At 67.9% G+C, this 56,505-nt stretch carries 53 protein-coding genes (2 of these 53 only partly in view); 34 read left to right on the forward strand and 19 right to left on the reverse strand.

Annotated features, from left to right (window positions below):
* On the forward strand, positions 1–511 hold the 3' end of the coding sequence (locus N8I71_RS03590) for a trans-sulfuration enzyme family protein (RefSeq protein ID WP_262876559.1). Its footprint begins 680 nt before the window's first position; 511 of the gene's 1,191 nt are visible here — the last part of the coding sequence; the start codon falls outside the window, past its left edge; the stop codon is at positions 509–511.
* A gap of 13 nt (positions 512–524) precedes the next feature.
* On the opposite strand, the gene N8I71_RS03595 is transcribed toward N8I71_RS03590, so the two are convergent.
* Complete coding sequence (locus N8I71_RS03595; RefSeq protein ID WP_262876560.1) at positions 525–944, reverse strand: hypothetical protein; 420 nt, start codon at positions 942–944, stop codon at positions 525–527.
* A 227-nt stretch (positions 945–1,171) separates the two neighbouring features.
* Here N8I71_RS03595 and N8I71_RS03600 point away from each other — a divergent pair, with 227 nt between their 5' ends.
* From N8I71_RS03600 to N8I71_RS03610, 3 genes are all read left to right on the forward strand, one after another.
* Entirely contained in the window at positions 1,172–2,251 is a 1,080-nt protein-coding gene (locus tag N8I71_RS03600; protein WP_262876561.1) for an ATP-binding protein, read from the forward strand.
* A gap of 283 nt (positions 2,252–2,534) precedes the next feature.
* Entirely contained in the window at positions 2,535–2,978 is a 444-nt protein-coding gene (gene aroQ, locus N8I71_RS03605) for a type II 3-dehydroquinate dehydratase (RefSeq protein ID WP_262876562.1), read from the forward strand.
* Complete coding sequence (locus N8I71_RS03610) at positions 2,975–3,778, forward strand: helix-turn-helix transcriptional regulator (RefSeq protein WP_262876563.1); 804 nt, start codon at positions 2,975–2,977, stop codon at positions 3,776–3,778. Before aroQ ends, N8I71_RS03610 begins: the two co-directional genes overlap by 4 nt.
* Positions 3,779–4,190: 412 nt before the next feature.
* On the opposite strand, the gene tsf is transcribed toward N8I71_RS03610, so the two are convergent.
* Entirely contained in the window at positions 4,191–5,066 is an 876-nt protein-coding gene (tsf, locus tag N8I71_RS03615) for a translation elongation factor Ts (RefSeq protein WP_262876564.1), read from the reverse strand.
* 119 nt (positions 5,067–5,185) lie between these two features.
* The gene (rpsB, locus tag N8I71_RS03620; RefSeq protein WP_262876565.1) at positions 5,186–5,995 is read right to left on the reverse strand and encodes a 30S ribosomal protein S2; all 810 of its coding nucleotides are present in this window, start codon (positions 5,993–5,995) and stop codon (positions 5,186–5,188) included.
* Positions 5,996–6,287: 292 nt separating this feature from the next.
* On the opposite strand from rpsB, the gene N8I71_RS03625 reads away from it, so the two are divergent.
* The 3 genes from N8I71_RS03625 (at position 6,288) to N8I71_RS03635 (ending at position 8,881) form a co-directional block, all read left to right on the forward strand.
* Complete coding sequence (locus N8I71_RS03625; protein WP_262876566.1) at positions 6,288–7,169, forward strand: PfkB family carbohydrate kinase; 882 nt, start codon at positions 6,288–6,290, stop codon at positions 7,167–7,169.
* Between the two features lie 5 nt (positions 7,170–7,174).
* Positions 7,175–8,086 carry a pseudouridine-5'-phosphate glycosidase gene (locus N8I71_RS03630; RefSeq protein WP_262876567.1) on the forward strand — a complete coding sequence of 304 codons (912 nt, stop codon included), beginning with the start codon at positions 7,175–7,177 and terminating at the stop codon, positions 8,084–8,086.
* A gap of 81 nt (positions 8,087–8,167) precedes the next feature.
* Positions 8,168–8,881 (forward strand): DUF502 domain-containing protein, encoded by a 714-nt coding sequence (locus N8I71_RS03635; protein ID WP_262876568.1) that lies wholly within the window; start codon positions 8,168–8,170, stop codon positions 8,879–8,881.
* A gap of 11 nt (positions 8,882–8,892) precedes the next feature.
* Here N8I71_RS03635 and N8I71_RS03640 read toward each other — a convergent pair whose 3' ends face one another.
* Both N8I71_RS03640 and N8I71_RS03645 read right to left on the reverse strand, forming a co-directional pair.
* The gene (locus N8I71_RS03640; protein WP_262876569.1) at positions 8,893–9,768 is read right to left on the reverse strand and encodes a DMT family transporter; all 876 of its coding nucleotides are present in this window, start codon (positions 9,766–9,768) and stop codon (positions 8,893–8,895) included.
* A gap of 194 nt (positions 9,769–9,962) precedes the next feature.
* Entirely contained in the window at positions 9,963–11,807 is a 1,845-nt protein-coding gene (locus N8I71_RS03645) for an extracellular solute-binding protein (protein ID WP_262876570.1), read from the reverse strand.
* A 369-nt stretch (positions 11,808–12,176) separates the two neighbouring features.
* Between N8I71_RS03645 and N8I71_RS03650 the strand changes: the two genes are divergently transcribed.
* Both N8I71_RS03650 and N8I71_RS03655 read left to right on the forward strand, forming a co-directional pair.
* Positions 12,177–12,962 (forward strand): 3-hydroxybutyrate dehydrogenase, encoded by a 786-nt coding sequence (locus N8I71_RS03650; RefSeq protein WP_262876571.1) that lies wholly within the window; start codon positions 12,177–12,179, stop codon positions 12,960–12,962.
* A 94-nt stretch (positions 12,963–13,056) separates the two neighbouring features.
* On the forward strand, positions 13,057–14,091 hold the full coding sequence (locus N8I71_RS03655) for a patatin-like phospholipase family protein (protein ID WP_262876572.1): 1,035 nt from the start codon (positions 13,057–13,059) through the stop codon (positions 14,089–14,091).
* Between the two features lie 4 nt (positions 14,092–14,095).
* On the opposite strand, the gene N8I71_RS03660 is transcribed toward N8I71_RS03655, so the two are convergent.
* Complete coding sequence (locus N8I71_RS03660; protein ID WP_262876573.1) at positions 14,096–14,716, reverse strand: helix-turn-helix domain-containing protein; 621 nt, start codon at positions 14,714–14,716, stop codon at positions 14,096–14,098.
* An 81-nt stretch (positions 14,717–14,797) separates the two neighbouring features.
* Here N8I71_RS03660 and N8I71_RS03665 point away from each other — a divergent pair, with 81 nt between their 5' ends.
* The 3 genes from N8I71_RS03665 (at position 14,798) to N8I71_RS03675 (ending at position 18,229) form a co-directional block, all read left to right on the forward strand.
* A complete protein-coding gene (locus N8I71_RS03665) occupies positions 14,798–16,285 on the forward strand; it encodes a class I adenylate-forming enzyme family protein (protein ID WP_262876574.1) in 1,488 nt (495 codons plus the stop codon).
* Positions 16,282–16,923 carry a DsbA family oxidoreductase gene (locus N8I71_RS03670; RefSeq protein WP_262876575.1) on the forward strand — a complete coding sequence of 214 codons (642 nt, stop codon included), beginning with the start codon at positions 16,282–16,284 and terminating at the stop codon, positions 16,921–16,923. Before N8I71_RS03665 ends, N8I71_RS03670 begins: the two co-directional genes overlap by 4 nt.
* Before the next feature lie 142 nt (positions 16,924–17,065).
* Positions 17,066–18,229, forward strand: a complete 1,164-nt coding sequence (locus tag N8I71_RS03675; protein ID WP_262876823.1) for an MFS transporter — start codon at positions 17,066–17,068, stop codon at positions 18,227–18,229.
* A 3-nt stretch (positions 18,230–18,232) separates the two neighbouring features.
* Here N8I71_RS03675 and N8I71_RS03680 read toward each other — a convergent pair whose 3' ends face one another.
* From N8I71_RS03680 to N8I71_RS03690, 3 genes are all read right to left on the reverse strand, one after another.
* The gene (locus N8I71_RS03680) at positions 18,233–19,009 is read right to left on the reverse strand and encodes a DUF2306 domain-containing protein (protein WP_262876576.1); all 777 of its coding nucleotides are present in this window, start codon (positions 19,007–19,009) and stop codon (positions 18,233–18,235) included.
* 74 nt (positions 19,010–19,083) lie between these two features.
* Positions 19,084–22,596: a transcription-repair coupling factor gene (mfd, locus tag N8I71_RS03685; protein WP_262876577.1), complete on the reverse strand. Its 3,513-nt coding sequence runs from the start codon at positions 22,594–22,596 to the stop codon at positions 19,084–19,086.
* 50 nt (positions 22,597–22,646) lie between these two features.
* On the reverse strand, positions 22,647–23,165 hold the full coding sequence (locus N8I71_RS03690) for a component of SufBCD complex (RefSeq protein ID WP_262876578.1): 519 nt from the start codon (positions 23,163–23,165) through the stop codon (positions 22,647–22,649).
* Between the two features lie 194 nt (positions 23,166–23,359).
* Between N8I71_RS03690 and hemB the strand changes: the two genes are divergently transcribed.
* The 8 genes from hemB (at position 23,360) to N8I71_RS03730 (ending at position 32,244) form a co-directional block, all read left to right on the forward strand.
* Positions 23,360–24,358 (forward strand): porphobilinogen synthase, encoded by a 999-nt coding sequence (hemB, locus tag N8I71_RS03695; protein WP_262876579.1) that lies wholly within the window; start codon positions 23,360–23,362, stop codon positions 24,356–24,358.
* A 213-nt stretch (positions 24,359–24,571) separates the two neighbouring features.
* The gene (locus N8I71_RS03700; RefSeq protein WP_262876580.1) at positions 24,572–25,129 is read left to right on the forward strand and encodes a lipid-binding SYLF domain-containing protein; all 558 of its coding nucleotides are present in this window, start codon (positions 24,572–24,574) and stop codon (positions 25,127–25,129) included.
* An 80-nt stretch (positions 25,130–25,209) separates the two neighbouring features.
* Positions 25,210–27,681 (forward strand): penicillin acylase family protein, encoded by a 2,472-nt coding sequence (locus N8I71_RS03705; RefSeq protein WP_262876581.1) that lies wholly within the window; start codon positions 25,210–25,212, stop codon positions 27,679–27,681.
* A 137-nt stretch (positions 27,682–27,818) separates the two neighbouring features.
* Positions 27,819–28,697: an ATPase gene (locus N8I71_RS03710; RefSeq protein WP_262876582.1), complete on the forward strand. Its 879-nt coding sequence runs from the start codon at positions 27,819–27,821 to the stop codon at positions 28,695–28,697.
* Between the two features lie 32 nt (positions 28,698–28,729).
* Positions 28,730–29,689 carry a homoserine O-succinyltransferase gene (locus N8I71_RS03715; protein ID WP_262876583.1) on the forward strand — a complete coding sequence of 320 codons (960 nt, stop codon included), beginning with the start codon at positions 28,730–28,732 and terminating at the stop codon, positions 29,687–29,689.
* Positions 29,686–30,636 (forward strand): alpha/beta fold hydrolase, encoded by a 951-nt coding sequence (locus tag N8I71_RS03720; protein ID WP_262876584.1) that lies wholly within the window; start codon positions 29,686–29,688, stop codon positions 30,634–30,636. The genes N8I71_RS03715 and N8I71_RS03720 overlap by 4 nt, the downstream gene beginning before the upstream one ends.
* Positions 30,637–30,709: 73 nt before the next feature.
* Positions 30,710–31,621: a polyphosphate kinase 2 gene (gene ppk2, locus N8I71_RS03725; RefSeq protein ID WP_262876585.1), complete on the forward strand. Its 912-nt coding sequence runs from the start codon at positions 30,710–30,712 to the stop codon at positions 31,619–31,621.
* Between the two features lie 5 nt (positions 31,622–31,626).
* Positions 31,627–32,244, forward strand: coding sequence for a TetR/AcrR family transcriptional regulator (locus N8I71_RS03730; protein WP_262876586.1), 618 nt, complete (start codon positions 31,627–31,629; stop codon positions 32,242–32,244).
* An 82-nt stretch (positions 32,245–32,326) separates the two neighbouring features.
* Here the strand turns inward: N8I71_RS03730 and N8I71_RS03735 are convergent, their stop codons facing one another.
* On the reverse strand, positions 32,327–35,734 hold the full coding sequence (locus tag N8I71_RS03735; RefSeq protein ID WP_262876587.1) for an indolepyruvate ferredoxin oxidoreductase family protein: 3,408 nt from the start codon (positions 35,732–35,734) through the stop codon (positions 32,327–32,329).
* Between the two features lie 182 nt (positions 35,735–35,916).
* Here N8I71_RS03735 and N8I71_RS03740 point away from each other — a divergent pair, with 182 nt between their 5' ends.
* The 6 genes from N8I71_RS03740 (at position 35,917) to N8I71_RS03765 (ending at position 41,549) form a co-directional block, all read left to right on the forward strand.
* Positions 35,917–36,843 (forward strand): LysR family transcriptional regulator, encoded by a 927-nt coding sequence (locus N8I71_RS03740; protein ID WP_262876588.1) that lies wholly within the window; start codon positions 35,917–35,919, stop codon positions 36,841–36,843.
* A 203-nt stretch (positions 36,844–37,046) separates the two neighbouring features.
* Positions 37,047–37,535, forward strand: coding sequence for a GNAT family N-acetyltransferase (locus N8I71_RS03745; RefSeq protein WP_262876589.1), 489 nt, complete (start codon positions 37,047–37,049; stop codon positions 37,533–37,535).
* 78 nt (positions 37,536–37,613) lie between these two features.
* Positions 37,614–39,773 carry a phosphoribosylformylglycinamidine synthase subunit PurL gene (gene purL, locus N8I71_RS03750; RefSeq protein ID WP_262876590.1) on the forward strand — a complete coding sequence of 720 codons (2,160 nt, stop codon included), beginning with the start codon at positions 37,614–37,616 and terminating at the stop codon, positions 39,771–39,773.
* 66 nt (positions 39,774–39,839) lie between these two features.
* Positions 39,840–40,076 carry a BolA/IbaG family iron-sulfur metabolism protein gene (locus N8I71_RS03755; RefSeq protein ID WP_262876591.1) on the forward strand — a complete coding sequence of 79 codons (237 nt, stop codon included), beginning with the start codon at positions 39,840–39,842 and terminating at the stop codon, positions 40,074–40,076.
* Between the two features lie 16 nt (positions 40,077–40,092).
* On the forward strand, positions 40,093–40,452 hold the full coding sequence (gene grxD, locus N8I71_RS03760) for a Grx4 family monothiol glutaredoxin (protein WP_262876592.1): 360 nt from the start codon (positions 40,093–40,095) through the stop codon (positions 40,450–40,452).
* A 191-nt stretch (positions 40,453–40,643) separates the two neighbouring features.
* Positions 40,644–41,549: a CgeB family protein gene (locus N8I71_RS03765; RefSeq protein WP_262876593.1), complete on the forward strand. Its 906-nt coding sequence runs from the start codon at positions 40,644–40,646 to the stop codon at positions 41,547–41,549.
* A 48-nt stretch (positions 41,550–41,597) separates the two neighbouring features.
* Here N8I71_RS03765 and N8I71_RS03770 read toward each other — a convergent pair whose 3' ends face one another.
* The 6 genes from N8I71_RS03770 to N8I71_RS03795 all read right to left on the reverse strand — a co-directional run bounded on the left by N8I71_RS03770 (position 41,598) and on the right by N8I71_RS03795 (position 47,403).
* Complete coding sequence (locus N8I71_RS03770) at positions 41,598–42,377, reverse strand: DsbA family protein (protein WP_262876594.1); 780 nt, start codon at positions 42,375–42,377, stop codon at positions 41,598–41,600.
* 2 nt (positions 42,378–42,379) lie between these two features.
* Positions 42,380–43,846 carry a ribosome biogenesis GTPase Der gene (gene der, locus N8I71_RS03775; protein WP_262876595.1) on the reverse strand — a complete coding sequence of 489 codons (1,467 nt, stop codon included), beginning with the start codon at positions 43,844–43,846 and terminating at the stop codon, positions 42,380–42,382.
* A gap of 64 nt (positions 43,847–43,910) precedes the next feature.
* On the reverse strand, positions 43,911–44,351 hold the full coding sequence (locus N8I71_RS03780; RefSeq protein WP_262876596.1) for a YaiI/YqxD family protein: 441 nt from the start codon (positions 44,349–44,351) through the stop codon (positions 43,911–43,913).
* Entirely contained in the window at positions 44,348–45,385 is a 1,038-nt protein-coding gene (locus N8I71_RS03785; RefSeq protein ID WP_262876597.1) for a hypothetical protein, read from the reverse strand. Before N8I71_RS03785 ends, N8I71_RS03780 begins: the two co-directional genes overlap by 4 nt.
* Positions 45,382–46,152 (reverse strand): HpcH/HpaI aldolase family protein, encoded by a 771-nt coding sequence (locus N8I71_RS03790; protein ID WP_262876598.1) that lies wholly within the window; start codon positions 46,150–46,152, stop codon positions 45,382–45,384. Before N8I71_RS03790 ends, N8I71_RS03785 begins: the two co-directional genes overlap by 4 nt.
* A gap of 18 nt (positions 46,153–46,170) precedes the next feature.
* Entirely contained in the window at positions 46,171–47,403 is a 1,233-nt protein-coding gene (locus tag N8I71_RS03795; RefSeq protein WP_262876599.1) for a urate hydroxylase PuuD, read from the reverse strand.
* 221 nt (positions 47,404–47,624) lie between these two features.
* Here N8I71_RS03795 and alc point away from each other — a divergent pair, with 221 nt between their 5' ends.
* The 8 genes from alc (at position 47,625) to N8I71_RS03835 (ending at position 54,796) form a co-directional block, all read left to right on the forward strand.
* The gene (gene alc, locus N8I71_RS03800) at positions 47,625–48,644 is read left to right on the forward strand and encodes an allantoicase (protein WP_262876600.1); all 1,020 of its coding nucleotides are present in this window, start codon (positions 47,625–47,627) and stop codon (positions 48,642–48,644) included.
* 235 nt (positions 48,645–48,879) lie between these two features.
* Positions 48,880–50,076, forward strand: coding sequence for an ABC transporter substrate-binding protein (locus N8I71_RS03805; protein ID WP_262876601.1), 1,197 nt, complete (start codon positions 48,880–48,882; stop codon positions 50,074–50,076).
* Positions 50,077–50,148: 72 nt separating this feature from the next.
* Positions 50,149–50,940: an ABC transporter ATP-binding protein gene (locus tag N8I71_RS03810; RefSeq protein WP_262876602.1), complete on the forward strand. Its 792-nt coding sequence runs from the start codon at positions 50,149–50,151 to the stop codon at positions 50,938–50,940.
* Positions 50,937–51,761 (forward strand): ABC transporter ATP-binding protein, encoded by an 825-nt coding sequence (locus N8I71_RS03815; RefSeq protein WP_262876603.1) that lies wholly within the window; start codon positions 50,937–50,939, stop codon positions 51,759–51,761. The genes N8I71_RS03810 and N8I71_RS03815 overlap by 4 nt, the downstream gene beginning before the upstream one ends.
* Entirely contained in the window at positions 51,758–52,117 is a 360-nt protein-coding gene (locus tag N8I71_RS03820; RefSeq protein ID WP_262876604.1) for a hypothetical protein, read from the forward strand. Before N8I71_RS03815 ends, N8I71_RS03820 begins: the two co-directional genes overlap by 4 nt.
* A complete protein-coding gene (locus N8I71_RS03825) occupies positions 52,114–52,476 on the forward strand; it encodes a hypothetical protein (RefSeq protein ID WP_262876605.1) in 363 nt (120 codons plus the stop codon). Before N8I71_RS03820 ends, N8I71_RS03825 begins: the two co-directional genes overlap by 4 nt.
* Positions 52,477–52,478: 2 nt before the next feature.
* Positions 52,479–53,489, forward strand: a complete 1,011-nt coding sequence (locus N8I71_RS03830; RefSeq protein WP_262876606.1) for a branched-chain amino acid ABC transporter permease — start codon at positions 52,479–52,481, stop codon at positions 53,487–53,489.
* Positions 53,486–54,796 (forward strand): branched-chain amino acid ABC transporter permease, encoded by a 1,311-nt coding sequence (locus tag N8I71_RS03835; RefSeq protein ID WP_262876607.1) that lies wholly within the window; start codon positions 53,486–53,488, stop codon positions 54,794–54,796. Before N8I71_RS03830 ends, N8I71_RS03835 begins: the two co-directional genes overlap by 4 nt.
* Before the next feature lie 54 nt (positions 54,797–54,850).
* On the opposite strand, the gene N8I71_RS03840 is transcribed toward N8I71_RS03835, so the two are convergent.
* The 3 genes from N8I71_RS03840 to N8I71_RS03850 all read right to left on the reverse strand — a co-directional run.
* On the reverse strand, positions 54,851–55,627 hold the full coding sequence (locus N8I71_RS03840; RefSeq protein ID WP_262876608.1) for an enoyl-CoA hydratase-related protein: 777 nt from the start codon (positions 55,625–55,627) through the stop codon (positions 54,851–54,853).
* A gap of 76 nt (positions 55,628–55,703) precedes the next feature.
* Positions 55,704–56,162 (reverse strand): cytochrome c-type biogenesis protein, encoded by a 459-nt coding sequence (locus N8I71_RS03845; protein WP_262876609.1) that lies wholly within the window; start codon positions 56,160–56,162, stop codon positions 55,704–55,706.
* Positions 56,159–56,505, reverse strand: the final stretch of a protein-coding gene (locus tag N8I71_RS03850; RefSeq protein WP_262876610.1) for a heme lyase CcmF/NrfE family subunit. It continues 1,639 nt past the right edge of the window; only the last 347 of its 1,986 coding nucleotides appear in the window; the start codon falls outside the window, past its right edge; the stop codon is at positions 56,159–56,161. Before N8I71_RS03850 ends, N8I71_RS03845 begins: the two co-directional genes overlap by 4 nt.

Genomic DNA, 56,505 nt, shown 5'->3' on the forward strand with positions numbered 1-56,505 from the left:
CCCGGCGATCGCGAAGGCGATCTACGATTTCTCGGTGACGGTCGGTTTCACCCCCTCGCCCTACGAATGCTGGCTGGCGGAGCGGGGGCTTTACACCTTTCCGCTGCGCTACGACCGTGCCGAGGAAAACGCCGCGGCGCTGGCCGATCACCTCGCCGCGCATCCGAAGGTCGCGCGCGTCCTATATCCCGGGCGGGCCGATCACCCGGACGCGGCCCGCGCCGAGGCACTTCTGGGCGCGCGGACCGGGAACATGGTGAGTTTCGAGATCCGTGGCGACGGGAAGGCGGCGAACCGCATGGTCGAGGCCGCGCCGCAGCTTCCCTTTGCCCCGACGCTCGGGGATGTGGGCACGACGCTCAGCCATCCTGCCTCGTCGTCCCACCGCGCGCTGACGCCCGAGGCGCGGGCGGCGCTCGGCATATCCGACGGGTTCTTCCGGGTGTCGGTCGGGATCGAGGACATCGCCCTGCTGAAATCGGATTTCGACCAGGCGCTGGCGGCCGTCTGACCGGGCGCCGGCGTCAGAGCGAGTGGAGCGGAGAAGATCCGTCGAGAATGATCACGTCGAAATTGAGATCGGGCGACTGGGCCTCGACCTCGCGGCGGATCAGGTTGGCCGAGGGCAGGCGATCGACCAGCGCGAGGTAGCGCCCGCGATAGCCGCGCTGGCTGAGATAGCGGGCAAGGTCGATCGCGTCGAAGACCGGGGTCAGCAGCGGCGACAGCACGAGGGCAGGGGCCTGGGAGCCGGTGAATCGCACCGAATCGAGGTCCTCGTACCGCACACGCGCGATGTAGGATTGCGGTTCCAGCACGTGACGCGGAAGCAGTTCCAGCGCCTGTGGGGCGAGAGCCACGGCAAGAACGGTGCGGGAAGTCGTCTCCCCGCCCTCGGCGCCAACGGATCTTGTGGGCGCGAATTTCTTGTCGCGGCCGTCCATCATGGTTCAGCCCTGTTTTTCGGCAGGGTGGTCGTTCTCACCCCTCAACGCGTGGAAGTGCCTTGTCGGGCCTGCCATTCCACCCGCAATTGAAGCAAGGATATCAAAACGCCAGCTACCCGCAATTGAAAGTTTGTCGCTGCAACGATTACGGCGACGGCTTGCGTTGTATGGATGGGAGAATCGGGTCAATTGAGCGCATGAAGCTTTCCGTCGGGGCCTGAGCGATGACCGGAAACCAGCTGACCACCGTGATCGAGGCCGTGCCGGAGCCCATGCTCCACCTCGATTCCTCCGGGGTGATCGCGGCCTCCAACGCGGCGGCGCGCGCGTTGCTGGGCGGCTGGATCCAGGGGCGCAGCTATGCCGCCGTGCTGCGGCAGCCGGCGGTTCTGGGCCGGATCGAGGCGGTGCAGGCCGATGGCGCGCCCGGCGAGGCGCGGTTCGAGCTGGCCGACAGCGCCGGGGGCACGCAGTTCCGCGTGCGCATCTCGGCGCTTCCGGATGATGGCGGAGGGCAGGGGACGCGGCGCCCGCTCCTGCTGCATTTCACCGATATCACCCACCTGCGCGAGGCCGAGGAGATGCGGCGCGACTTCGTGGCCAACGTGAGCCACGAGTTGCGCACGCCGCTGACCGCCGTGCTGGGCTTCATCGAGACGCTGCGCGGACCGGCCAAGGAGGATGCGGCGGCGCGCGACCGGTTCCTGTCGATCATGGAGGACGAGGCGCGGCGGATGAACCGGCTTGTCTCCGATCTCCTGTCGCTGAGCCGGGTGGAGGCGGCCGAACGGATGCGGCCCTCCGACCTGGTCGATCTCTGCGCCGTGCTCGACGGTGTGCGGGCGGCGATGCGTCCGGCCGCCGAGGAGAACGGCAACACGCTGGAACTGGAGCACGTCGGTCTTGGCACGGGCGCCGACGGAAGGGCGCGGGCGCTGATCCTCGGGGATCGCGACCAGTTGATGCAGGTCTTCATGAACCTCGTGGAGAACGCGCTGAAATACGGGGGGCCGGATCGGCCGGTTCGGATCGTCCTGTCACGCGAGGAAGGAACCGGCAGCCTCAAGGGAACGGTGATCCGTGTCGACGTCATCGACATGGGCGACGGCATCGATCTGCAGCATGTTCCGCGGCTGACCGAACGCTTCTACCGGGTCGACACCCATCGCAGCCGCGCGATGGGTGGCACGGGGCTTGGCCTCGCGATCGTGAAGCACATCGTCAACCGGCATCGCGGCAGGCTGCGGATCGCCAGCGAGAAGGGGGTAGGCAGCACGTTCACCGTGCTTTTCCCCGAAGCCTGATGGTGTCCGGCAGACCCCGCCGTTCGCCCACCCATAAAGCCTATAATCATGATTATGTTAAATATATATATGGGCGGAGGCTGCATCCGGACGGGTTCAAGTCCCGTTCATGCGCCTCAGCCTGTTGCGGTAATCCCATGAAAACATGGAGAACCTTCATCCGGGCACCCACGATGCGGACACTTCTGACACGCAACACCGCACCTCGTCGGCGGAACCGGCAGTTCTCCCTTCCCAAGTCATTAACAGAACATATACTGCGCGCTCAAAGGGACAGTGCCACATGAACATCCTCGTCTTGAACGGGCCCAACCTCAATCTGCTCGGGACCCGCGAGCCCGGCATCTACGGCAGCACGACACTTGCCGGGATCGAGGAGCAATGCCGCGCTCTGGCCGCCGAACTGGGCGTGTCGGTGGATTTCGCGCAATCGAACCACGAAGGCGCGCTGGTGGATGCGCTGCACGCAGCCGCGCGGACCCATGACGGTGTCATCCTGAACGCCGGTGCCTACACGCATACGTCCATCGCGCTGCGCGACGCGATCGCGGCGACGGGTCTGAAGGTCATCGAGCTGCACCTCTCGAACACCCATGCGCGCGAGGCGTTCCGGCACGTCTCGACCATCGCGGCGGTTTCGGTCGGCGTGATCCAGGGGTTCGGCGCGGCCGGCTACGGGCTCGCGCTCAGGGCAATGGTCGGGCTCATGTCGGAGACACGATCGTGAATCGCCTTCAGCCCTATCTCGCGATGGACAACGTCGACGACCTCTGGGCGCATCACACGGCGCTTATGGCGGAGTACGGCTTCGACCGTTTATTCTATGCTTTCAACGCGTTCCGAGGCGCCGGTCTTTACGACAACCCCGAGGATGCGCTGCTTCTGACGAACATGCCCTCGGACTATGTCGAGGCCTATGTGGGCGGCGGGATGTTCCGCGACGGCGTGATGATGCGTTGGGCGATCCAGAACACCGGCGCGGCCAGCTGGCGCCAGGTCTACGAGGCGATGTCGGACGAACCGCTGACGCGTGGCGAACGCGCGATGCGCGAACTCAACGAACGCCATGGCATTCTCGCGGGCTACACGATCAGTTTTCCGATGGCGATCAAGAACGCCAATGCCGGGATCGGCATGGCGGTCCGCAAGGGCATGACGCAGGATGACGCCGACGCGATCTGGGCCGAGCATGGCGAGGATCTCCAGGTCATCAACCACGTGGCGCATTTGTGCATCCTGCAGCTCCCTGCCCGCGGCCAGCAACGGCTGCTGACGCCGCGACAGGCCGAGGTGCTTGAACTCGTCGCCGACGGCAAGACGATGCAGGACATCGCGATGCTGCTGGAGCGCAACGTCGCCACGGTGGAAAAGCATCTGCGCGGTGCGCGCGATGCTCTTGGCGTCGAGACGACTGCGCAGGCGGTCCGAAAGGCCTCGATCCTGAACCAGATATTCCGTCTGGACCGCAGCGGAACGGCTGAAACGCGGCGTCCACATCTGGCGGGATCGGTCTCGGACAGCCGCTAGATCGGGTGTACTGACCCCAGGTAAGGGAATCCCCACTTCCGAAAAATTCGGCGTAGGCGCACCTTCGAGGTGTTCCGCGAGTGATGGCAATTGTTGCCAGGAACACCGGGTCAAGGACGGCATGTTCCCGTTCCGAGATCCGGCGCCCGTCCAGGTTCGGGTGGGTGGGGACGCGCCGGCGGATGTGATTTCATCCGCGGCGCGGCCTTTTCAGGCAGCCACGGCGCGCAGGTTGTCCCCTTTTCCGCGCGTCGGGGTCATGAGCGGTGATGCCCAGTCCCTCGGCGTCACCGCTCGCATTCCCGCCTGCAAGATGTTGTCGTAAGCCATTGCTTATAAAGGAAAAGCGCGAGGCAGTACCCTGCCCCGCGCCATTTCCTCGCGCCACCGGTCCCGGTGCGCTGTCCGGGGTTCAGCCCTTGACGGCCTTGGCCACCTCGGCTGCGAAGTCTTCCTTCTCGACCTCGATCCCTTCGCCCACTTCGAGCCGGACGAAACCGGTGATCTCGACGCCGGCTTCCTGCGCGGCGGCGCCAACGGTCACGTCGGGGTTGATGACGAATTGCTGGTTCAGAAGCGTCACCTCGGCGAGGTACTTCTTCATCCGGCCTTCGATCATCTTCTCGATCACTGCCTCGGGCTTGCCGCTCTCGCGGGCGATGTCCATCTGGACGCTCCGCTCCTTGTCGATGATCGCGGGGTCGAGCTCGGCCTCGTTCAACGCGGCGGGGTTCACGGCTGCCACGTGCATCGCGACCTGGCGGGCGAAACCCTCGTCACCGCCGGTGAAGGTCACCAGCACGCCGATCTTGCCCATGCCGGGCGCGGCGGCGTTGTGAACGTAGGACACGACGTTGTCGCCCGAGATCTTCGCCATGCGGCGCAACGACATGTTCTCGCCGATCTTGGCGATGGCGTCGGTCAGGACGGTTTCGACGGGCTTGCCATCGACCTCGGCCGCCTTCAGGCCCTCGACGCCATCGACCGACAGGGCGGCCTCAGCGATCTTCGCGACCATGCCCTGGAACTCCGAGTTCTTGGCGACGAAGTCGGTCTCGGAGTTCACCTCGACGGCCACGGCGGTGCCGCCCGAGGCGGCGACGGCCACGAGGCCCTCGGCAGCGGTGCGGCCCGATTTCTTGGCCGCCTTGGCGAGGCCCTTGGTGCGCAGCCAGTCGACCGCCGCCTCCATGTCGCCGTCGGTTTCGGTCAGCGCCTTCTTGGCGTCCATCATGCCTGCGCCGGTGGCCTCGCGCAGTTCCTTCACCATTGCAGCGGTAATCGCCATGGTCTCGGTCTCCTGATTGTCTTGCCTCGGGCCGGGATTGGTCCCCTGCCCCCGTGATGTGCGCGCCGGATCATGGCCCGGCGCACATGTCATGTCCGTGACGGAACGGTGCCGCGGCCTCAGGCCTCGGCGCCGGATGCCTCGGCGGATGCCTCGGCTTCGGGCTCGGCCGCCTCGCCTGCGAGCGCTTCCTCGACGGTGCCTTCCTCGAGCGAGCCGAGATCGACACCCGCCGTTTCGAGCTGTGCCGACATGCCGTCCAGCGCCGCGCGGCTGACGAGGTCGCAATAGAGCGCGATGGCGCGTGCGGCATCGTCATTGCCCGGGATCATGTAGTCCACGCCATCGGGCGAGCAGTTGGTGTCGACCACGGCCACGACGGGGATGCCGAGCTTCTTGGCCTCGAGGATGGCGAGGTCTTCCTTGTTCACGTCGATCACGAAGAGAAGGTCGGGAAGGCCGCCCATCTCGCGGATGCCGCCGAGCGAGGCCTGAAGCTTCGCCTGGTCACGCTCCATGCCGAGGCGTTCCTTCTTCGTCAGGCCTTCGAGGCCGACGGCGAACTGCTCGTCGATCTGCTTGAGGCGACTGATCGAGTTCGACACCGTCTTCCAGTTGGTGAGCGTGCCGCCCAGCCAGCGGTGGTTCATGTAGTACTGCGCGCACCGCTCGGCGGCGTCGGCGATCGGCTTCTGCGCCTGGCGCTTGGTGCCGACGAAAAGGATGCGGCCGCCCTTGGCCACGGTCTCGCGCACGACGCTGAGCGCCTGGTCGAGCAGTTCGACCGTCTGGGTCAGATCGATGATGTGGATGCCGTTGCGGTCGCCGTAGATGTACGGGGCCATCCGCGGGTTCCACCGCTGCGTCTGGTGACCGAAGTGAACGCCAGCTTCAAGCAGCTGACGCATGGAGAAATCGGGGAGCGCCATGTCCAAATCCTTTCCGGTTTCGCGCCTGGGACGGAGGATAGGGCATTCGCCCAACCGGTGGACCGAACGGGGATGTCTCCCGCCGCCGGCCCGCCTCCGCCTGTGAAGTGAGCGCGCAGTTAAGGGGTATTGGCGGCAATGGCAAGCCCCCTGCCCCTCGCAGCGCGGTCGAGGGGGCTCTGCCCCCGCGCCTTGCGGCGCTCCCCCGGAGTTTTTTGCCAGGATGAAGGACGGATGAAGGACGGGCGCTTGGCCGTGGACGGGGCGCGCGCGGGCAGCTAGAGGTCGGGCGATGAGTGCGAAACCGGATATCCTCTGCATCGGGTCGGTCCTGTGGGACGTGATCGGCCGCTCTGCCGCGCCGATGGTCGCGGGCAACGACCGTCCGGGCCGGATCACGCGGCTGCCGGGGGGCGTCGCGCTGAACGTGGCGATGACGCTCCGGCGGTTCGACCTGACGCCCGCGCTCCTGACGGTCGTGGGCGACGACCCCGAGGGGCGCGACCTGCTGGCCGAATGCGGGCGGATGGGCCTCGTGACCGAGCATGTGCTCGTCGATCAGGGGCTTCCCACCGACATCTACATGGCGATCGAGGGCGCGGGAGAACTGGTCGCGGCCATCGCGGACGCGCATTCGCTTGAGGCGGCGGGCGCGCGCATCCTCGCGCCCCTGGCCGATGGGCGTCTGGGATCGGCGGAGGCGCCCTATCGCGGGGCCATCGCCATCGACGGAAATCTGACCGAGGACCTTCTGGCCGAGATCGCCCGCAGCCCGGTTTTCGCCGCAGCCGACCTGCGCCTGGTTCCCGCGAGCCCCGGCAAGGCCGAGCGGCTGCGCCCGCTTCTGGGGCATCCGCGCGCCACGCTTTACGTCAACCGCGAGGAAGCGGCGCTGATCGCCGGGCTGCCCTGCGCCGATGCCTGCGCGGGCGCGGACGCGTTGCGGCGGCTCGGCGCGCGCCGCGTCGTGGTGACGAACGGCAGCGGCGAGGCCGTCGAGGCCGATGCCGACGGCCTGCACCGCGCCTTGCCGCCCGCCGTCGTCGCGCGGCGCATCACGGGTGCGGGGGACACATTCATGGCCGCGCATATCGCGGCGGAACTCGGTGGCCTTGGCCGGGCGGCGGCCCTCGACGCCGCGGCGCAGGCCGCTGCCGACTACGTGGCGGGGTAAGAGACATGCACGACTTGGTGGATCCTTCGGCGGAGGTCGCGCGCGCGCTGGCCGATGGTGCGCCGGTCGTGGCGCTGGAAAGCACGATCATCACCCATGGGATGCCCTGGCCGCGAAACCTCGAGACCGCGCGGGCGGTGGAGGCGGCGGTGCGTGCAGAGGGCGCCGTGCCCGCGACGATCGCCGTGATGGGGGGGCGGATCCGCGCCGGACTGGAGGCCCAGGACCTCGAGCGGCTGGCGCAGGCGGAGGGTGTCGCGAAGCTCAGCCGCGCGGATCTGGCCGTGTGCCTCTCCACGGGGCATACCGGCGCGACGACCGTGGCCGCGACGATGATCTGCGCGCATCTCGCGGGGATCGGCGTCTTCGCGACCGGCGGGATCGGCGGCGTCCATCGCGGCGCGGAGGAGAGTTTCGATATTTCCGCCGACCTGCAGGAGCTGGCCGCGACCCCCGTTACCGTGGTCGCGGCGGGCGCCAAGGCGATCCTCGATCTGCCCAAGACGCTCGAGGTTCTCGAGACGCTCGGCGTGCCGGTCATCGCGGTCGGGCAGGACGCCTTCCCGGCCTTCTGGTCGCGCGACAGCGGTCTCGCGGCACCGCTGCGGCTCGACGATGCCGCCGGGATCGCGGCGGCGCACAAGGCCCGGCGCGGGCTCGGCCTGCCGGGCGGGCAGCTCGTGGCCAACCCGATCCCGCGCGAGGCCGAGATACCGGCGGACGTGCTTGCCCCGCTGATCGCGCAGGCGCAGCGGGAGGCCGAGGCGCGCGGGATCGCCGGCAAGAAGGTGACGCCCTTCCTCCTGCAGCGTCTTTTCGAATTGAGCGAGGGCCGAACGCTCGAGGCCAATATCGCCCTCGTTCTGAACAATGCGCGGCTTGCGGCGCATATTGCACGCGCTTTGGCCTCCGGCTGAGGCGGAGGGATGCGCGGCGCGCTTGTGCGGCCGCTGGACACCGCCTAGATAAAGGGCGACAGGCCTCCGACACCAGACATCATGCAACTGCCCGAGACGCCCCCGCCCCCGAAACGCGGCTTTTTCGCCGGGCTCCGGTCGAGTTTCTTCGCCGGACTCGTCGTCATTGCGCCCATCGGCGTGACGATCTGGCTGATCTGGACGCTCACGGGCTGGATCGACAGCTGGGTGCTGCCGCTTATCCCCAACGCCTACAACCCCGCCATCCTGATCCGCGACCTCACCGGGATCGAGGTAAACATCCGCGGCATCGGCGTGGTGACGTTCCTGTTGTTCACGATCCTGGTCGGCTGGGTCGCCAAGGGCCTGATCGGGCGGTCTCTGATCCTTTGGGCGGAAAGCCTCGTGCTGTCCATCCCGGTGGTGCGCAGCCTCTATTCGGGGCTGAAGCAGATCGTCGAGACGGTGCTGAGCCAGGGCGAGCAGAATTTCGACAAGGCCTGCCTGGTGGAATACCCGCGCAAGGGGATCTGGGCCATCGCCTTCATCTCGGCCAGCGCCAAGGGCGAGATCGCGCGCCGGCACGGACCCGAGGACATGGTCTCGGTCTTTCTGCCGACAACGCCCAACCCGACCTCGGGCTTTCTTCTCTTCATCCCCCGCAAGGACGTGATCGTGCTCGACATGACGGTGGAGGATGCGGCCAAGCTGATCATCTCGGCGGGCCTCGTCTATCCCAATGGCGAGGAGGCGAAGAAGGCGCTGGAAGACAAGGTGCCGGAAGCGGCGGAATAGGCGCCCCGTCCTCAGGCCGGGGACACCCTCCTCCTTCCGCCCCAGAGCCCGTTGATCGCCAGCGCGCCGAGGATGAATATCCCGCCCATGAGTGTCGCGCGGCTCGCCGTTTCGCCGAGTGCGAGCCAGACCCACATCGGCGCCAGCATCACCTCGATCATGGTCAGAAGCGCAAGGTCGGCGGCGGGAACCACCCGGCTGCCAAGCGTGAAGAGCACCATGCCGCCCGAAAGCAGGACCGCGCCCATGCCCATCGCCCAGAGCGCGTCGGGCACCGGCACGGCGAGCGACCCGCCCGAAACGGCGGTCATGGCTCCTGCCCCCGCGATGGCGAAGAGGCCGCCGAGCAGCACGGTGGGCAGCGTGTCGGCAATGGCGCGCCATCGCAGCGACACGGTGAAGGCGGCGAAGCCCGCGGCGCTGATGAGGGCCGCGATATTTCCCGCCAGGACCCCGTTGGCCAGCCCGCCCCGCATCATCACGTAGATGCCGGCGACGGCGATGGCGATGGAAAGCCAGGTCTTCGCGCCCACCCGCTCGCCCAGGATGGCCCACCCGGCGAGCGCGGTCAGGAAGGGGGTCGCGGCGAACATGAAAACGGCATTGGCGATCGTCGTGACCTGGATGGCGTAGACGGCACCGCCGAAGGCCGCCACGAGGCCGAGCCCGCCGAGAACCCCCGCGAGGCCTGCGCGCTTTATGCCGGGCAGGACGCGCCCCCGCCCCCGCCACGCGAGAAAGGCCAGAAGGACCGGCATCATGCCGACCGAGCGCCAGAAGAGGATCGCCCAGGGGCTCGCCTCCTCGATCTGGCGGAAGACGAGGCCCTGCAGCGACCACAGGATGGCCGCGACCGAGACGAGGGCGACACCGGTTCCGTAACGCATGTGCCCTTGCCCGCCCTGTCGTCCCTGACCTTCAAACAGGTCCATCTGGGCCGGGACGCGGAAGACCGTCGCGCCGGGAAGCGACCTGCAGTCGTGCCGTTTTCCGGCCACGCGGGGTCAGGAGGGGGGAACGCCCACCCTGCGCGCGGGGGTGGGCGTAACGTGGGGGATGCGGCGTGCCGCGGCCGACGCCGCTACTCTTCGACCCACCAGACGTCCGGCTGCCAGCCGATCCAGTCGCCGTAGATCGGGATGACATCGGGGTAGCGCAGCTCGGCATTGTGGGCGATCCGCGCAATGGGGTTGTACCAGAACGGCACGACGTAGCGCTCGGAGATCAGGATCCGGTCGAGCGCGCGGACGGCGGCGAGGTAGTCGTCCTGGCTTTCGGAGGTCAGCATCCGGTCGACCATGGCCTCGATGGCCGGATGGCAGGCGCCCATGAGATTGCGCGATCCCGGCGTCTCGACCATGTCGCAGCCCCAGTAGAGCCGCTGTTCGTTGCCGGGGCTGAGCGAGAGGCCACGGGTGTAGTAGGTCATGTCGAAGTCGAAGGCGTCGGTCCGTTCCCGGTACTGGGCGGAATCGACGTTCGTGACCCGCACCGAGACCCCGAGCCGGTCCAGCGCCTCGACATAGATGTTCACGATGGCGTCGTTTTCCGAGGACCCGGTCTGAAGCAGGATCTCGAAGGTGAAGGGTTCGCCGTCGGGGCCCGTCATGACGCCCTCCCGAACGGTATAGCCCGCCTCCTCCATCAACCTCAGCGCCTCGGCGATGCCCGCGCGGTTGCGCTCGGACCCGTCCGAAACGGGCAGGACGTAGCCTTCCATCGCGCCGGGCAGGAGATCTTCGGCGAAGGGCGCGAGGAATTCGGCCACCCTGCCCTCGGCGGGTCCGGGCCGCATGCCGAGCGGCGAGTTCGAGAAGTAGGAGGTGATCCGGGGTTCGATCCCGCCATTCAGCGTCTGGTTGACGAACTCGAAGTTGAAGGCCTGGATCATCGCCTCGCGCACGCGCCAGTCCGAGAAGGCGTCGCGGCGGGTGTTCATGACGAGACCGGTGATGCCCGAGGGCCTCTGATGCGGAACCTCGGACAGCACCACCTCGCCCGACCGCACGCGCGGAAAGTCGTAGCGCGTGGCCCAGTCGGCGGCGTTCGTTTCGCGGATCGTGGTCAGGATGCCGCTGGTGAAGGCCTCGAACATGGCGGTTCCGTCGGCGAAGAACTCCATCCGGACTTCGTCGATGTTGTTGGTGCCGCGCCGGAACGGCAGGTCCGCGCCCCAGTAGTCGGGATCGCGCCGGAGCGAGACGAAGCGGCCGGCCTCGTAATCGTCGATCACGTAAGGCGCCGAGGCGATGGGGATCACGTCGAACCCGCTTTCGGCGAACTCGACACCCTCCCATTGCGACGCCTTGAGAATGGGCCGCAGCCCCATGATCAGCGCAAGCTCCCGGTCGGCCTCGGTGAAGGTGATGCGGACCGACCGCTCGCCCGTGGCCTCGATGGAGGCGACGCGCGTCCAGGCGTTCAGGTAGCGCGGATGCCCCTCCGTCCCGAGCGTCTCGTAGGACCAGATCACGTCCTCGACCGTGACCGGGCTGCCGTCGGAAAAGCGGGCCTCGGGGCGAAGGGTGAATTCCACCCACATGTGATTCGGATCGACCTCCACCGATTCGGCGAGGAGACCGTAAAGCGTGAAGGGCTCGTCCCAGGACCGGCCCATGAGGGATTCGTACGCGAGGAAACGGAGTTGCCAGGGCACGGAGCCCTGGCGGATGTGGGGATTGAGGCTGTCGAAGGAGCCAACCTCGCCGGTCACGATGCGCCCGCCGGTGGGCGCGTCGGGATTGACGAAGGGCAGATGCGTGAAGTCCGGCGGGAGCGCCGGCTCGCCATACATTGCGATCCCATGCGCCGGTTGGGCCAGACCTTGTCCCGCCGTCAACACGATCGCCGTCAGAGCGGCCGCGATCGCCCGCCCGGCCCGGCTTGCGCCTGCCCCCGCGGTCTTGATGAAACAATCCGTGGGCATTTGCGAACAATCCTCCCGGGCCAGCGTTTTCCTTGGTGAACCGACGCTATCCGCGCTTTTGCAGGCAATGCAACTTTTCGGTTGGACACGCGGCAAGTCATTGCTTATAAAGGGGGCACTGCTCGATAGGTTTCTTGCCTGTATGAAACCTGCCTCAATAACTGAACGCCGGCCTTGTGCCGGCGTTTTTTTTGGCGGAATCGCAAGGGCCTCCGACAAGCACCCGGTTTTCCCTGCCAGGGAACGCGGCCCCCTGCCCTCGGGCGTCGCCCCGGCCAAAGCCCGCGCCGCGCCCTGTCCGGACTGTTCATTTCGCAGCTGCAGCATTAGGGTCGCGCCGAAGGCGACACCAGTGAGGAAACGACATCCATGGCCATCACCACCGATCTGTCCGGCAAGACCGCGGTCATCACCGGCTCGAACTCCGGCATCGGCCTGGGGATCGCGCGGGAACTGGCGAAGGCGGGCGCGAACGTGGTTCTCAACTCCTTCACCGACCGCAAGGAGGACCACGCCCTCGCCGAGGAGATCGCCGATGTCTGCGGCGTCGGCGCGCGTTACATCAAGGCCGACATGTCGAAGGGGGCCGAGTGCCGGCAGCTGATCGAAGAGGCGGGCGCCTGCGACATTCTCGTGAACAACGCGGGCATCCAGCACGTCGCGGCCATCCCCGATTTCCCGATCGAGAAATGGGACGCGATCATCGCGATCAACCTTTCCTCGGCCTTCCACACCACGGCCGCCGCGCTGCCGATGATGCGCGCGGCCGGATGGGGCCGCGTGGTCAACATCGCGAGCGCACACGGCCTGACCGCATCGCCCTACAAGTCCGCCTATATCGCGGCCAAGCACGGGATCGTCGGACTGACGAAGACCACGGCGCTGGAGACGGCGGAGGAGCCGATCACGGCCAACGCCATCTGTCCGGGCTACGTTCTGACGCCGCTCGTCGAGGCGCAGATCCCCGACCAGATGAAGGCCCATGGAATGGACCGCGACACGGTCGTGCGCGAGGTGATGCTGGCGCGCCAGCCCTCGAAGGACTTCGCCACGGTCGAGCAGTTGGGGGGCACGACCGTGTTCCTGTGCTCGGACGCGGCGGCGCAGATCACCGGCACGACGATCAGCGTGGACGGAGGCTGGACCGCGCTTTGAGCGGCGGGACCGGTCGCGGGGGGCGCTGCCCCCCGGCGCCTGCGGCGCTCCCCCCGGAGTTTTTTGCCAGGATGAAGCAGGAGGCGCGCGCGCGATGACCGGACCGAAGTCGATCAACCTGGCGTTGCAGGGCGGCGGCGCGCATGGCGCCTTCACCTGGGGTGTGCTCGACCGGCTCCTGGAGGTGCCCGATATCGAGATCGCGGCGGTCACCGGGACCTCCGCCGGCGCGTTGAACGGCGCGGCGCTGAAGGCCGGGCTCGCGCGCGGCAGCCGGGAGGCGGCGCGCGAGAACCTCGCCTGGCTCTGGGAGCAGGTGGGCGCGATCACCGATCCGCGCATGGCGCCCTGGCTCGACGCGGTGGCGCCTGTCGCGGTCAGCGCCGCGATCGAGGCCTCGCTGCCCTTCGCCCTCGGCGACGGGGTCGCGCGCCTTGTCAGCCCCTATGCGAGTGGCCCGTTCTACCGCAACCCCCTGCAACGGATCGTGGAGCGGTTCAGCTACGACCATGTCTGCGGCGATCCCGGACCCGCCTTCCACATCTGCGCGACGAACGTACGCACCGGAAAGATCCGCGTCTTCACCGGGGACGAGATCGGGCCGGACGCGATCATGGCCTCGGCCTGCCTGCCGACGCTGTTCCGCGCGGTGGAGATCGACGATCCCGAGACCGGCACGCGCGAGGCCTACTGGGATGGCGGATATACCGGCAACCCGGCGCTTTTCCCGCTGTTCGCGGGGGAGCTTCCGGCCGACATTCTGGTGGTGAACATCAATCCGCTCCACCGCGAGGAGGTTCCGGTCTCGGCCCGCGCGATCCAGAACCGCATCAACGAGATCAGCTTCAATTCCTCGCTCCTGCGCGAGTTGCGGGCGATCGACTTCGTGCAGCGGCTGCTTGACGACGGCAGGCTGGAGGACGGCGCGATGAAGCGCGTGCGGGTGCACATGATCGCCGACGACGCGCTGATGCGGCAATTGTCGGTCGCGACCAAGATCGTCGCCGTGCCGCAGGTGCTGCACCAGTTGCGCGAGGCGGGCCGGACCGCGACCGACGCGTTTCTCGAGGCGCATTTCGATGCGATCGGCGTGTCCTCGAGCGTGGATCTGAGGGCGATGTTCGCCTGAGCCGTCAGCCGAGCGAGGTGACCCAGAGGATCGTCGCGTCGTCCTCGGAGATGGACACGACGTTGTGGCCCATCGCCGCGTCGTAATAGGTGCTGTCGCCGCGCCCGAGATCGACGGGGGCGTAGAACTCGGTGAACAGACGAACGCGGCCGGTCAGGACGTAGAGGAACTCCTCGCCGTCATGCCTCACCCAACCGTCGAATTCCTCGAAGCTGCGGGCGCGGATGCGGGCGCGGTAGGGCAGCATCGACTTGCGCGTCAGCGCACCGGCCAGAAGATCGTGTTCGTAGGTCGCGGTCGGATGCGCCTGCCCCTCGCCGGCGCGGGTCACGGCCATGCGTCCGTTGACCTGTTCCCCGGTGGGCGGCGTGAAGAGCTGCGGCACGGTGATGCCGAGGCCGAGCGCGAGCTTCTTCAGCGCCTCGTAGGTCGGGGACATCTGCGCGTTCTCGATCTTGGAGAGGGTCGAGCGCGCGAGGCCGGCCGCGTTCGCCGCCTGTTCCAGCGTCCAGCCACGGTCCTTGCGGAGCGCGCGAACACGTTCGGCGAGGTCCACCGGGGTCGGCGGCGTCTCGTCCTCGCCCGAGGCACGGGCAAGCCGGATGAGGCTCGGTTCGTCCTTCATGTTCCGCCGTTTAGCGGTGCCGGGGCCCTGGCGCAACGGGCCGGTCTTGCCTCGGGCGCCGGGCAGGCATAGGCCGGGGCCATGGACGCGCCCTGCCCCGATCCCTTCAACCTCGCCGACTACGTGCTGGCCGCCGGCGCGCGGGAGCCCGACAAGGTCGCGCTGGCCGTCCTCGGTCCGGCGCGGGCCGAGCGCTGGAGCTACGGGCGGCTCCGGGAGGCGGTGCTCGGGATGGCGGGCGCGCTCCTTTCGGAAGGCTTCGCGCCGGGGGACCGGCTACTCCTGCGGATCGGCAACACGGTGGATTTCCCGGTGGCCTTTCTGGGCGCCGTGGCCGCGGGGTTGGTGCCGGTGCCGACGGCGGCCGGGCTGACCGAGGGAGAGGTGACGCGGCTGGCCCGCCTGATCGCGCCCGCGGCCGTGCTGGCGGGCAAGGGCATCGCCCTGCCCGGGGGGAACGCGCCGGTCCTGAGCGACCTCGCGGCCATGATGGGCCATGCCCCCGCCGGCTTCGCGACGGGATCTCCGGACCGGCTCGCCTACCTCGTCTTCACCTCGGGGTCCTCGGGCGCGCCGAAGGCGGTGGCGCATGCCCACCGCGCGGTCTGGGCCCGGCGGATGATGCACGAGGGCTGGTACGGGCTGACGCGGAATGACCGCCTGTTGCACGCGGGCGCGTTCAACTGGACCTACACGCTGGGCACCGGCCTTCTCGATCCCTGGTCGGTGGGCGCGACGGCGCTGATCCCGGCCGAGGGCGTGGAGCCCGCCACCCTGCCGCTGCTCCTGCGCCGCCACGATGTGACGATCCTCGCGGCCGCGCCGGGCATCTTCCGCAAGCTTCTGTCCGGGGATGCGCCCCTGTCGCTGCCGCGTCTCCGGCACGGGTTGAGCGGGGGCGAGAAGCTGCCCGAGACGCTGCGCGCACGCTGGCGGGAGGCGACCGGAACGGAAATCCACGAGGCGCTCGGCATGTCGGAATGCTCCACCTTCCTGTCCGGCTCTCCGGCGCGGCCCGCGCCCGAAGGCACGCTCGGCTTCGCGCAGCCCGGCCGGCGCCTCGCGGTGCTGGACGAGGCGCACGCGGAAATGCCCGACGGCGAGACCGGGACGCTGGCCGTCCACCGGTCCGATCCCGGCCTGATGCTGGGCTACTGGAGCGAGGGCGGCACGCTCGACCTTCCGCTTGCCGGCGACTGGTTCGAAACCGGCGACAGGGTGGAACGGCGGGCCGACGGCGCCTTCCTCTACCACGGCCGCCGCGACGATCTGATCACGGCGGGCGGCTTTCGCATCTCTCCCCTTGAGATCGAGGCGGTCTTCCACGGCGCTCCCGGCGTGGAGGATTGCGCCGCCCTCGCCCTCAGCCCATCGCCCGATACGACGATCGTCGCGCTGGCCCATTCCGGCGCCGCCTCGGAGGTGACGCTGCGCGCGCTGGCCGAGGCGGCATTGGCGCGATACAAGCAACCCAGGGCATATGTCAGGCTTCCTGCCCTGCCCCGATCCCCGAACGGCAAGCTCGACCGGCGCGCGCTTTCCGAAATCCTGCGAAAGTCCGGCCCATGATCCCGCTCGACATCATCTCCGATCCGATCTGTCCCTGGTGCTATATCGGCTGGACGAATCTCGCCCGCGCGATGGAGGCCCGGCCCGACCATCCCTTCGCCGTCGAGTGGCACCCTTTCATGCTGAACCCCGAGATGCCGCGGGCCGGCGCCGACCGTCGCGAATATCTCGAGCTGAAGTTCGGCGGGCGCGAAGGGGCGATGCGGGCCTATGCCCCGGTTCTCGAACATGCCGAGCGGGCTGGCCTCACGCTCAACCTCGACCGGATCGAGCGCACGCCCTCCACGCTCGATGCGCATCGCCTGATCCACTGGGCCGGGATCGAGGGACGGCAGACACCGGTGGCGATCGCGCTTTTCCGGGCCTATTTCGTCGATGGGCGCGACATAGGCGACCCCGCGACGCTACGCGAGATCGCGGAAGGCGCGGGCCTTGACGGTGCCATGATCGCGGCGCTGCTGGAGGGCGACGCCGATGCCGCCGACATCGTCGCGCGCGACCGAACCACCCGGGCGCGGGGCGTCACGGGCGTGCCCTGCTTCGTCGTGGCGCGGCAGCATGTCGTCACGGGCGCACAGCCGCCCGAACTCTGGACGCAGGTCATCGACGAACTCGCATCGCGGGAGATCGCGACATGACAGCCTGCGGTCTCGAGGTTTTGGCCTATTCCGGGCGCGCGGTCCCGCGCCGCCGCCCCCCGGTCCTTTCGTGAGCGCGCCGTCGGACATCACGGCCCCGCCGGAGGCGCGCCGCCTCTCGCGCGGCGAGTTCATCGCGCTCATGGGCACGATCTTCGCGACCGTGGCCTTTTCCATCGACGCGATGCTTCCGGCCCTGCCCGAGATCGCGGGCGAACTCACGCCCGAGGATGCCAACCGCGCGCAGTTGATCCTGACGAGCTTCGTGCTCGGGATGGGCCTCGGCACGCTGATCGCGGGACCGTTGTCGGATGCGCTCGGGCGCAAGCGCGTGATCCTTCTGGGCGCCGCGCTCTACGTCCTCGGCGCCTGCCTCGCGCTCGTCGCGCCAAGCCTCGAACTGCTCTTGGCAGCGCGCCTCCTTCAGGGCCTCGGTGCGGCCGGACCGCGGGTCGTGGCGCTCGCGATGGTGCGCGACCTCTATTCGGGGCGCGCGATGGCGCAGATCGTGTCCTACGCGATGCTGATCTTCACGCTCTTTCCGGCCGTGGCACCCCTGATCGGTGCGGCGATCATCGCCGGGTTCGGCTGGCGGTCGATCTTCGTGGCGTTCCTCGTCTTTTCCGTCGTCTCCGTCGGCTGGCTCACGATCCGCCAACCCGAAACGCTCCCCCCTGTCGCGCGCCGTCCGCTGGCCGTGTCGCGGCTTCTGGCCGATGCGCGCGATGCGCTGTCCCATCGGCAGATGCAATTCTCGATCGTCGTCCAGACGCTGATATTCACCGCCCTTTTCGGGTCGCTCAGTTCCATTCAGCAGGTCTTCGACCAGACCTATGGACGGGCCGAAAGCTTTCCCCTGTGGTTCGCGCTGATCGCGCTTCTGGCGTCGCCAGCGGCCCCTCTGAACGGCGTTCTGGTCATGCGGCACGGGATGCGGTCGATGATCCGCGGCGCGCTCTGGCTCTCGGCCGGGTCTGCCTTCGTGACAGCGCTTTGGCTCGGTCTCATAGCGGGGCCCGGCGGCGGCTTTCCGGTCTATTTCCTTTGGGCCGTCACCGTTTTCGCAAGCGCGGCCTTCACGATCGGCAACCTCAACGCGCTGGCGCTGGAGCCCCTGGGGCATATCGCGGGAATGGCCTCGTCGATCATGGGGTCGCTGGCGACGGTCGGCGGAGCGATCGGCGGTGCGATGATCGGGCAGCTTTATGACGGCACGGCCGTGCCCGTCGCGCTTGGCGTCGGCATATCGCTCAGCCTTGCGGGGCTCATCATGATCCGGATGCCACGCGAGGGCGTGGACGCCTGACGCTCACTCCGCCGGGGCGGCCGCCACCTGACTGCCGCGCGCCGTGCGGGAAACGTCCCGGCTCCACCACCAGGCGACCACCAGGACATTCGGCACCCAGCAGGTCCAGCCGATATAGGGGAAGATCACGTCTTCCTCGAAGAACAGCCGCCCGATGGGCAGTTGCAGGCGGAAGCTGACGGCGCCGAAGCAGAGCGCGGCCATCATCACCATCCAGCGGCGGTGGCGTTCGCGGTCGCCCTTCCTGATCCACCAGATGCCCATGACGAGGGCGACGAACCAAGCGACCGAGCCGAGCGCGAAGCCGATCTCGGACCACATCGGGTAGTCCATGTTGAACGAGATCGGCGGCGTCGTCAGCGCCGCGATCGCCACGATCGGGACCAACGCCCAGCCCAGATAGACGTGCTTGCGCCGGTCGCCGCGCCGCCACATCCGGCTGACCTGCAGGGGGATGAGAAGAACGGCGAGGCCGCCGAAGATCATGTGCACGGCAAGCGTTCCGCCCACGTTGGCGATGTGATGCGCGACATGGTCGGCGCCGCGGCGGATGCCCTCGTCCACGAAGGCCCACCAGGCGGTCGGCAAACCGTCCTGCAGCGACGGGAAAAACCCGTACCAGAGGCCCGCGGGCACGAACTTGAAGGCCGAGACGGCCGACAGGAACGAGAAGAAGAGAAAGGCGTACCAGCCCCATTTCGGCATGCGGCGCGGCGCGTCCCCCGGACGTCCGGCCCGGACGGACGTTTCAGTCGCGCCCTCGGCGGTGGTTCTGCTCATGGTTCCAACCCCACGTCTTGCGCGCGTTCCCTGCACCGGCCTTTATCGCAAAATGCGGGCGCGGCCAATCCCGGCTAGGTTTTCTGCGTGGCTGCATGTTGCGCGAGATCGCGGGCGATGGCGAAGGCGCCCTTGATCTTGTCGGCCTCGCCGGTCCAGTCGCGGCGCACGACGATCTTGTTGTCCCTGACCTTGGCCAATCCCTTCTGCTCCTGCACGAACTCCACGAGGCCGGCGGGATTGGGAAACTTGTCCATGTGGAACTGGATCGTCGCGCCCTTGGGGCCTGCGTCCAGCTTGGCGATGTGGGCGCGCTTGCACATCGCCTTGATACGCACCACCAGGAGCAGCGTGTTCACCTCGCGCGGCAGCGTGCCGAAGCGGTCGATCAGCTCGGCCGCGAACCCCTCGAGGTCCACCTTCGTCTCCAGCTGGCTGAGCCGCCGGTAGAGGCCGAGCCGCACGTCGAGGTCCGGCACGTAATCCTCGGGGATGAGGACAGGCACGCCGAGGTTGATCTGCGGCGACCATTGCCCGTCGTCGCCCGGCAGTCCCTCGCCCTCGCCCGAGCGGATCTTGGCGATCGCCTCCTCCAGCATGGACTGGTACAGTTCGAAGCCCACTTCCCGCACATGGCCCGACTGCTCCTCGCCCACGATGTTGCCGGCGCCGCGGATGTCGAGATCCTGGCTGGCGATGGTGAAGCCCGCGCCGAGACTGTCGAGCGAGCCCAGCACGCGCAGACGCTTCTCGGCTGCAGGCGTCAGTTTTCCCCGTGGCTTGGTGGTCAGGTAGGCATAGGCGCGGGTCTTGGCGCGCCCCACCCGCCCCCGGATCTGGTAAAGCTGCGCCAGCCCGAACATGTCGGCGCGGTGGATGACCATGGTGTTGGCCGTGGGAATGTCGATGCCCGATTCCACGATCGTCGTGGCCAGGAGCACGTCGTACTTGCCGTCGTAGAAGGCGTTCATCCGATCGTCGAGTTCGCCCGCCGCCATCTGGCCATGTGCGGTGACGAAGGTCACCTCGGGCACCTGGTCGCGCAGGAAGGCCTCCACATCGGCCACATCCTCGATCCGGGGCACAACGTAGAAGGACTGCCCTCCGCGGTAATGCTCGCGCAGGAGCGCCTCGCGGATCGTGACCGCGTCGAACTCGCTCACGTAGGTGCGGATCGCCAGCCGGTCGACGGGCGGCGTGCCGATCATGCTGAGGTCGCGCACGCCCGAGAGCGACATTTGCAGCGTGCGCGGGATGGGCGTGGCCGAGAGCGTCAGGACATGCACCTCCGAACGCATCTCCTTCAGCCGTTCCTTGTGGCCGACGCCGAAGCGCTGCTCCTCGTCGATGACGAGCAGGCCGAGATTGTGGAAGCGGATGCCCTTGGCCAGCAACGCATGGGTGCCGACCACGATATCGACAGACCCGTCGGCGAGGCCCTTGCGCGTGTCGGCCGCCGCCTTCTGCCCGACGAAACGGGAGAGCTGCCGGACGTTGACGGGGAAGCCCCGGAAACGGTCCGCGAAGGTCTTGGCGTGCTGACGCGCCAGCAGCGTCGTGGGCGCGATGACGGCGACCTGCAACCCCTGCGCGGCGGCGACGAAGGCCGCGCGCATGGCGACCTCGGTCTTGCCGAACCCTACGTCGCCCACGATCAGACGGTCCATGGGCCGGCCGCGCTCGAGGTCCTCCAGCACGTCGGCGATCGCGGTCAGCTGGTCGTCCGTCTCCTCGTAGGGAAAGCGCGCGCAGAAGGCCTCCCACATGTCGCCGGGGGGCTCCAGGATCGGGGCCGAGCGCAGCTCACGCTCGGCGGCAATGCGGATCAGCTTGTCGGCGATCTGCCGGATGCGTTCCTTGAGCTTGGCTTTCTTCGCCTGCCAGGCCCCGCCGCCGAGCCTGTCGAGAAGCCCCTCGTCATGGCCATAGCGGCTGAGCAGTTCGATGTTCTCGACCGGAAGATAGAGGCGGTCGCCGCCGGCATATTCCAGCGCGAGGCATTCATGGGGGGCGCCCATCGCGGTGATGGTTTCCAGCCCCTTGTAGCGTCCTACCCCATGGTCGACATGAACGACGAGATCACCGGGCGACAGGGTCTGCGCCTCGGTCAGGTAGTTCTCGGCCCGCTTCGTCTTGCGCGTGCGCCGGATCAGCCGGTCGCCAAGCACGTCCTGCTCGGAGATGACGGTCAGACCCTTGCCGGTGAAGCCCTGCTCCAGCGGCCACACGCCAAGGTGGAGAGGCAGCGGGAAAGCCGGCTTTTCCGCACCGGATTTGCCGGCGAACCCGCCCCCGGATATGCCGCGCGCGTCGTCGATCAGGGCGAAATCGGAAAGTCCCTGGTCCTCCAAAAGGCCCTTCAGCCGTTCGCGCGCGCCCTCGGACCAGGACGCCACGACCACCGCGCTGTCCCCGCGAGACGCGCGAACATGATCCGCCAGTGCCCCGAAAAGGTTCAACTTCTCGCTTTGACGTTCCGGCGCGAAGTCCCGCCCGACACGGCCGCCCGCGTCGATGACGCCCGGTCCGGGCGCCTGCCTGAGCGGCGAGAACTGCACCACACGCCGTCCCTCGAGGCAGGCATCCCAGGCCGCCTCGTCGAGGTAGAGCTCGCCCGGCGGCACGGGTTTGTAGACTGTGTCGAGCCGCCCCTTCTGGGTCAGCGCGGTCTTTCGGGTGTCGTACTGGTCGGCGATCATGTCCCACCGCGCGATGCGCTGCGGCGTGGTCTGGTCGTCGAGGGTCACCGTCGCCCCCGGAAGGTAGTCGAACAGCGTTTCCAGACGGTCGTGGAAATAGGGCAGCCAGTGCTCCGCGCCCTGATGCTTGCGGCCCGCGCTGATCGCTTCGTAAAGCGGGTCGTCGGTGCCGGCCGCGCCGAACTCGATCCTGTAATTCTGCCGAAAGCGCGTGATCGCGGCATCGTCGAGGATGACCTCGGAGACGGGCGCGAGCTCCACACGCTGCAGCGCTTCGGTGGTTCGCTGGCTGACCGGATCGAACCGGCGCGCGCCGTCCAGCACGTCGCCGAAGAGATCGAGGCGCACCGGCGTCTCCTCGCCCGGCGGCCAGATGTCGATGATCCCTCCCCGTACCGCGTAATCGCCCGGCTCCGTCACCGTGGGCGCCTGGGTGAAGCCCATCCGCACGAGAAAGCCCTTCAGCGCACCCTCGTCGATCCGCCCTCCGACCGTCGCCGTAAAGGCGGACGCCGCCAGAAGCTCGCGGGCGGGCACGTACTGCGTCGCGGCGTTCAGCGTCGTCAGGACGACGAAGCGCCCAGAAAGCCCCCGGGCGAGCGTGGCCAGCGTCGCCATCCGGGCCGCCGATATCTCGGGGTTCGGCGAAACCCGGTCATAGGGCAGGCAATCCCAGCCGGGAAAGCGCAGGACCGCGACGCCGGGATCGAAGAAGGCGAGCGCGCCGGCCATCGCCTCGGCGCGCTTGTCGTCGCGCGCGACATGAACGACGGGCCCCTCGCCGCGCGCCAGTTCGGCCAGCACGAGGGTGGCGTCGAAGCCTTCGGGCGCGCCGCCCGCAAGGATGCGGGTCGGTCCACCGGACTGGGTTTGGGAAGCGTCTGCCATCGCGTCGCCTCACCTACGCGCGCGGGGTTCGGTGTCAAGGGCAAGCGCCCTCAGCCGAGGGGCCCCACGGTCACGTTGGTGTACATGCCCCAGAAGGCCGTCAGGAAGATGAAGAGAACCCCGAGCCCCTGGACATACATCCGGTGGAGGCGCAACCGGCGCGCCACGTCGGAATAGCCGCTTGCCCGAAGCCGCCGCGCCGTGGAGATCGTGATCGCGCCGACGAGGAGCGCGGGAAAGAGCAGCAGGAACACCGCCTGAAGGAACTCAACCCGGTAGACCCAGCCCGTCACGGCGAGCGCGGTCGTCAAGAAGGCCGCCATGCCGACGAGCACCGGCGCGGACTCGTCGGTCACCGCGAGGATTCGCGCGCCGTTGATCTCGGCGAGCGCCTGCATGTCGCGCCGCGCGCGCTCGTCGCCGCGCCGGGCGCGGGCGACGACGTGATAGGGTACGCCGAGCGTCCAGTGGGACATGGTCGACCACAGGATCGCGAGCACGATCCAGTACCAGAGATTCGAGAACGACCTAAGGTCGATCACTTCCGTCACGAGATCGAGGAAATCCACGTCCGCTGCCGTCCCTTTAGCAGGCCAGTATCTTGACGGGCGGCACCATAGGTTGGCGTCCCGCGGGATGCCAGAGGCGAAAGGCACCCCCGGACGCTTTGCCGTATTGCGGCGGCATCCGGGCCATGTCACGGCTGTTCCCGTGGCGGCAGAGATGCCTGCCACAACACTGGAAAACAAGCGAAAGATCGAAGATGTCCGCCACCCAGGCCACCTTTCCCGCCACGCGTTTCCGCCGCACCCGGGCGAGCGCGAGCCTGAGAAACCTCGTCCGCGAGACCGAACTGAGCGTGAACGACCTCATCTGGCCGGTCTTCGTGCGCGACGGCAGCGGGATCGAGGAGCCGGTGATCTCGATGCCCGGCGTGGTGCGCCGCTCCGTCGACCGCATCGTCGAGGCCGCGCGCGAGGCGCAGTCCCTCGGCATCCCGGCGATCTGCCTTTTTCCCTACACCGACCCGTCGCTGAAGACGGAACTCTGCGAGGAAGCCTGGAACCCCGACAACCTGTCGAACCGGGCGATCCGGGCGATCAAGGACGCGGTGCCGGAGATCGCGGTCATGACCGACATCGCGCTCGACCCGTACAACGCCAACGGGCATGACGGGATCGTGCGCGACGGCGTGATCGTGAACGACGAGACGGTCGAGGCGTTGGTGAAGATGGCGCTGGAGCAGGCCCGCGCGGGCGCCGACATCCTCGGGCCCTCGGACATGATGGACGGGCGGATCGGGGCGATCCGGACCGCACTCGAGGCCGAGGGGCACACGAACGTGACGATCATGTCCTATGCCGCGAAGTTCGCCAGCGCCTATTACGGGCCGTTCCGCGACGCGGTCGGCGCATCGGGCGCGCTGAAGGGCGACAAGAAGACCTACCAGATCGACCCGGCCAATGCCCGCGAGGCGCTGCGCTGTGTCGAGCGCGATCTGATGGAGGGCGCGGACATGGTCATGGTCAAGCCCGGCCAGCCTTATCTCGACATGGTGACCCGCGTGAAGGAGGCCTTCGGCGCGCCCACCTATGCCTACCAGGTCTCGGGCGAATACGCGATGATCGAGGCGGCGGCGGCGAATGGCTGGATCGACGGCGAGCGCGTGATGCTGGAAAGCCTCATGTGCTTCCGGCGGGCGGGCTGTGACGGCGTGCTGACCTACTTCGCGCCGCGGGTGGCGCGGCTTCTGAACGGCTGAGGCGGGCGCGGGCGGAAAGGCCGGCGTTGTCGGGGCTGATCTTGCCCGCCGACCCCATCCCTTGCGGTGCGATCGGCGGGAAACCGCAGAAGTTGTAGCGATGCCGGGTGACAGGCGCCTTCGACCTGCGTATGCTGGCACCAGACAGTCCCGGCGCGAAACGACCGCGGGCGGCTGAGGCACAGGCAAGACAACCAGAGAGGCAGACAAGCCATGACACGGCTTTCCCGGCGCAATTTCATCATCGCAGGCGGCAGCCTTCCGCTTCTGGCGGCATGCGGCAACGGTCTCAATTCCGGCGGCGGGCAGCGCATCGACGCGCGCGTCGATGCCGCCCTCGACTTCATGGTGCAGGAGGTGCCCGGCACCGGGCAGCTGGTGCAGGACGCCGCCGGCATGCTCGTCATGCCGCTGGTCACCGAGGCCGGTTTCGGCTTCGGCGGCTCCTACGGGCGCGGCGCGCTCAGGATCAACGGCACCACGGTCGACTACTACTCGGCCGCCTCGGGGTCCTTCGGCCTGCAGATCGGTGCGCAGCAGTATTCCCACACGCTCTTTTTCATGACCGAAGAGGCGCTGAGCAACTTCCGCAATTCGCCCGGCTGGTCGGCGGGCGCCGACGTGCGCTATGCCGTCAACGCCACGGGCGCGACGCTCGGGGTGGACACGACGGCGCTGCTCGATCCGGTGATCGCGGTGATCTACGGGCAGGCCGGCCTCATCGTCGGCGCCACGCTCGAAGGCACGCGATACACCCGCATCCTCCCGTGATTTCCGCGCGGCCGGCGGTGGCTTGCATTTCCGGGCACGCCCGTTAGATCGGGCGCATCGTCCCCGGACCCCGAGGTGTCATGGCCATCCTGCTGCGCTGGCTTCTGCGACTGGTGACCCTTGCCGTCGCGCTTTGCGTGGCGGGCATCGCCGTGGCCGGGTGGATCGCATCGCGGTCCATCCCCGACTACGAGGCCGAATGGCAGGTCGGCGGGATCACCGCACCCGTGGAGATCGTGCGCAACACGGCGGCCGTTCCGCATATCTTCGGGGCGACCGATGCCGATGTGTTCTACGGGCTGGGCTTCGTTCATGCGCAGGACCGCCTGTGGCAGATGCTGATGCTGCGGCGGACGGCACAGGGCCGGCTGTCCGAGATTTTCGGGCCGGCGACACTTCAGACCGACGACCTTCTCAGGCGGCTCGACCTCGATGGCCATGCCCGCGCCTCGCTCGACGCGCTGGAGCCCGAAACGCTTGCCGCGCTCGAGGCCTATTCGGCGGGCGTCAACGCCTGGATCGGGCTGGTGGCCGAAGAGGCGCTGGGACGCGGCGCGCCGGAGCTGTTCCTATTCGAGCCCGAGATCGCACCCTGGCGGCCGGCCGATTCCGTCGCCGTGACGCTTGTCATGGCGCTGCAACTGGCCTCCCACCACGAGGAGGAGGTGCTGCGCGCCCGTGCTTCCCTCGCGCTCGGAGATGCCGACCGGCTGGCCGACCTGATGCCGGACGCACCGGGCGAAGGCGCGGCCGATCTGGCCGACTATGCGAGCCTTTTCGACGCGCCCCTGCCCCGCTTCGCCGCGAGTGACCCCACGCCGCGCCATCCGCTCCATCCCAACTATCTCGGGCTTGGACGGGGGGGCGCATCGAACGCGTTCGCCGCCGCCGCCTCGCGATCGGCCGCGGGCGGCGCGATCCTGGCCAACGACCCCCATCTCGGCCTGACCGCGCCGTCGATTTGGTATCTCGCGCGGCTCGAGCTGTCCTCGGGCGGTGTGATCGGTGGGACGATCCCGGGAATGCCCATGGTCCTCGTCGGCCGGTCCGAGAGGCTGGCCTGGGGGCTGACCTCCTCCTACCTCGACGATATCGACCTCTACGTCGAGGAGCTGAACCCGGAGAACCCCGAGGAGTATCGTACGCCCGATGGCTGGGCCACGTTCGAGACCCGCCGCGAGATCATCGACGTGGCCGGCGAAGCGCCGGTGACGATCACCCTGCGGCGGACGGAAAACGGCCCCGTCATCCCGGGCAGTCATTTCGATTTCGCCGCCGTGACCCCGCCCGGCCATGTCATGAGCATGGCCTGGACCGCCCTGACCGACCGCAACACCTCGATCCAGATGGGCTTCAAGCTGATGCGCGCGACCACGATCGAGGAGGCGCTTGCGGCGGGCGAGGACTTTGTCGCGCCGTCGCAGAACCTCATGCTGGCCGATGCCGACGGGCGCATCGCGATGCAGGTCATCGGCCACATGCCTTGGCGCTCGACCCGCCACCAGACCCTGGCGCGGATGCCCTCGCCCGGCTGGGTGGAGGACAACCGCTGGCTGGGCGTGACGCAGTATTTCGCCAATCCCCGCTTCGTCGATCCCGAGGGCGGGCTTCTGGGCAACACCAACAACAAGACGGTGGACCGCGACTTTCCCCTCCATGTCAGCTTCGACTGGGGCGACACGCAGCGCATCACGCGCCTGACGCGGCTGATGCAGGACCGGCAGGTCCATACCCGCGACAGTTTCGTCGAGGCGCAGCTCGATACCGTGTCGGCTGCCGCCCGCAACATCCTGCCGCTCGTCGCGCGCGACCTGTGGTTCATCGAGGAGGCGGCGCCGGAAGGCACGCCCGACCGCCGCCGCCAGCGCGCGCTCGAACTGCTGGCCGAATGGAACGGCGAGATGAACGAGCACCTGCCCGAGCCGCTGATCTACGTGGCCTGGATGCGGGCCCTTCAGCAGCGGCTGATCCGCGACGAGCTCGGCCCCCTGGCCGAAGAATTCCGGGCGCTGGAACCGGTCTTCATCGAGCGCGTGTTCCGGGACGTGAACGGGGCGGCGGAGTGGTGCGACGTGGCGCCCTCGACGGCGGACGAGAACTGCACCGAGATCGCACGTCTCGCGCTGGACGACGCGCTGCAGGAACTGGTCGAGCGATACGGGACCGATGTCGAAAGCTGGCGCTGGGGTGCGGCGCACGAGGCCCACCACGATCACCCTGTCCTGGGCGACACGCGTCTGTTTTCGTGGATCGTGAACATCCGGCAGCCGACCTCGGGCGGGGATTTCACCCTCCAGCGGGGGCAGATCGCGGCGGAAGGGCCGGACCCCTACGCCAACATCCACGCGGCGGGCTACCGGGGCGTCTACGACTTCGCCGACCCCGACAGTTCGGTCTTCATCATCTCGACGGGGCAGTCCGGCCATCCGCTGAGCCGGCACTACGACGACCTGGGCGAGTTGTGGCGGCGCGGGGAATACGTGCCGATGACGCTCGACCCCGAACTTGCGCGGGCGGGCAACATCGGGGTGACCGTGCTCACTCCCAGGTGAATGCGCAGGCCGGAAAGGCCGGATTTCCCGCCACGTTTTCCACATCGGCAACCGCCCGGCCGAGGGGCGGGCTTTCGCCCTGCCCCGCCCTGCGCTAGAGAAATCGGGATCACGCCCTCTCGCCTGGACCGAAGCCCATGCCCCTTCTCTACGACAGCCCCGACGCCTGGCTCACCGCGTCCGAGAAGCGGCTTGCGGTCTTCGGGATGTCGGGCCTCGGCAAGACGCGGCTCGCGAGCCTGATGCGGGACCAGGGCGACTGGTTCCACTACTCGATCGACTACCGCATCGGCACCGCCTACATGGGCGAGCACATCACCGACAACCTCAAGCGGCAGGCGATGCGGGTGCCCTTCCTCGCGGATCTCCTGCGCTCGGATTCGATCTATATCGGCTCGAACATCACCTTCGGGAACCTCGCCCCCCTGTCCACGTTCCTCGGCAAGCCGGGCGACCCGAACAAGGACGGCCTGCCCTTCGAGGAATACATGCGCCGGCAGAACCTGCATCGCCGGGCGGAGATCAACGCGCTTCTGGACACGCCGTCCTTCATCGCGCGGGCGCGCGATCTCTACGGCTATCCGCACGTGATCTGCGATACCGGCGGCTCGATCTGCGAAGTCGTCGACCCCGACGATCCCGCCGACGAGGTGCTGAGGACGCTGTCTGCCCATACGCTTCTCGTCTGGATCGAAGGGACGGAGGAACACGCCGCCGACCTCATCCGCCGCTTCGACGCGGCCCCGAAGCCGATGTATTACCGGCCCGATTTCCTCCTGCCGCTGTGGCAGTCCTATCTCGACGAGCATGGGGTCACGCCCGACGGCGTGGATCCTGACGATTTCGTCCGTTTCGCCTATGCCAAGGCGCTGGCCCACCGGGCGCCGCTTTACGCCGCGATGGCGCGCAACTGGGGCGTGACGGTCACCGCCGCCGAAGTCGCCTCGGTCCGCGATGCCGCCGATGCGGTCGCGATGGTCGCCGCGGCCCTTGGCAGGCAGGGCGCCAGCGCCTAGGTCACCCCTTCCCAACCGGAGCCCGACGCGACATGCCGATCCGCCTGCCCTCGACCCTGCCCGCCTTCCAGGTCCTCCGTTCCGAGGGCGTGATGGTGATGGGACGGAGCGCGGCCGACCGGCAGGATATCCGTCCGCTGCGCATCGGCCTGCTGAACCTGATGCCGAAGAAGATCCAGACCGAGACGCAGTTCGCCCGCCTGATCGGGGCGACGCCCCTCCAGGTCGAGCTGTCGCTGATCCGGATGAGCGATCACGAGACGAAGAACACCGCCGCCGACCACATGGAGGAGTTCTACCGCCCCTTCCGCGAGGTCGAGGAGACCGGAGAGAAGTTCGACGGACTGATCATCACGGGCGCGCCGATCGAGCATCTCGAATTCGAGGACGTGACCTACTGGGACGAGCTGACCCGCGTCTTCGACTGGACGCAGGGCCATGTGCATTCCACCTTCGGCGTCTGCTGGGGCGGGATGGCGATGATCCACCATTTCCACGGGGTGAAGAAACACCTGCTGCCGCAAAAGCTGTTCGGCTGCTACCGGCACATGAACCTCGCCCCGGAACGCCCTTATCTCAGGGGATTTTCCGACGATCTGGTGATGCCGGTCAGCCGCTGGACCGAGATGCGCCGCGACGAGATCGAGGCGGCGGGCCTGCCGGTCCTGCTGCATTCCGAGGCGGTCGGACCCGCTCTGGTGGAAGATCCCGCGCACCGTGCGCTCTACATCTTCAACCACCTCGAATACGACAGCGGGACCCTGAACGAGGAGTACCGCCGCGACCTCGACAGCGTGCAGGTCGAGGGCGCCCAGATTGCCATGCCGGTCAACTATTTCCCCGATGACGACCCCGCGCGCAAGCCGCCGAACCGCTGGCGCAGCCATGCCCACCTGCTCTACGGCAACTGGATCTCGGAGGTCTACCTGACGACGCCCTTCGACATCGCCGAGATCGGCACCAAGAGCACCGACCTCAGGGCCGAGACGTGAAGATCCTGCTCTGGCTCGCGCTGGCCGTCGTGGCCTTCGCTGCGCTCACGCTCTGGAAAGCCGCGCGGCACGAGCGCCAGGCCGAGGCGCACTGGCCGCCCGAGGGGCAGTTCCTCACCATCGACGGGCACCGGGTGCACTACGTCATGCGCGGACAGGGCCCCGACCTCGTCCTGATCCATGGCGCAAGCGGGAACACCCGCGATTTCACCCATGCGATGGCCGACCGTCTCGCCGCGCGCTACCGGGTCTTCGTCTTCGACCGACCGGGCCTCGGCTATACCGAGCGGATCGATCCCAAGGGCGCCCCTCTGGCGCTGCAGGCCGATCTCCTCGCGCGGGCGGCCGCGGAACTCGGGGCGGAGCGCCCCATCGTCTTCGGCCATTCCTACGGCGGCGCCGTTGCGCTGGCCTGGGCGATCGCGCGCCCCGAGGGGCTGTCGGCGCTGGTCCTGTCGGCGGCGGCCTCCAATCCCTGGGACACGGGGCTCGGGCTTTACTACACGGTGCTCTCCCACCCGCTTGGCCAGCGTTTCGTCATTCCGCTCCTGACGGCCTGGGTGCCCGACCGCGTGGTCGACGATGCCATCGACGGGGTCTTCCTGCCGCAGACCGCGCCCGAGGGCTACCATGCCCATATCGGGGCGGGCCTCACGCTGCGCCGGGTGTCGATGCGGGCCAATGCGCTTCACCGGGCCAATCTGCTCGAGGACATCCGCGGACAGGTGCCGCGCTATGGCGAGATCGCGGTGCCCGTCGAGATCCTGCATGGCGACGCGGACGATACCGTGCCGCTCCGCGTCCACTCCGAGCCGCTGTCCCGGCAGATCCCGGGCGCGGTGCTGACGCCTCTGCCGGGGATCGGCCACATGCCACATCACGCCGTGCCCGAAGCGGTGGACGCCGCCATCGACCGCGCCGCGCGGCGTGCGGGGCTTCTGCTCTGACCGGCCGCGATTGCGAACCGCCCCCGCGCGGCCTAATGTCAACCTCTGTCACATGGAAAGGGAAGCAGGTCCCATGTCCAAGAGCGCGTCTGCCGACAACCCGAAACCCTTCGACGGCGCCATCAGCCGTTTCTTCGAAAACGAGGCGCCCGAAAGCGTCCGGGCCGCGATCCGGGCGGCGAAGAAGGACGTCGTGCTCAACGCCGGCTATCCGTACGGCAAACGGATGGACAAGGACGATTACGAGGATCAGCTTCAAGCGCTGCAGGTGGAGCTGGTGAAGTTCCACGCCTGGGTCCGCGACAGCGGTCAGCGGATCGCGGTCGTGTTCGAGGGCCGCGACGCCGCCGGCAAGGGCGGCTCGATCAAGCGCGTGCGCGAGAACCTCAACCCGCGCGTCGCGGGTGTCGTGGCGCTCCAGAAACCGACCGAACGCGAGGCCGGGCAATGGTATTTCCAGCGCTACGTCCACCACCTGCCCGCCGCCGGCGAGATCCGCCTCTTCGACCGCTCGTGGTACAACCGGGGCGTGGTCGAGCATGTCTTCGGCTTCTGCACCGCCGAGGACCGGCGCACCTTCTTCCGCCAGCTGCCCGACTTCGAGCAGATGCTGGTCGATGACGGGATCCGGCTGACGAAGATCTGGCTCAACGTCGGCCGCGCCGAGCAGCTGCGCCGCTTCCTCGACCGCGAGAACGACCTCCTGAAACAGTGGAAGCTCAGCCGGATCGACGTCGACGGCCTCGCGAAATGGGACGCCTATTCCGATGCCATCGCCGAGACGCTCGCGCTGGGGCATACGGCCCACGCGCCCTGGACGGTGATCCGTGCCGATGACAAGCGCCGCGCCCGCCTCGCCGTGATCCGCGCGATCCTCGCGCCGCTCGAGTACGACGGGAAGGACGATGCCGTCGTGGGACGGCCCGACCCCGCGATCTGCGGCGGCCCCGAGATGTGGGCCGACCATTCGACCCCGGGCGCCTGAGCGGGATGTCCAAACGCGGCTATCATCACGGCAATCTCCGGCAGGCCCTCGTCGATGCCGCCCTGCGCCTGATCGAGGCGAAGGGCCCCACGGGCTTCACGCTGTCGGAGGCGGCCAAGGATGCCGGGGTGACGCCCGCCGCGGTCTACCGTCATTTCGAGGGGCGCGAGGACCTGATCGCCGAATGCGCCCGCCAGGGCCACGAGATCTTCGCCGACCTCATGGCCTATGCCTACAACGACGGCAAACCGACCGCGCTCACCGCCTTCGAGGCGACGGGCCGCGCCTACCTCGCCTTCGCGCGGAAGTACCCCGGCCACTACATGGCGATGTTCGAAAGCGGCACTTCGGCCAATGCCACGCCGGAACTCGCCGCGGCGGCCGCGAAGTCGCGCGCGGTCCTCGAACGCGCGGCCGAGGCGCTGTCGGAGCATATCCCCGAGGGCAAGCGCCCGCCGCCCTCCATGTTCTCGGCGCATATCTGGGCGATGAGCCACGGTGTGGTGGAGCTGTTCGCCCGCGGACGGCCCGGCGCCAACACGCCGTTTTCGCCCGAGGACCTGCTGGAGGCGGGGATCGGCATCTACCTCCGCGGCCTCGGCCTCATCCGCCCCGACGAATAGCGCCCCCGCTCTTCATCTTTCTCCAAATACGCACCGCCGAAAGCGGGCGCCGTGCGGGGCTCGATGCCCCGCGCGGCGCGTCTCACTCGGCGGCCTGCGCCAGGGGCGCCCCGCCCGAGCGCAGCATCGCGATCAGATCCTCGCGCTGGCGCGCCGCCTTCTCCGCGTTGCGCTCCTTCACCGGGCCGAAGCCACGGATCGTCAGGGGCAGTTCCGCCAGCGCCACCAGCGCGTCCAGCGTCGCGGGCGCGGCCTTGGGCAGCATGTCGGCCATGTCGGCCTCGTACTGGCGGATCAGCTTGCGCTCCATCCGCCGCTCGGCGCTGTAGCCGAAGGGGTCGAAGGGCGTGCCGCGCAGCGCCTTCATCTTCGCCAGCACGGGGTAGAGCCGCATCATCCAGGGCCCGAATTCGCGCTTCCTCGGACGGCCCGCGGCGTCACGCCCGGGCAGGAGCGGCGGCGCGAGATGGAACTTCATCCGGAAATCGCCCTCGAACTCGGCGCGCGCCTTCTCCTCGGTGGCAAGGTGCAGCCGCGCGACCTCGTATTCGTCCTTGTAGGCCAGAAGCTTGTGATAGCCCTTCGCCACGGCCTCCTTCAGGCGGGGATCGCCGATGCCATCGACCAGCTTGCGATATCGCCGGGCGAGCCTGCGGCCCTGGTAGGCCGCGAGATGGTCGGCGCGGAAGGCGATCTTCTCCTCCAGCGTCTTGGGTTTCTCGACCACGCCCGATGTCGGCAGGCGCCGGGCGGCTTCGGGGTTCAGCACCGCCCAGCGGCCCATCTCGAAGGCCTGCGCGTTCTTCTCGACCGCGGCGCCGTTCAGGCGGATCGCCTCCAGGATCGCGGCATGGCTGAGGGGGATGAGCCCCATCTGCCAGGCCGCGCCGAAGACCATCATGTTCGAGAAGATCGAATCGCCCAGCAGAACCCGCGCCAGCTCCGTCGCGTCGAACAGCGCGAGCCGGTCGCGCAGCCGCGCCTGCAGCGCGATCTCGAGGTCGTGGCCGGGAATGCGGAACTCGGTGTCGCGGGTGAAGGCGCCGGTGATGATCTCGTGGCTGTTGACCGCGGCCCCGGTCTGGCCGGTGCGCATGAGGCCCAGTGTCTTGGCGCCCCCCGTGACCACGAGGTCGCCACCGATCACCGCATGCGCCTCGCCCAGGCCCACGCGGACCGCGCCGATATCCTCGGGGCGTTCGGCCAGCCGCAGATGGATCCAGACCGCCCCGCCCTTCTGCGCCAGGCCCGCCATCTCGATCATTCCGACGCCCTTGCCGTCGATCTGCGCCGCCTGCGCCATGACCGCGCCGATGGTCACGACGCCGGTGCCGCCCACCCCCGTCACCAGCACGTTATGCGTGCCCTGGATCGCCGGCAGGGATGGCTCGGGCAGGCCCGACAGATCCACCTGCGCCGTCGCCTGCTTGCGGATCGTGGCCCCTTCCAGCGTCACGAAACTGGGGCAGAAGCCCTTGAGACAGCTGAAATCCTTGTTGCAGGACGACTGGTCGATCGCCCGCTTGCGGCCAAGCTCGGTCTCGACCGGCACGATGGAGACGCAGTTCGACTGGACCCCGCAATCGCCGCATCCCTCGCAGACATCGGTGTTGATGAAGACGCGGCGGTCGGGGTCGGGGAAGGTCCCGCGCTTGCGGCGGCGGCGCTTCTCGGCGGCGCAGGTCTGCACGTAGATGATCGCCGAGACGCCGGGGATTTCCTGGTACTTCTCCTGCACCGGCATCAGGTCGTCGCGCTCGTGCCGCTCCAGCCCCGAAGGATAGCGGGACCAGTCGATCTCCTCTTTCGGGTCATAGACCAGCGCGATGTTCTCCACGCCCATGGCCTGAAGCTCGCGCGCGATGCGGGCGGGGTCGAGGTCGCCCTCGTTGTGCTGCCCGCCGGTCATGGCGACGGCGTCGTTGAAGAGGATCTTGTATGTGATGTTCGCCTTCGAGGCGAGTGCGGCCCGGATCGCCATGATGCCGGAGTGGTTGTAGGTGCCTTCGCCAAGGTTCTGGAACACGTGCTTGCGCGTCGAGAACGGCGCCTCGCCGATCCAGTTCGCGCCCTCGCCGCCCATGTGGGTATAGGCCTCGGTGTTGCGGTCCATCCATTTCGCCATGAAATGACAGCCGATGCCCGCGCCCGCGCGCGCGTCCTCGGGCACCTTGGTGGAGGTGTTGTGCGGACAGCCGGAGCAGAACCAGGGCGTGCGGACGGCCAGGTCGGGCGCGTTGTCGGCGCGCCGGGCGTCCTCCACGCGGGCGATGCCGGCGCGGATCGCCTCGGTCTCGCGGCCTTCTTCTATAAGGATGCGGCCGAGCTTCACCGCGATGTCGGCGGGGTCCAGCGCGAAATGCGACGGGAAGAGGATCTCGCCGCCGCCGCCCTTCCGGTAGCCATAGACGCGCCGCCCGCGACGGTCGTCGAAGATCGCCTCCTTCACCTGCACTTCGATGAGCTTGCGCTTCTCCTCGACGACGACGATCAGGTCCAACCCTTCGGCCCAGGCGGCGAAACTCTTCATGTCGAGCGGCCAGGTCTGGCCGACCTTGTAGGTCGTGACGCCGAGGCGCTCGGCCTCCGCTTCGTCGATGCCGAGGGCCGACAGCGCCGACATGAGGTCGAGCCAGTTCTTGCCCGCGGCAACGAAGCCGATCCTTGCGCCGGCTTTGCCGTGAACGCGCCGGTCGATGCCGTTCGCCGCGGCGAACGCCTCCGCGGCGAAGCGTTTGTGGCCGAGCAGGCGCTCTTCCTGCGGGATCCAGTGATCGCCGAGCCGGATGTTCAGACCGCCCTCGGGGATCGGAAAATCGGGGATGACGAAGGACAGGCGATCGGGACGCCCGTCGACGACGGCGGTCGCCTCGACGGTGTCCTTCATGGTCTTGAGACCCACCCAGACACCGGCATAGCGGCTGAGCGCGTAGCCATAGAGGCCGAAGTCGAGAATCTCCTGCACGCCCGCGGGGCTGAGGACCGGCATGTGCGCGTCGACGAGCGCCCAGTCGGATTGATGGCAGGTGGTCGAGCTTTCCCCGGTATGGTCGTCGCCCATCGCGACGAGGACGCCGCCATTTTTCGACGTGCCCGCCATGTTCACGTGCCGGAACACGTCGCCCGAGCGGTCGACGCCCGGCCCCTTGCCGTACCAGAGGCCGAAAACGCCGTCGAACTTCCCCTCGCCCCGAAGCTCCGCAGTCTGGCTGCCCCATAGCGCGGTGGCCGCGAGGTCTTCGTTCAGCCCCGGCTGAAACACGACGTCGGAGGCATCGAGGTGCTTTCGTGCCCGTGCCATCTGCATGTCGACAGCCCCGAGCGGAGAGCCGCGATAGCCGGTGACAAGGCCCGCGGTGTTCAGCCCCGCTGCCCTGTCGCGTTCCTTCTGCATCAGCATGAGGCGGACGAGCGCCTGCGTGCCGTTCAGCAGAACGGGAGATTTCGAAAGATCGAAACGGTCCTCGAGGGAAACGGACTGCACACCCATCTTGGCACCTCCCTGCCGGTCATGGTTCGCGCTTTTCCGGATTATAGGTCAAAAATACTGACCTGAAAACAGGTTTTACATGGGGAGTGTTTCACCTTCGGGTTGAAAACCCGGCCCGGCTCTATATCCATTTGAAAGCGCTTTGAGGCACGGATATGCGGGCGCAGACAGGGAGCAAGGCCTTGGACTGGGACAAACTGCGCATCTTCCACGCCGTCGCCGACGCGGGCAGCCTCACGCATGCCGGCGACACGCTGCATCTAAGCCAGTCGGCCGTCAGCCGGCAGATTCGGTCGCTGGAAGAGAATCTGAACACCACGCTCTTTCACCGCCATGCGCGGGGCCTGATCCTGACCGAACAGGGCGAGCTTCTCTTCGACGCGACGCGGCACATGTCCAAACGGCTCGAAGCCGCCGCGGCCCGCATCCGCGATTCGGAGGAGGAGGTCTTCGGCGAATTGCGGGTGACCACGACGATCGGGTTCGGCTCGCTCTGGCTGGCACCGCGCCTGCCGGCGCTTTACGAGAAATACCCCGACCTCAAGATCGACCTGATGCTGGAGGAACGTCTGCTCGACCTGCCCATGCGCGAGGCCGACGTGGCGATCCGCATGAAGGAACCCAGCCAGGCCGACCTCATCCGGCGGCGGCTCATGTCGATCAACATGCGCCTCTACGCCTCGCCCCGGTATCTCGCCGCGCGCGGCACGCCCGATACGCTGGACGGTCTGCGGGACCACCGCCTGATCAGCCAGAACGCGACCTCGGCGCAGGTGTCGGCGGGCGCGATCCTCGTGCGGGAACTGATGAGCTACGACATCGGGAGCCATCTGACGGTGAACAACTATTTCGGCGTCCTGCAGGGCGTCATCCACGATCTCGGGATAGGTGTCCTGCCCGATTACCTGACCCAGGATTTCCCCGAACTGGTCCGTGTCCTGCCGGATGTGGAATCGAGCGAGGTGCCGGTCTTCCTCGCCTATCCCGAGGAACTGCGGCAGTCCAAGCGCATCGAGGTCTTCCGCGATTTCGTGACCGAGGAGGTCATCGCCTACCGCCGCCGTCAGAAAGAGGCCGCGGCCGAGGGATTGCCCCCGCCGGAAGGCTGAAAACCCATCCCTTTCGATGTGTGCTATGCGCCACAGGAATAGCGGGATTGCGGCAGCGCGGCAGGTTTTGCCTTGATCGTTCAAAAGCTGCTGCCTATTTCAGCATCAATGAGGCAACGCGGGCAACCGCAGCTTCATTACCTCCCTGTTGGACTTTGGCCGAGATTCGTCTCGGCCTTTTTTTTGGTTGAACAGGCGGACGGATGGTTTCCCAGGTCGAAACAAACCCGGCGGATTTCTCGGCGTTCGCGCCGCTCCATGCGCTTTTGTCGGACGCCTTCGCCTACATGGCCGCGTGGATCGATCCCCCTTCCTCCATGACGCGGCTCACTGTCGACGGGGTCGAGGACAAGGCCCGCACCGAAGACCTTTTCGTGGTCCGAGAGGACGGGCGCCCGGTGGCCTGCCTTTTCGGCACGCCCACGGATGACGCCTACTACATCGGCAAGCTGGCCGTGACGCAAAGCCATCGGGGCCAGGGGCTTGCCCGCGCATTGGTCGAGGCCGCCGCCGCGCGGGCGCGCGACCTGAACCTCCATGCGCTGGAACTCCAGTCGCGGGTCGAACTGGTCGAGAACCACGCCACCTTCGCCGCCCTCGGCTTTGTCGAGATCGGCCGGACGGCGCATGCGGGCTACGACCGGCCGACATCGATCACCTTCCGCCGTCCCCTGCCCCGTGGTCCGGCCTGACACTTCGGCGCAGCATGCCCGCACCTCTTCCAACCGCGCGGCGCTTCGCCTAAGAAACGGCCAGCCTGAGGGGACCACATGACCGAACCAGCCATCACGCCCGATCTCATCGCGGCCCACGGCCTGAAGCCCGACGAATACGACCGGATCCTGGAGATCATCGGACGCGAGCCGACCTTCACCGAGCTGGGCATATTCTCGGCGATGTGGAACGAGCACTGTTCCTACAAGTCCTCGAAGAAATGGCTTCGCACCCTGCCGACCGAGGGGCCGCAGGTGATCTGCGGGCCGGGCGAGAATGCGGGGATCGTCGACATCGGCGACGGCCAGGCGGTGGTCTTCAAGATGGAAAGCCACAACCACCCCTCCTACATCGAGCCGCACCAGGGCGCGGCCACGGGCGTCGGCGGCATCCTACGCGACGTCTTCACCATGGGCGCGCGGCCCGTCGCTGCGATGAACGCGCTGAGCTTCGGGGAAAAGGACCACCCCAAGACCCGGGCTCTCGTGCATGGCGTCGTGGAGGGGATCGGCGGCTACGGCAACTGCTTCGGCGTGCCCACGATCGGCGGCGAGACGCGGTTCCACCCGGCCTACAACGGCAATTGCCTGGTCAACGCCTTCGCGGCCGGCCTCGTGGACGCGGACCGGATATTCTATTCCGCCGCCTCGGGTGTCGGGATGCCCGTGGTCTATCTCGGCGCGAAGACGGGCCGCGACGGCGTCGGCGGCGCCACCATGGCCAGCGCCGAGTTCGACGACACGATCGAGGAAAAGCGCCCGACGGTTCAGGTCGGCGACCCCTTCACCGAGAAGCGCCTGCTCGAGGCCTGCCTCGAGCTGATGGAAACGGGCGCGGTCATCTCGATCCAGGACATGGGGGCCGCGGGCCTCACCTGTTCGGCGGTCGAGATGGGCGACAAGGGCCGTCTCGGCATCCGGCTGACCCTCGACCACGTGCCGCAGCGCGAAACCGGCATGACCGCCTACGAGATGATGCTGTCCGAAAGCCAGGAGCGCATGCTGATGGTGCTGCGCCCCGAGAAGGAGGAGGAGGCGCGCGCGGTCTTCGAGAAATGGGATCTCGACTTCGCGATCGTGGGCGAGACCATCCCCGAGGACCGTTTCATCATTGTCCACGGAAACGAAACGAAGGCGGACCTCCCGCTGTCCAAGCTTTCCTCCGAGGCGCCGGAATACGACCGGCCCTGGATCGAGACGCCCGCGCCCCCGGAACTGGAACCCGTCCCCGAGATCGACCCGGTCGATGCGCTGCGGGCGCTCGTCACCTCGCCCAATTATTGCTCCCGCGCGTGGATCTACACCCAGTACGACCACATGGTCATGGCCGACACCGTGGTGCCCCCGGGCCTCGGCGCGGGCGTGGTGCGCGTGCACGGCACACAGAAGGCGCTGGCCTTCACCTCGGACGTGACGCCGCGCTACGTGAAGGCGAACCCGGTCGAGGGCGGCAAGCAGGCGGTGGCCGAGGCCTTCCGCAACCTCTGTTCCGTGGGCGCGCGGCCGCTCGCCACCACCGACAACCTCAATTTCGGCAACCCCGAGAAGCCCGAGATCATGGGGCAGTTCGTGGGCGCGATCAAAGGCATCGGCGCGGCGTGCAAGGCGCTCGACATGCCCATCGTCTCCGGCAATGTCAGCCTCTACAACGAGACCGACGGCCAGGCGATCCTGCCCACGCCCACCATCGGTGCGGTGGGCCTGCTCGACACGCTGGACGACCTGATCGGCGACACGATCCGCGAGGGGCATGTCCTTCTGCTCGTGGGCGAGACGCAAGGGCATCTGGGATGCTCCGCGCTTCTGTGGGAGGTGTTCAACCGCGAGGACGGCGACGCGCCGCCCGTCGACCTCGAGGTCGAGCGGCGAAACGGGGAATTCGTGCGCGCCAACCGCCAGTGGATCAACGCCTGCACCGACCTGTCCGACGGGGGCCTCGCGCTCGCCGCCTTCGAGATGGCGGTGGTGGGGGGCACGGGCCTGACCCTCGACGCGGCCGACACCGCGACGCTGTTCGGCGAGGATCAGGGGCGCTACCTGATCTCCACCAGCTTCGACAAGGCGGAGGCGCTGATGGTGGCGGCGGGCCAGGCGGGTGTCACGCTCACGACGGTGGGCAAGGTCGGCGGCGATGCGATCCGCTTCGGCACCTCCTCCGCCCCGCTCGACGAGCTGCGCGAGGTCTGGTCGGGCGCTTTCGCCGCCCATTTCGGTTGAGCGCGGCTTGCGCGACGACGGCGCCGTCTCTACATTTTCCGAGAGAAGAAGTCAGGAACCCGACGCATGCCCATCACCGCCCACGAGATCGAGAAGCTGATCCGCGAGAGCTTTCCGGACGCGAAGATCACCGTTGAAGGCGATGACGGCGCCCATTTCGCCGCCCAGGTCGTCGACGAGAGCTTTCGCGGCATGAACCGGGTGCAGCAACAGCGCGCCGTCTATGCCGCGCTGAAGGGCAAGATGGATGGCAGCCAGGGCGAGTTGCACGCGCTGGCCCTGACGACGAAGGCACCGGATTGAAAAGGAAACGGCAGAAATGACCGCCGAAGAGACCATCAGGAAAACCGTCACCGACAACGACGTGGTGCTGTTCATGAAGGGCACCAAGATGATGCCGCAATGCGGCTTCTCCAGCCGGGTCGCCGGGGTGCTGAATTACATGGGCGTCGAATTCCAGGACGTGAACGTGCTGGCCGACGAGGGTATCCGCCAGGGGATCAAGGAGTTTTCCGACTGGCCGACGATCCCGCAGCTCTACGTCAAGGGCGAGTTCGTGGGCGGCTGCGATATCGTGACCGAGATGACGCTCTCGGGCGAACTCGACCAGCTGTTCGAGGACAAGGGCGTGTCCTTCGACAAGGAAGCCGCCGACAAGATCCGCGAAGCGAACGCCTGAAGTCATGGACACAGGCCGTTGTCATGCGCGAGGGGCACGCCCCTCGCGTTTGCGTTTGCAGCAGGCGGTTACTCGGCCCGGCGGGGTTTCGCCGAAATCGTGCTTTCGCCCGGCCTCTTGAGCCACGCCCATTTACGCCGCGACGCAGAAACGTCTAGGCTCAGGCCCGGGGGCGCTCGCAAGGGTCGCTCATGTCCTGCCACATCGTGGTTCACGCCCGTTCCCTGCCGTTCATCCGGCGGAACGTCGAATTTCTCGTCGACGAACTCGCCCGGCATCACGGGGGCGCGCATCTGTTGACCGTCGAGGCGACGCTCGACGAGGCCCGCATCCCCGCCCCCTCCATCGTCTACGTGATCGGCGAAGGGCTTCCGCCATTCATGCGGCGTCCGGGGCTGTTCTACGTCTACGTGAATTTCTCCGTCGTGGCCTTCATCGGCAATCCGCTCCTTCTGTCGCCGCGGGGCGCACGCCTGATCCTAAGGAAACGGCGGCTGATGGCGCAGAAATTGCCGCTGGCCGATGTGCTGCTGGATTACTACCCGGCGCAGACCCGCGTGCTGCAGCGGCGGCTCGCCAAGCCTGTCCTCGGGTTCCTGCCCTGCAGCAAGGGTTCGCAGGAGGCCGACCTGCCCATGGCGGCACGGGACTTCGACCTCTGTTTCGTGGGCGCGATCTCGCCCCGCCGGCAACGGGTGCTGGAGGCGGCGCAGGCGGCGGGACTGCGCCTCAGCCCGCATGACGGGGCGGATCTCGAGGATCTGACGGCGCGTTCGCGGCTGACGCTGAACCTCCACATGCAGGCCTCGAACCACCTCGAGATCCCGCGGATCGTCGGCTCGCTTTCCACGGCGACACCGGTCATCACCGAAAGAAGCTTCGGGCTGGCCGAGATGTTCGGCGGCCGGGTCGGGACGGTGCAGGAGGCGCGGATCGGGGCGCTCGTGCCGCTCGCGGAACGCCTGCTGGCGGACATGTCCGGGCTGGAGGCGTTGCGGGCGGAGGCGCGGCAAGCATTCGACGGCTATCGCCGTCGCGCGTCGGCCATGCTGGCGGAGGCCGCGACCGAGATCGGGGCGCGCGCGCGCGCGGACTGACGCCGCGCGGCGCCGGCCCTGCGCTGCAATCCGGGGGGGCGGCACGGGTCAGGAACACCCGTCCGGAGGCCCCTGCTCACGCTCGATCGCGACGAGGCGCGCAAGCGTCGCGCGCGGCTGTGCGCCGACCACGATCGTGCGGCCGACGACAAGGCCGGGCGTGCCGGGAAGCCCGAGCAGTCGCGCCAGCACACGGTCCTCAACCAGTTGTGCCTGCACCGCCAGGCCGTCCCAGTCGCGCAGGAAATCCGCCACGTCGAGGCCCTGGCCTTCGGCCAGCCGGGCAAGGCCGGTCCGATCCTCGGGAACGGGGCGGACCCGAAGATGCGCGCGCATCGCATCGGCGGCACCCTGTCGCCCGGCGGCAAGGATGACCCGGGCCGCCGCCTCGGAGCGGGGTCCGAAAACCGGGAACTCGCGGGTGCGAAGCGCCATCGCGCCGGGGTCCTCGTCGGTCATTGCCGAAAGGGTCGCTTCGAGCGCCCGGCAACTGGGGCAGCGGATGTCGGTGAAATAGGTCACGGGAACCGGGCCGTCTCCGGCCCATGGCAGGCCGAGCGCGGCGCAGGGGTCGGCGGCGAGGCGCGCGGCCGTCGCTTCGTCCCCCGGCGGGAATACCGTGTCGAGGCCCGCGAGAAGCGCGCCACCCGCAAGGCCGCCCGACGCCGCGCCTTCGGCCACCAGACGGCGGAGCGGCGGCATCCGGGGCATGTCCGCAAACGCGATTTCGGGTGTGCGAAAGGCCGACCAGGGTCGCGCCATCACCAGCGCCGCGGCGCCCAGGACCGCCCCGATCCGCAGAAGGTTCCGCCGCGTCGATCCGGCCATCCCTATCCCTTCTTCGTCGCGCCCTTCCGCACGTGTTTCGACAGCCGCGAGGGCGTCGACTTCTTCCGGTCCTTGTAGGGGTTCTGGTCGGCCTGTGACCGCATCCAGAGCCGGATCGGCGTGCCCGGCATGTCGAAATCCGCGCGCAGCCCGTTCACGAGGTAGCGCGTGTAGCTGGCGGGAACCTTGTCGGGATGCGAGCACATGACGACGAAGCCCGGCGGCCGCGTCTTGGCCTGGGTCATGTAGCGCAGCTTGATCCGGCGGCCTCCCGGGGCGGGCGGAGGATGCGCCTCGGTCATCGCGGCGAGCCAGCGGTTGAGCTGCGCCGTGGTGACCCGGCGATTCCAGGTCTCGTGAGCCTTGATGATCGCGGCGTGGAGCCGGTCTATGCCCTTGCCGGTGATCGCCGAGACCGTGACGAGCGGTGCGCCCTTCAGCTGCGGCAGCAGCGTCTCGAACCCGTCGCGCAGCGCCTTCAGCTTTTCCTGCTTCTCGTCTTCGAGATCCCACTTGTTGACCGCCACGACGACCGCCCTGCCCTCGCGCTCGGCCAGGTCGGCGATCCGCAGATCCTGGGTCTCGAACGGGATCGCCGCGTCGAGAAGGACGACGACGACCTCGGCGAACTTGACCGCGCGCAGGCCGTCGGCGACCGACAGTTTCTCAAGCTTTTCCTGCACCTTGGCACGCTTGCGCATGCCGGCGGTGTCGAAGATGCGCATCGGCGTGCCGTCCCATGTGACGGGCACTGCAATGGCGTCGCGGGTGATCCCGGCCTCGGGGCCGGTCAGCAGGCGCTCCTCGCCGAGGATGCGGTTGATGAGGGTGGACTTGCCGGCGTTGGGCCGTCCGATGACGGCGATCCGAAGCGGCCGGTCGACGGTGATCGGGCGCGGGCCTTCGTCCTCGGTGTCGTCGGAGACATCGACATCGGTCTCGGGCTCGTCGGGCTCCGGGGCGCGGGCCTCCGTCTCCTCGATCAGGGGGGCGAGTATGGCGGCAAGCTCCCCCATCCCTTCGCCGTGTTCCGCCGAAAGCGCGAGGGGCTCGCCGAGGCCAAGCTCCCACGCCTCGATCAGGCCGGCATCGGCGGCGCGTCCCTCGGCCTTGTTGGCGGCAAGGATCACGGGGCGGCCCGAACGGCGCAGGATCTCGGCGAAGACGCGGTCGTTCGCGGTCAGGCCCGCGCGCGCATCGATCAGGAAAAGGCTGGCATCGGCCATCGACACGGCGCGTTCCGTCAGCCGCCGCATGCGCCCCTGCAGGCTGTCGTCCGTGGCATCCTCGAGCCCCGCGGTATCGACCACCGTGAAGTTGAGCGGCCCGAGCCGCGCCTGCCCCTCGCGCAGGTCTCGCGTGACGCCTGGCTGGTCGTCGACAAGCGCGAGCTTGCGCCCGACGAGACGGTTGAAAAGCGTGGACTTGCCGACATTGGGCCGTCCGACGATGGCGAGGGTGAAGCTCATGGGGCTTGGATCCGGTGAGGCGAAGGAGAACGCCATATCGCAAGCACCGCGCGTTGGAAACACCCTAGAGGCGACGGAGCGCAGTTTCGATGGCGCCGGCAAAGGCGCTGCGGTCGGCCTTGGAGAAGGGGCGCGGGCCGCCGAGCCCCTGCCCCTCGAGCCCGCCCCGCAGGTCGGCCATCAGGTCGCGCGTGGCAAGCTTCCCGCCGATGTTGCGCGCGTCGAGGCTCTCGCCCCGCGGCGTCAGGACGACCGCACCGGCCTCGATCGCCCGGGCGGCAAGGGGAATGTCGGCGGTAACGACAAGCGTGCCGGGCGCCGCAGCCTCGGCGATGAGATCGTCGGCGGCGTCGAAGGCATCGCCCGCCACCGTCATGGAGATCAGCGGATGCTCCGGGTGGCGAAGGTAGCCCGCCGCGAACAGGCGCACGGGGATCTTGTGGCGATACGCGGCGGCGTAGATCTGGTCCTTCACCGGGCAGGCGTCGGCATCGACGAGGATCACGCGAAATGCTCCGCCGGGAAGGGCACGGAGACCGTCGCGCCGCCCCGCTCGGTCAGGGTCAGGGTGTCATCGGCCAGCGCGACCGAGACGACCTCGGACCAGCCCGGCGGTCGCGGCAGGCTGACCATGGCGTGGCGGATCACGTGGCGCGGACCGAGGTCCAGCGTCGTCGGTACGCCGAAGGCGCTGACACGGTTCTCGGCCATCGCAGCCTTGAGGCCGACGCCCCCGGCCGCGCAGCCGTCCTCGATTCCGATCACCCCCCTGTGCCGCCCGTTCCACGGGGAAAAGTCGCGCCCCCCGTTGGAGATCCACAGCATCGTCACCGGCAGGACGCGCGGATCCTTCAGGACCACGAGCATGTCGTCCTCGGCATTGCGCATCAGGACCGTCCAGCCGAGCCTTGCATCGCGGGCCTCGACCAGAATGGCGAAATCCTCGACCGCGTGGCCGGCGGGGTAGTCGCGCAGGTCCCACTGCCCGCCATCCTCGCGGTCAAGGTGAAGATCGCCCCGCAACTGGTTGAGGGCCCAGAGATTGTGGCCCTCGTATTGCGGGTTCGGATCGGTCAGCGCGGCACGCTTGGGCGAGAAGGACAGGCGTCCTCCCTCGGCCATCCGCGCCATCGGGTGATGGGCGAGCGTCACCTCGCCCGCGCCGCCCTCGATCACGTGTGTCTGGAGAAGGACCGGGCCGACAAGCTGCACCTTCTTCGTCACCGTGGCGCCGCGCGGGGTGGCCAAAAGGCGCAGTGTGGCCTGGGACACGTCCTGCGCCACCGTCTCCCAGGGCGTGTTGGCCGGAAGCCCATGGATCGGGCCGTCCTCCACGTCGTCGGCCCCAAAGGGCATGCACAGGAAATCGCCCGCAAGCCGCCGGTTGACCAGCGGCAGGCTCTCGTCCGCCTGCACCTCCGCCTCGTCGCGCCACGGGGCGGAATGGAGCGGGACGCGCCCGCCGACGCGCCAGAGCGGGATATTCCCGACGGCGGGGTCGATCTCGACCACCGCATCGCCGTGGGCGAGACGGATCATGCCTCGGGATCCCCCTGCGCGGCGGCGGCGAGCGCCTCTTGCAGCATCATGGCGTCTGACCCGACACCGAGGAAGGTGGCCCCGGCGGCAAGGCTCTGCGCCCGCCGCTCGGCGGAGAAGGCGATGACGCCCGCCGCCTTGCCCGCGTCGCGGATGCCCGACAGGCCGGCGCACACGATGTCCCAGAGCGCGTCGGCATCGAGATCGTCGCGATAGCCGAGGTCGGCGCCAAGGTCCGCGGGGCCGATGAACACGCAATCGACGCCGTCGACGGCCGCGATCTCGGCGAGGTTTTCCATCGCCACCCCGCTTTCGGCCTGGACGATGATGCAGGTTTCGGCCGCGGCCGTCGCCGCATAATCGCCGATGGCCCCGTATGCTGCGGCGCGGGCGACGGCGGCCCCCATACCGCGGTGGCCCTCGGGCGGATAGCGGCAGGCGCGGACCACGGCCTCGGCTTCCGCCGCGGTGTCGATCATCGGCACCATGAGCGTCTGCGCGCCGAGGTCCAGCGCCTGCTTGATGATCCAGTCCTCCGCCCAGGGCAGCCGCAGGACGGGGGCGGTTCCGGTCCCTTCAAGCGCGATCAGTTGCCTGCGGGCGCCGACCGGGTCCCATGGCCCGTGCTCGCCGTCCGCCAGCGCCCAGTCGAAGCCCGCGCGCCCCGCCATCTCGGCGGTGATCTCCGAGCCGAGGTTCATCCAGATGCCGCGCGTCACGCGGCCCGCGGCCAGGGCCGCCTTCAAGTCGTTGCGCGGTGCGGTCATGATCCCTCCAGAGCGCCGTCAGAGCGCGCCGCCCGTCACCCCCCGATACCAGGCCCGGATCGCCGCGCGTTCGGCGTCGTCGATCATGGACAGGTTGTTCGGCGGCATGGCGTGGCTGACGCCCGCCTGAAGGTAGATGGACCGCGCCTGCCTCGCAATGCGGCTGTCGGTATCGAGCATCACGCCGCGAGGGGCGACGGGGATGCCGGGCCAGTAGACCTCCTCGGCGTGGCACATGGAGCAGCGGGAATAGATGATGTCGGCCACGTCCGCGAAATCGGGATGCGCCGCGAAGGCCGCCTGCGCGGGGCTGAGGGCTGCCTCCTCGACCGGGTCGTCGGACATGAGCGGCAGGACCGAAAGCCAGACGATCACGGCGAAGATCGCGGCCGTCGCGCCCCAGGTCCACCACAGGTAGCCGCCGCGCGCATGCATCGTGTTGAAGAAATGCCGGATCGTGACGCCCATCAGGAAGACGAGCGACGCGATCAGCCAGTTCCACTCGGACGCAAAGGCCAGCGGATAGTGATTGGACAGCATCAGGAAGATCACGGGCAGCGTGAGGTAGTTGTTGTGGGTCGAGCGCAGCTTGGCGATCTTGCCGTATTTCGGGTCGGGCGTGCGGCCCGCCTTCAGGTCGGCCACGACGATCTTCTGGTTGGGGATAATGATCATGGCGACGTTCGCCGTCATGATTGTGGCCGTCAGCGCGCCGAGGTGCAGAAGCGCGGCGCGCCCCGAGAAGACCTGCGTGTAGCCCCAGGCCAGAACCACGATGATCCCGAAGAGGAGCAGCATCAGAAGCGTGGGGTTCTCGCCCAGCCGCGACTTGCACAGAAGGTCGTAGGCCACCCAACCCAGCGTGAGGGACAGCGCCGAGATGACGATCGCCTGCCACGGCGCAAGCTCCATCACCGTCCAGTCGATGAGGAAGAGTTCCGCGCCGACCCAGTAGAGCAGGATCAGGAGCGCCGCGCCCGAGAGCCATGTCGCGTAGCTCTCCCACTTGAACCAGGTCAGGTGCTCCGGCATCGCCTCGGGGGCGACCATGTACTTCTGGATATGGTAAAAGCCGCCGCCGTGGACCTGCCATTCCTCGCCATCCGCGCCGCTGGCAGGCCGGGGCTCGCGCCTGAGGCCAAGGTCGAGCGCGATGAAGTAGAAGCTCGACCCGATCCAGGAGATCGCGGTGATGACATGCAGCCAGCGAACCGCGAACTCGGCCCAGTGCAACAGGATGGTGGTGTCCATGGAAGGTCCCTCGCCGGGCAAGGCGCCCGTTTTCCGGTCTTTTGCCGCCATTTCGGACATTTCCATGGGTCTCCGCAACCCGTGACGCCCCTGCCCCCTTGCTCTCGCCCCGCGAAGCCGCGTATTCGCTCGCCATCTGCTGCATTCGCAGGCATCGCACGCACCGGCCCGCAGAACCGGCCTCGTGCCGTGCGGCCTGCCTTCTCCGGACCGCGAACGCCATGACAAGCATCGAGAGCCTGAACCCCGATATCCCGCTTTTTGCCCGTACGGGCATCAACCTCGCCTCGGCCGGCCTTGGTGCGCGGGCGATCTGGGCCACGAACCAATTCTTCGCGCCGCTCGACCGGATGCTGCACGATCACGACCCCGTCTTCATCGAGGGCAAGTTCGACGACCACGGGAAATGGATGGACGGCTGGGAGACGCAGCGCCGCCGCGACGGGGGCCATGACAGCGCGATCATCAAGCTGGCAGGCGCGGGCCGGATCATCGGCTTCGATGCCGACACCACGCATTTCACCGGCAACTATGCGCCGGCCGTGCGGATCGAGGCCTGTTCCTTCCGGGGGGACGAACCGCCCGAGGACACGAACTGGGTCACGATCCTGCGCCACAAGCCGCTCGGGCCCTCGTCGCACCATTACTTCCCCTGCGACAGCTACGAAAGCTGGACGCACCTGCGGGTCAACATCTACCCCGACGGCGGTATCGCGCGGCTTCGCGTCTACGGCGTGCCGGAACTCGACGAAGCCAATTCCAAGGGCGAGATCGACCTCGTCGCCGCGCTCAACGGCGGGCGCATCCTTGGGTTCTCCGACGCCCATTACGGCGACTACAATCGCCTTCTCGCGCCCGGACGAGGCGTCAACATGGGTGACGGCTGGGAAACGCGGCGCCGGCGCGAGCCGGGCTATGACTGGATGATCATCGCGCTCGGCGCGCGCGGCGAGGTGGAGAAGGCGGTGATCGATACCGCACACTTCAAGGGCAACTACCCCGACACTGCCTCGATCCAGGCGGCAGACCTGCGCAATTTCGGCGACGGACTGACGGACGCGCTCATCACCGATTCCATGTTCTGGAAAGAGCTTCTGCCGCAGCAGAAACTCGGCCCCGACGCCGAACACGCCTACCGGAGCGAATTGATCCGCCTCGGGCCCGTCACGCATGTTCGCTTCAACATCTTCCCCGATGGTGGCGTCTCGCGGCTGAGGCTGTTTGGCACGACGGCACCCTGAACGCGCCAGACGCCGAAGCCGTTTCTGGAGGCGAAACGCAAGGACGGAACGGGGGCGCTGGCAGGCCTGGCCGTCCCAACGGTCCTGCATGGCGGGATCGGCGCCGGGACGCGGATCTTCCTATGGCTTCCATCGTTGATTTGCATAAAGGCGAGAAGGTCTTTTCACGGGTGACGGGCGCGGATAATGTCCGCGCCACAAACGGGCGTACCAGCCCAATACAGGGAGTTAATTGATGAAGAATATCCTGATGGCTTCCGCGGCCACGGTCGCGCTGACGGGGGCGGCTTTTGCTGACGCCCACGGCAATGCTGTAACGCTCGGCGTGATGCTTGGCTTCACCGGCCCCGCGGAATCTCTCGCGCCGGGCATGGCGAACGGCGCCGAACTGGCGATGGCGGAAGTGACCGAAAGCGGTCAGCTTCTCGGTGGCATGGCCGTGAACCCCTCGCGCGCGGACTCGACCTGCGTCGATGCATCGGCCTCCGTCGCGGCAGCCGAGCGTCTGATCACGGCGGAAGGCGTCAATGGCATCGTCGGTGCCCTTTGCTCGGGCGCCACGATCGCCGCGCTGACCAACGTCGCCGTCCCGAACGGCATGGTCATGATCTCGCCCTCGGCCACCAGCCCCGCGCTGTCGACCATGGAAGACAACGGCCTGTTCTTCCGGACCGCGCCGTCGGATGCCCGGCAGGGTGTCGTGATGGCACAGAACATCATGGATCGCGGGTTCGATACGGTTGCCGTGACCTACACCAACAACGACTACGGTCAGGGCCTCGCAGACAGCTTCGTCGCCGCCTTCGAGGAAATGGGCGGCACCGTGACGCTCGTGGCCGCACATGAAGACGGCCGGGCCGACTACTCGGCCGAAGTCGGCGCGCTTGCGGCAGCCGGCGGCCAGGTGCTGGTCGTGGCCGGTTACATCGACCAGGGCGGCCCCGGCATCATCCGCGCCGCGCTCGATACCGGCGCCTTCGACACCTTCGTTCTGCCGGACGGCATGGTCGGCAATGCCATCACCGATGCCTTCGGGACCGACATCAACGGCTCTTTCGGCCAGTTCCCCGGCACCGATAGCGAGGGTGCGGAGATCTATTTCGGCCTCGCGGAGGCGGCGGGCTTTGACGGCACGTCGGCGTTCTCGGCCGAGGCCTACGATGCCGCGGCGCTCATCCTGATGGCCATGCAGGCCGCAGGCTCGACCAGCCCGGGCGACTATGCCGGGCACATCATGGACGTCGCGAACGCACCGGGCGAACCGATCCTGCCGGGTGAACTCGGTCGTGCACTCGAACTGATCGCGGCAGGCACGGATGTCGACTACATCGGCGCAACGGCCGTCGAGCTGATTGGCGGCGGCGAGTCGGCCGGTGCCTATCGTGAGATCGAGGTCATCGACGGCGCGATCCAAACGGTCAACTTCCGCTGATCGCGGCACTCTCTTGAACCACTGGGGCAGCCCGGCATCGCGCCCGGGCTGCTTCGTTTGCGGGGGATTTGCATGATCGAGGTTCGCGACATCCACAAGCACTTCGGCGGTTTCCATGCCGTCGACGGGGCGTCGCTCCGGATCGAGACGGGCTCGATCACCGGGCTCGTCGGGCCCAACGGTGCGGGAAAAACGACCCTTTTCAACGTGATCGCGGGCGTTCTTCCACCGACTTCCGGCACCGTCATCATGGACGGCGAAGACATCACCGGGCTTACGCCGCACGAACTGTTCTCCAAGGGCCTGTTGCGGACCTTCCAGATCGCGCACGAGTTTTCATCGATGTCCTGCCGCGAGAACCTGATGATGGTGCCCGCCGGCCAGTCCGGCGAAAGCCTGTGGAACACATGGTTCGGTCGCCGCCGCATCGCCGACGAGGAACGCGCGCTGCGCGCCAAGGCCGACGAGGTGCTGGAGTTCCTGACCATCGAGCATCTGGCCGACCACCCCGCCGGCATGGTCTCGGGCGGGCAGAAGAAACTGCTGGAGCTCGGGCGCACGATGATGGTCGACGCCAAGATCGTCTTCCTCGACGAGGTCGGCGCGGGCGTGAACCGGACGCTGCTGAACACCATCGGCGACGCGATCATCCGGCTGAACCAGGACCGCGGCTACACCTTCTGCATGATCGAGCACGACATGGATTTCATCGGGCGGCTCTGCGACCCGGTCATCGTCATGGCCGAGGGGCGCGTTCTGGCGGAGGGCACGATCGCCGAGATCAAGGCCAACGAACAGGTGATCGAGGCCTACCTGGGTACGGGCCTGAAGAACAAGGACAAGCTCCAGGAGACGGGCGCGTGAGCACGGGCAACCCCTACCAGGACGACCGCGGCAACAAGGACCGCTCGATCACGCGCGAAGGCAGCGGGACGCTCATGCCGTCGCCCGGCACCGGCGAGCGGGTCAATACCTCCGATGCCTATCTCATCGGGGACACGATGTCGGGCGGCTACGGCCAGGGGCCGGACATCCTGCACGACTGCACCATCGCCGTGAACCCCGGCGAGATCGCTGTCATTGTGGGGCCCAACGGCGCGGGCAAATCCACCGCCATGAAGGCCGTCTTCGGCATGCTGAACGTGCGCAAGGGCTCGGTCCGGCTCGACGGCGAGGACATAACGGACCTCTCGCCGCAGGACCGCGTGCTGAAGGGCATGGGCTTCGTGCCGCAGACCTCCAACATCTTTCCCTCGCTCACCGTCGAGGAGAACCTCGAGATGGGCGCCTATACCCGGACCGACGATTTCCGCGGGACGATGGAGCAGGTCTATACCCTGTTCCCGATCCTCAAGGACAAGCGGCGGCAGGCGGCGGGTGAATTGTCCGGCGGGCAGCGACAGCAGGTCGCCGTTGGCCGCGCGCTGATGACCAAGCCAAAGGTCCTTATGCTCGACGAACCGACCGCCGGCGTCTCGCCCATCGTGATGGACGAACTGTTCGACCGGATCATCGAGGTCTCCCGCACCGGCATCCCAATCCTGATGGTCGAGCAGAACGCCCGCCAGGCGCTCGAGATCGCCGACCGGGGATACGTGCTGGTGCAGGGACGCAACGCGCATACCGGGACGGGCAAGGACCTGCTTGCCGACCCCGAGGTGCGGCGGAGCTTTCTCGGCGGATGAGGGGCGCGGCCCTCATATCCCTGGCGGTCCTCGCCCTGCCCCTGCCGGCTTCGGCCCAGGCCATCGCCTGCGCCTTCACGCTGGTCTGCGCACCCGAGATCGAATGCGAGCCGCACGAGGGCATCCCCTTCGAGATCGGCTATTCCGAGGGAACCCACTGGATCGAGGTCGACGGGGTCGAGGTCGCGGGCGTTCCCGTGACGGAGGATCCCCTGTCGCTGGTCTTCGCCGCGGGCGAAGAGACGCTTCTCTTCACCCTGTCGGACGACGGCGAAGGGGCGCTGACCCGGCACGTCGCCCAATCCGGGGCGCGCCTTGCCGTGGCGACCTTCGTCGGCCGGTGCGTGACGGCATGATGCGCCTTGTCCCCTTCCTCGCGCTTCTCGCCCTGCCCGCGGCCGCGGAGCCCTGGGCCTGCACCTTCACGGTGGAGTGCGTGGCGGGCGAGGCCTGCGGCGAAAGCGCCTTCGAGGCAGAGGTTATCGCCGCCGACCACGCGGGCGAGCTGTTCCTGTCCACCGTCACCGGCGACAGCCGGATCGCGCGGCTGACCGGGCCGGACGAACTGCCCGCCACCTATGCAAGCGCGGGGGCCTCGGGGCTGGCCGAGCTCCTGACGATCGAGGCGGACCTGACCGCGCTGATGTCGGTCCACATCTTCGACGGCGCCGCGGCGGCCGTCACCTATTTCGGAACCTGCGAGGAGCTGCGCTGAGCATGGATTTTCTCAACGCCATCGTGGCGCTCATGAATTTCGTCATCATCCCGGCGACGGCCTATGGCGCGCAGCTGGCGCTCGGCGCGCTCGGCGTCACGCTGATCTACGGAATCCTGCGTTTCTCGAACTTCGCCCACGGCGACACGATGGCCTTCGGGGCGATGGTGACGATCCTCGTGACCTGGGGCCTGCAGGCGGCGGGCATCACGCTCGGTCCCCTGCCCACGGCGCTGCTCGCCCTGCCCTTCGGGATTCTCGCCACGGGCCTGCTCGTGCTCGGGACGGACAGGCTGGTCTACCGCTTCTACCGGCAGCAGAAGGCCAAGCCGATCATCTTCGTGATCGCCTCAATCGGGGTCATGTTCATCCTCAACGGCATCGTCCGTTTCATCATCGGTGTGGATGACCAGCGCTTTACCGACGGCGAACGGTTCATCATCTCGGCGCGCACCTTCCGCGACATGACCGGACTCGAGGAGGGACTGGCGTTCCGCACCACACAAGGCATCACCATCGTCGTGGTGCTGATCGCGGTGATCCTGCTGTTCTGGTTCCTCAACCGGACGCGCACCGGCAAGGCGATGCGGGCCTTTTCCGACAACGAGGACCTCGCGCTGTTGTCGGGCATCAATCCCGAGCGCGTGGTGATGATAACCTGGCTCATCGTTGCGGCGCTGGCCACCACGGCGGGCGTCCTTTACGGCCTCGACAAGAGCTTCAAGCCCTTCACCTACTTCCAGCTTCTGCTGCCGATCTTCGCGGCGGCCATCGTCGGCGGCCTGGGCAACCCGGTGGGCGCGATCCTCGGCGGCTTTCTCATCGCCTTCTCGGAGGTCGGGGTCACCTATGCGTTCCGCAAGGTGGTTGGCTACCTGGCACCCGGCGACTGGGAGCCCGAGGGCCTCCTTCAGCTGCTGTCGACCGACTACAAGTTCGCGGTCAGCTTCGGCATCCTGCTGATCGTTCTCCTGTTCCGCCCGACCGGGATCATGAAAGGCAAATCGGTATGACGCGGCAAGTCGACATGCGGGCCATCGCCCTTTTCGCGCTCGTCGCCCTTCTCTTCATCGGCACGGGCTTCGCGCAGTCGTGGAACACGGCGCTGACGATCTTCAACATGGGTCTCGTGTCCGCCATCATGGCGCTCGGCGTGAACATGCAGTGGGGCTACGCGGGCCTTTTCAATGTCGGCATCATGGGCTTCGTCGCGCTTGGCGGTCTCGCCGCCGTGCTGGTGTCCATGCCGCCCGTGGAGGAGGCCTGGGCCGCTGGCGGTATCCGCGTGCTGCTCGGCCTCGTCCTCGGGGCCGCGACCATCGTCGCCGCGATCCTCGCGTGGTCGCGTCTGCCGAAGGGACGGCTCAGGGTGCTTGTGATGATCGCGATCCTGGTCGGCGGCTTCTTCATCTACCGCGAGGTGTTCGACGGGGGCGTGTCCGCCATCGAGGCGGTCAACCCCGCCTCCACGGGCTACCTCGGTGGCCTCGGCCTGCCCGTCATCCTGGCGTGGCCCGTCGGCGGCCTGCTTGCGGCCGGCGCGGCCTGGATCATCGGCAAGACCGCGCTGGGGCTGCGCTCGGACTACCTCGCCATCGCGACGCTGGGGATTTCCGAGATCATCATCGCGATCCTCAAGAACGAGGACTGGCTCGCACGGGGCGTGAAAAACGTGACGGGCGTGCCCCGCCCGGTTCCCTACGAAGTCGATCTGCAACGATCCGAGAGTTTCCTGGGCCTTGCCGACAGGATGGGCGTCGACCCCGTCACCTTCTCCTCGATCACGGTGAAACTGTCCTACGCCGCGCTGTTCCTGGTCGTGCTTCTCGGTCTGATCTGGCTGTCGGAGAAGGCACTGAATTCGCCCTGGGGCCGGATGATGCGCGCGATCCGCGACAACGAGACGGCGGCCGAGGCCATGGGCAAGGACGTGAAGGCCCGGCACCTGCAGATCTTCATCCTCGGCTCCGCCGTCTGCGGGCTTGCGGGCGCGATGATGACGACGCTCGACAGCCAGCTCGTCCCCGGCACCTACCAGCCGCTTCGCTTCACCTTCCTCATCTGGGTCATGGTGATCGTCGGCGGGTCGGGCAACAACTGGGGCGCGGTGCTGGGCGGGTTCCTGATCTGGTGGCTCTGGATCATGGTCGAGCCACTGGGCCTCGGACTGATGCAGATGATCACGTCGGGCATGGCCGAAGGCTCGTGGCTGCGGGCGCACCTGATCGACTCGGCCGCCTACATGCGGCTCTTCACGATGGGGCTGGTCCTGCTTCTGGTGCTGCGGTTCAGCCCCCGGGGCCTCATCCCCGAGCGGTGAACGGGCGATGGTGGACGAGCCAGCGCAGCGGCGGTCGGCTCGTCCCGGTTACCCTCAGCGGCCTTCGAAGACGGGCGCGCGCTTCTCGATGAAGGCCATGACGCCTTCCTTGAAGTCGCGGGTGTTGCCGCACTGGCCCTGAAGCTGGCCCTCGAGCAGCAATTGCTCCTGCAGAGAGTTGCCGAAGCTTGCCTGCAACGCCGTCTTGATCCGCTTGTAGGCCTCGGTCGGGCCATGGGCGAGATGCGCGGCGCGTCCGCGCCAGACCGTCTCGAACTCCTCGTCCGCGACCGCCTCCCAGATCATGCCCCAGGACGCGGCCTGCTCGGCGGTGATCTTGTCGGCGAAAAGGGAGGCGCCCATCGCGCGCGCCAGCCCAACCTGCCGAGGCAGCGCCCATGTGCCGCCCGCGTCGGGGATAAGGCCGATCCGGCTGAAGGCCTGGATGAAACTCGCCGATTGCGCCGCGATCACCACGTCACAGACCAACGCGAGGTTCGCGCCCGCGCCCGCCGCGGTTCCGTTCACGGCGGCGATGACCGGAACCGGGCAATCCACGACCGCGGTCAGCATCGGGATGTACTCGTCCCGGAGCGTGCGTTCGAGGTTGATCGAGCCCACGTTCGCCCGGTCGCCGAGGTCCTGCCCCGAGCAGAAGGCACGCCCCTCGCCCGTCAGGACGACGACCCGCGCCGAGGCTCCGGCGGTGCCGACCGCATGGGTGATCTCGGCCCGCATCTGGGTGTTGAGCGCGTTCATCACCTCCGGCCGGCGGAGCGTGATGACCGTGACGCCATCGGCGTCCTCGCGGGTGATCGTCTGGTAGTCCATGGGCATCGTTGCTCCCTTCCGGTTCCGGTCGGGAGACTAGCAGAGCGGCGCGGGAGGAAAACCTCCCGACGCTGCGTCACTCGCGCAGGATTTCCTTCAGCCGCGCGGCCTCGTCCTCGTTGAGGGCAACCTCGGTCGGGGCGGGCGCGCCCGCGCGGCGGCGGATGTAGACGACCGACAGGCCGAGACCCAGCAGAAGCAGCACCGGTGCAGCCAGCCAGAGCGCGATGGTCGAGCCGCGCATCGGCGGGCTGAGCAGGACGTATTCGCCGTAGCGATCCACGATGTAGGCGACGACTTCCTCGTCGCTGTCGCCCTGCACCAGCCTGTCGCGCACGAGAAGGCGCAGCTCGCGGGCAAGTTCGGCATGCGATTCGTCGATCGACTCGTTGCGGCAGACGATGCAGCGCAGCCCGGCGGAGATGTCGCGCGCGCGTTCCTCCATCACGGGATCGGGCAGCACTTCGTCCGGCTGCACCGCCACGGCCGGGAAGGCCAGCATGAGCGACAGGATAAGGGCAGCGAGGACCCTCATTCCGCCGGAACCCCCTCGGTCGGGGTGGTGCGTGCCGCGCCTGCGGCCACGCGATACCGCCGGTCCGACAGCGAGAAGAAGCCGCCGAGCGCCATGATGATCGTCCCGCCCCAGATCCAGTTCGCGAAGGGCTTGATCCAGGTCCGGACGGCCCAGCCGCCGTTGTCCTGCGGATCGCCGAGCGTCACGTAGACATCACGGGTGAAGCCGTTGTTGATCCCGGCTTCCGTCGTGGGCATGCCGGCAACCGGGTAGATCCGTCGCTCGGGATGCATTTCGGAGACAAGGCGCCCCGTCTCGATTTCGCGCACGGCGACGGTGGCCGTGGTCGAGATGTAGTTGG

The organism is Roseicyclus sediminis, assembly GCF_025515305.1.
Lineage (GTDB): Bacteria > Pseudomonadota > Alphaproteobacteria > Rhodobacterales > Rhodobacteraceae > Roseibacterium > Roseibacterium sediminis.

Bases quoted from the DNA above. Each gene is read 5' to 3' on its own strand.
- N8I71_RS03595 (WP_262876560.1), bottom strand. From the start codon at position 944: ATGGACGGCCGCGACAAGAAATTCGCGCCCACAAGATCCGTTGGCGCC.
- N8I71_RS03600 (WP_262876561.1), top strand. From the start codon at position 1,172: ATGACCGGAAACCAGCTGACCACCGTGATCGAGGCCGTGCCGGAGCCC.
- aroQ (WP_262876562.1), top strand. From the start codon at position 2,535: ATGAACATCCTCGTCTTGAACGGGCCCAACCTCAATCTGCTCGGGACC.
- tsf (WP_262876564.1), bottom strand. From the start codon at position 5,066: ATGGCGATTACCGCTGCAATGGTGAAGGAACTGCGCGAGGCCACCGGC.
- rpsB (WP_262876565.1), bottom strand. From the start codon at position 5,995: ATGGCGCTCCCCGATTTCTCCATGCGTCAGCTGCTTGAAGCTGGCGTT.
- N8I71_RS03625 (WP_262876566.1), top strand. From the start codon at position 6,288: ATGAGTGCGAAACCGGATATCCTCTGCATCGGGTCGGTCCTGTGGGAC.
- N8I71_RS03630 (WP_262876567.1), top strand. From the start codon at position 7,175: ATGCACGACTTGGTGGATCCTTCGGCGGAGGTCGCGCGCGCGCTGGCC.
- N8I71_RS03635 (WP_262876568.1), top strand. From the start codon at position 8,168: ATGCAACTGCCCGAGACGCCCCCGCCCCCGAAACGCGGCTTTTTCGCC.
- N8I71_RS03640 (WP_262876569.1), bottom strand. From the start codon at position 9,768: ATGCGTTACGGAACCGGTGTCGCCCTCGTCTCGGTCGCGGCCATCCTG.
- N8I71_RS03645 (WP_262876570.1), bottom strand. From the start codon at position 11,807: ATGCCCACGGATTGTTTCATCAAGACCGCGGGGGCAGGCGCAAGCCGG.
- N8I71_RS03650 (WP_262876571.1), top strand. From the start codon at position 12,177: ATGGCCATCACCACCGATCTGTCCGGCAAGACCGCGGTCATCACCGGC.
- N8I71_RS03655 (WP_262876572.1), top strand. From the start codon at position 13,057: ATGACCGGACCGAAGTCGATCAACCTGGCGTTGCAGGGCGGCGGCGCG.
- N8I71_RS03660 (WP_262876573.1), bottom strand. From the start codon at position 14,716: ATGAAGGACGAACCGAGCCTCATCCGGCTTGCCCGTGCCTCGGGCGAG.
- N8I71_RS03665 (WP_262876574.1), top strand. From the start codon at position 14,798: ATGGACGCGCCCTGCCCCGATCCCTTCAACCTCGCCGACTACGTGCTG.
- N8I71_RS03670 (WP_262876575.1), top strand. From the start codon at position 16,282: ATGATCCCGCTCGACATCATCTCCGATCCGATCTGTCCCTGGTGCTAT.
- N8I71_RS03675 (WP_262876823.1), top strand. From the start codon at position 17,066: ATGGGCACGATCTTCGCGACCGTGGCCTTTTCCATCGACGCGATGCTT.
- N8I71_RS03680 (WP_262876576.1), bottom strand. From the start codon at position 19,009: ATGAGCAGAACCACCGCCGAGGGCGCGACTGAAACGTCCGTCCGGGCC.
- mfd (WP_262876577.1), bottom strand. From the start codon at position 22,596: ATGGCAGACGCTTCCCAAACCCAGTCCGGTGGACCGACCCGCATCCTT.
- hemB (WP_262876579.1), top strand. From the start codon at position 23,360: ATGTCCGCCACCCAGGCCACCTTTCCCGCCACGCGTTTCCGCCGCACC.
- N8I71_RS03700 (WP_262876580.1), top strand. From the start codon at position 24,572: ATGACACGGCTTTCCCGGCGCAATTTCATCATCGCAGGCGGCAGCCTT.
- N8I71_RS03705 (WP_262876581.1), top strand. From the start codon at position 25,210: ATGGCCATCCTGCTGCGCTGGCTTCTGCGACTGGTGACCCTTGCCGTC.
- N8I71_RS03710 (WP_262876582.1), top strand. From the start codon at position 27,819: ATGCCCCTTCTCTACGACAGCCCCGACGCCTGGCTCACCGCGTCCGAG.
- N8I71_RS03715 (WP_262876583.1), top strand. From the start codon at position 28,730: ATGCCGATCCGCCTGCCCTCGACCCTGCCCGCCTTCCAGGTCCTCCGT.
- ppk2 (WP_262876585.1), top strand. From the start codon at position 30,710: ATGTCCAAGAGCGCGTCTGCCGACAACCCGAAACCCTTCGACGGCGCC.
- N8I71_RS03730 (WP_262876586.1), top strand. From the start codon at position 31,627: ATGTCCAAACGCGGCTATCATCACGGCAATCTCCGGCAGGCCCTCGTC.
- N8I71_RS03735 (WP_262876587.1), bottom strand. From the start codon at position 35,734: ATGGGTGTGCAGTCCGTTTCCCTCGAGGACCGTTTCGATCTTTCGAAA.
- N8I71_RS03745 (WP_262876589.1), top strand. From the start codon at position 37,047: ATGGTTTCCCAGGTCGAAACAAACCCGGCGGATTTCTCGGCGTTCGCG.
- purL (WP_262876590.1), top strand. From the start codon at position 37,614: ATGACCGAACCAGCCATCACGCCCGATCTCATCGCGGCCCACGGCCTG.
- N8I71_RS03755 (WP_262876591.1), top strand. From the start codon at position 39,840: ATGCCCATCACCGCCCACGAGATCGAGAAGCTGATCCGCGAGAGCTTT.
- grxD (WP_262876592.1), top strand. From the start codon at position 40,093: ATGACCGCCGAAGAGACCATCAGGAAAACCGTCACCGACAACGACGTG.
- N8I71_RS03765 (WP_262876593.1), top strand. From the start codon at position 40,644: ATGTCCTGCCACATCGTGGTTCACGCCCGTTCCCTGCCGTTCATCCGG.
- N8I71_RS03770 (WP_262876594.1), bottom strand. From the start codon at position 42,377: ATGGCCGGATCGACGCGGCGGAACCTTCTGCGGATCGGGGCGGTCCTG.
- der (WP_262876595.1), bottom strand. From the start codon at position 43,846: ATGAGCTTCACCCTCGCCATCGTCGGACGGCCCAATGTCGGCAAGTCC.
- N8I71_RS03785 (WP_262876597.1), bottom strand. From the start codon at position 45,385: ATGATCCGTCTCGCCCACGGCGATGCGGTGGTCGAGATCGACCCCGCC.
- N8I71_RS03790 (WP_262876598.1), bottom strand. From the start codon at position 46,152: ATGACCGCACCGCGCAACGACTTGAAGGCGGCCCTGGCCGCGGGCCGC.
- N8I71_RS03795 (WP_262876599.1), bottom strand. From the start codon at position 47,403: ATGGACACCACCATCCTGTTGCACTGGGCCGAGTTCGCGGTTCGCTGG.
- alc (WP_262876600.1), top strand. From the start codon at position 47,625: ATGACAAGCATCGAGAGCCTGAACCCCGATATCCCGCTTTTTGCCCGT.
- N8I71_RS03805 (WP_262876601.1), top strand. From the start codon at position 48,880: ATGAAGAATATCCTGATGGCTTCCGCGGCCACGGTCGCGCTGACGGGG.
- N8I71_RS03810 (WP_262876602.1), top strand. From the start codon at position 50,149: ATGATCGAGGTTCGCGACATCCACAAGCACTTCGGCGGTTTCCATGCC.
- N8I71_RS03820 (WP_262876604.1), top strand. From the start codon at position 51,758: ATGAGGGGCGCGGCCCTCATATCCCTGGCGGTCCTCGCCCTGCCCCTG.
- N8I71_RS03825 (WP_262876605.1), top strand. From the start codon at position 52,114: ATGATGCGCCTTGTCCCCTTCCTCGCGCTTCTCGCCCTGCCCGCGGCC.
- N8I71_RS03830 (WP_262876606.1), top strand. From the start codon at position 52,479: ATGGATTTTCTCAACGCCATCGTGGCGCTCATGAATTTCGTCATCATC.
- N8I71_RS03835 (WP_262876607.1), top strand. From the start codon at position 53,486: ATGACGCGGCAAGTCGACATGCGGGCCATCGCCCTTTTCGCGCTCGTC.
- N8I71_RS03840 (WP_262876608.1), bottom strand. From the start codon at position 55,627: ATGGACTACCAGACGATCACCCGCGAGGACGCCGATGGCGTCACGGTC.
- N8I71_RS03845 (WP_262876609.1), bottom strand. From the start codon at position 56,162: ATGAGGGTCCTCGCTGCCCTTATCCTGTCGCTCATGCTGGCCTTCCCG.